Here is a 55,401-nt window from a genome sequence, read left to right on the forward strand (position 1 = left end):
AACTGCAGGCACTCCTCGCCACCTGGGCCGGCACCTGCCCCACCTGCCACCGCGACATACCCGAACCGATACGCACCTGACCAAGCCCTACTAGTGTCGTGCCCACCTTCGCAGCTTCCCGATGACACGACCCTTGTGGAGACGAGTAGCCGAGATTTCGCCTGGGCTCGTCATGAAAGCCGTGAGGGGCGTCCATCGCTTACGTCCGTTGCGCGCCGTCCACCTCACCGCGGGGAAGTCCGTGATCTCCGTGATGCGCTCTCGGTCGATTACCCGCGTGCGAAGGTAGCCACGGATCACCAACCGTGAGTGTTCACATGTCACGCCGAGGCGATATCCCCGCACCGCCAGGACAGCAAACCCGATCAGGGCCAGACCAGCCGCAAGCCGCGCAACGGCGGTATCGGCTTGCGTCGCGTACGCAATGCAGGCAACAGCTGGAACGACTCCGAGGCTGCTGTTGGCCAAACGGTTCAGCGTGGATGGCGATTGCTCCATGAGGTTCCTCGCGTGATCAGCATCTGCCGGCGCAGCCTACATTCGACGGTCCGCTCGACATCATGAGCACCGCTAAAGCCGATTCCGCACCTGTGATCAGGAGCGGATCATCGCTACTACGTGCTCCAGCTGCGTGTGCATGACCCATAGCCACACCGGTCCATCAGACGATTCGCACTCGATCACCAAGACGCCGGCCGGGAGCCACAACCATTCGAGGCCCTCCTGCTGGCGTACTCGGACAAAACGCAGATCTGCCGGGACCTCACGGAGCCGAGTCCACGGCCAGCGAGGCTCCCATCGAAACTCTTCAGCATCAGCTCGCACCCGACCCGAGCTCCAGCGGCCCCTGTTCGGCCGCTTGACCCCGATCAGGAAGAGGGCTACCTGCCCCGCCTTGGCCCGTTCCATGGCCCGCCGCGATCGCCAACGGCGGATCGCCTCGCCGAGCAGCACGCCGAGCACAACGCAGATCCCCATAACCATCCGCGCAGTAAAACAGGTTGGCGACTGATCAACAAAAGGTCGAGTCCACCGGCCACCGGCGGTGAGCCTCCGTCCAACCTGACGCGTGAGCCCGGCAGTTGGGCTGACAACGTGGTGACTCGGGCAGGCCTCGCGGCAGGACGCTCGCGCAGCCTTCCTCGAACTCGGCATCACGGTCGAGGACAAGCTCTGGCTGAACGGCGGCAACACCCGTGGCGTCCTCGCCCCACGTGTTCGTATTGCTGATCCTCGTCCGCCAGTTGACCGGCGTTGCGCCGGACGGCGTCGCCCGGTGGCTCGGAGTCATCTGACACGGCCGGATGAATCATCCCACCCCCTGCAACCACACGGCTCCTTCACGAGTCATACACACGCAAGCCATGCATCACGCCTCAGGGGAGATCTTGAAGACCCGCACCACCACGTATGCCGCCATCCTGCTGACCGCCGCTGCCGCTCTGACCGCGTGCGACGACAGCACCAGCAGCGACAGCGGCAAGCCGGCCAGCCCCAAGCCCTCGGCCACTGCCGAGAAGGAGCCGGCCCAGAAGCAGAAGGAGGAGAGCCACAAGGCCGCCGGCATCCCGCCCAAGCCGACCGGCCAGAAGCGCCAGCAGCTCCTCGACGCGCTCGCCAAGGCCGCCCCGGACGTCGTCCGTTACGAGGACAAGGCCATCGACGCCGCCCGCAATCAGTGCAGCTCCATCAACGGCGGGGGTTCCACACTCGACTGGGCCGCCTCTCAGCGCTTCAGCTACAAGGACGTCACCACCACCGAAGCTCAGGGCAAGGCCATCAACGACGCTCTCAAGACCTCCGGCTTCTGCACGGTGTGACCCCCGCCGCTACAGGCAGGGCCCTGCCACGCCCGTCGTGGCGGGGCCACCACTCGGCTGACTGTTCGACGGCCGGTTGGGGTGCGGATACCGCCCCCTTCCAGGCTGTCGCCATTCACCTCGCCCTCGCCGCCAAGGAACCCCTGATGCCGATCAACTTCGACAAGCTCCCGGCCGGCCTGGTCAACCTCACCAAGGCCGCCGCGGTCTCCCTGGAGAAGAACAACCTGACGGGGCAGCGGGCGGCCGTCTACCTGGTCCTCGACCGGTCCCGCAGCATGAGCCGCTACTACCGCGATGGCAGCGTGCAGCACCTCGCAGAGCAGGCCTTGGGCCTGTCCGCCAATCTCGACGACGACGGCATCGTCCCCACGATCTTCTTCGACAGCGATGCCCACCCCGCGGCCGACATCAGCGTCGACAACTACCAGGGCAGCATCGACCGCCACCACAAGGCGCTCGGCCGCATGGGTTCCACCAACTACGCCGCCGCCATGGACGAAGTCATCGACCACTACCTCGACTCCGACAGCACCGACCCCGCCTTCGTCATCTTCCAGACCGACGGCGGGCCGGACTCCCGGCGGGCCGCGGAACAGACGCTGTGCAAGGCGGCGAAACTGCCCATGTTCTGGCAGTTCATCGGCTTCGGCCCCGACCGTTTCGACTTCCTCCGCAGGCTCGACGACCTCGAGGTGCCGAAGAAGCGGGTCATCGACAACGCCGGCTTCTTCCCCGCCGGCGACGCCCCGAAGCGGATGTCACACGCGGAGTTGTACGACCGGCTGATGGGCGAGTTCCCCGACTGGCTTGTCGCGGCACGCGATGCCGGAATCGTGCCCTGACCATGCTGGTGAGCCCGCTTACGCAGAGTACGAGTTCCCACCACACCAGCCAGATCCGGCCCTTGAGCACGGCGGACAAGGGTGCCGTCGAACGCGGCGGCGCCATCGAGGCGTTCAGCAGCCCGGAAGACGCTCAGGCCCGTGCCCAGTACATCGAGTCGGTCACGAAGTCGATGCCCACGCTCGCCGAGTACGACTACGTGCACGGCAGCGTCCTGGTGCGGGTGTCGCACTACCTGATGCCGAAGCAGGCCGCGGAGTACGAGGCCGCCGCCAACGGACTCCGGAAGTAACCACCTTGGATTGGGCGTTCACGATCACCAAGGAGGCTGTGGCGGCCGCTCAGGCCGCTTCCGGCCGGCCGCGGCCGGAGGTCGTGCAGGCACTACGGCAGTCCCTGTGTCCGGACGGCAGCGTCTGTGCTGGTCGTCCACTCGTTCCGTGTGTCCGTGGGCGTCGAGGAACTCCAGGAGCGGCACGGCGACCCTGCGGGTGGTGTCGAGGGCCGTGCGGGCCTCGCTGAGTGTGAAGGGCTGGGGCAGGTGGCGGAGCACCGCGGCGGCCTCGGCGTCGGCTCCCGGCAGCAGCACGATCCCGTCGCCGACCCGCAGCAGCTCGCCCGCCGAGACCGCCGCGGCCACGGCTTTGCGGTCGAGTCCCAGGGCGGTGAGACGATCGGCCTCGGGGGCACGGAACGGTGCCGTCTCCAGGTCGCGCCGCACCGAGTCGACGGCCGCCCGGACCGGCGGCGGCAGGGTGGGACCGATGCTGTCGGGCCGGTACAGGCGCCCTTCCCGTCGCAGCAGACGGGGCTCGCCCGGCGCCGCGGCGAGGGCGTCCACCAGCGCCCGGTCGGGCAGATCCAGCAGGTGCCGGGCCGCCTCGGCGGGCAGTCCCGGCTCCATGGGGTGCAGGCGTGCGTGCTCCGCGACCTCGGCGGCCAGTCTCTCGCGCAGCCGGGCCCAGTGGGCCTCGTCGGCCAGCCAGTCCCCGGTGACCGGCCCGGTGGGCGGCGGGACGCCCATGGCCAGCAGCCGGGAGCGGCGGACGAGTCCGCGGCGCCGCAGCTCGGCCGCTCCGTCGGGGCGGTCCGTCATCGCGGCCAGTACGGCGGCCCTGGCCCGTCCGGCGCCCCGCCGGGTCAGGTCCGGCGGGCACACGTCGAGCACGGTCACACCGCAGGGTCTCCGCCCGCCCCCGGGTTCACGCAGGACGGCCCGGTCCCCGACGCGCAGGGGCAGTGCGGTGCGCAGGGTCAGCCGGGCGGTGTCCTCGCCGAGGGGGCGGGCGGTCACCGCGACGGCCGCCGTGCCGATGTGCAGGGTGACGCTCCGGGGCAGCTCGCCGACCGGCTCACCGGTGACGCGCACGTCGATCCGGTCGGTGAACAGCCAGCGGTCCGGCGCCAGCAGCACCTTCCCCCGCCGCAGTTGCCCGGCGAGGGGGCCGTGCACGTTGACCGCGACCCGCGCCACGCCGCTGACGGCACTCCGGTCCTGTTGCAGGCACTGGAGCCCGCGCACCCTCAGCGTGTGCGCGCCGGCCCCGTTCACCAGCCGGTCGCCGACGCGCAGGGTGCCCGCGCCGAGCGTGCCGGTCACGACGGTGCCGTGCCCGCGCGCGGTGAAGGCGCGGTCCAGCCACAGCCGTACGTCCGCGTCGGCGGGCGGCACGGGCAGTGCGCGGGTCGTCCGGGCCAGTTCGGCGCGCAGTTCGTCCAGTCCGGCGCCGGTCACCGCGCTCACCGCGACGGACGGCACGGTCCCGAGCGAGGTCCGGGACAGTCGCTTGACGGCCTCGGCGCGCACCGGCTCGGGGTCGGCCAGGTCGCTGCGGGTCACGGCGAGCACCGCGTGCCGTACACCGAGCGCGTCGAGGATCGCGAGGTGTTCCTCGGACTGCGGCTGCCAGCCCTGGTCGGCGGCGACCACGAACAGCACGGCGGGCACCGGGCCGACTCCGGCCAGCATGGTGGCCACGAACCGCTCGTGGCCGGGTACGTCGACGAAGGCGAGACGTTCGCCCTCGGCGTCCGGCGGCGTCCACACGAAGCCGAGGTCGAGCGTGAGTCCCCTGCGCCGCTCCTCCTCGTAGCGGTCGGGTTCCATCCCGGTCAGGGCCCGTACCAGGGCGGACTTGCCGTGGTCGACGTGCCCCGCGGTGGCCAGCACTCGCATGGCCCCTACCTCTCCGCCGCCGACCGCACGGCCTCGGCGAGGCGTTCGTCGTCCCCCGGCGGCACCGCACGCAGGTCCAGCAGGCACCGCCCGCCCTCCAGGCGCCCCACCACGGGCACCTCACCGGTGCGCAGTACGGCGGCGTAGGGCTCCGGCAGGGACAGCGCGGCGCTGGGCAGTGTCACTCCCGGCGCCCCGCCGCCGCCGACGGTGGCGGTCCCGGGGACGGCCCGGACGTCCTCGATCCCGGCGGCGCCCAGTGCGGCGGCGAGGTGTTCGGCCCGCCGCATGAGCCCTGTGGCGTCGGCGGTCAGGAAAGCGGCCGTCGGGGTCCGGGGGCCCGTCAGGGTCGCCTCCAGCGCGGCCAGGGTGAGTTTGTCCACGCGCAGGGCACGGGCCAGGGGGTGCCGGGTGAGGGTGCGCAGGAGTTCCGCGTCGCCGAGGAGCAGTCCGCACTGGGGGCCGCCGAGCAGTTTGTCGCCGCTCGCCGTCACCAGGGCCGCGCCGGACCTCAACTGGGTCTCGGCGTCGGGCTCGTCGGGCAGCAGCGCATGGGGCGCGAGCAGTCCGGAGCCGATGTCGGCCACCACCGGAACGCCCAACGCCGACAGATCGCCGACACCGGCGGCCCGAGTGAAGCCGGTGATGCGGAAGTTGGAGGGATGGATCTTCAGGACGAACGCCGTGCCGGGGCCGATCACGTCGGCGTAGTCCTGGACGGTCGTACGGTTCGTGGTGCCGACCTCGCGGAGCCGGGCCCCGGTGGAGACCAGCAGGTCCGGCAGCCGGAAGCCGTCCCCGATCTCCACCATCTCACCGCGGCTGATGACGATCTCCCTGCCCGCGGCGAGCGCGGTGGCGGCGAGGACGAGCGCGGCGGCGCCGTTGTTGACGACATGGGCCGCGGCGGCGGACGGCACCCGGTCGCGCAGCGCGTCCAGGGCCGTACGGCCCCGGCGGGCGCGAACGCCGGTGCGCAGATCGAGTTCGACGTCCGTGGGCCCGGCGGCGTCCTGCACCGCCTGCCGGGCCGCGGCGGACAGGGAGGCGCGGCCGAGGTTGGTGTGCAGCAGGACCCCGGTCGCGTTGATCACCGGACGCAGCCCGCCGACCACCCGCGGCAGCAGCGCCACGGCGGTGTCCGCCACCTGCTCTGGGGTGATGGCGCCCTGGCGTGCCCGCTCCTGCGCCTGCCGGACCGCGGCCTTCACCGGGCCCGGCCCGAGCCGCGCCGCCGCGTCCACCAGGCGCGCGTCCCGCAGGACGGCGTCCGTACGGGGGATCCGCCGGCGGGCATCGCTCACCGCACGGTCATGGCCGGTCCGGCCGTGACCGGTCGGGCCGGAACCGGGGGCGTCCGCACCGGTCTCCTGGCCCGCTCGCCGCCCCGTGACCTGTTGCTCCACCTGGCCTCTCCGTCCACAGACCGACCTCGCGGGGGTGTCAACGCCCGCCCATGGTCTCCCAGTGCCCGCGGCCGTCCGCACGACACGCCGTACGAGTGGTCAGGCTTCCGCGCACCCGCTGTCCGGCCGCTCCCCCGGGCAGCCGCTCGGGTACCCGGCCGGGACCGGACGACGCGTCCCGGCCTGCCTTCGCGTCACCGCCGTCCGTCCACGCGGCCTCTCGGGATGCCGACCCGCGAACCGGCGTCCAGCGTCTACCGCTGGAAGCCGCAACAGGGCGTGATCTCGGCGCGCGGGGCGAACCACCCACGGCAGGCGATGGGTGACGGCACGTCAATCCCCCGGGAAGACAGCCGGGAAGACAGCCGTGGGGTGCGGCCCGGTCGGGGCGGTCAGCCGCCGCTGTGGTCGGTGCGGAGCCGTACCTGCTCCTCCAGGCGGCGCAGGCTGCTGTCAAGGGCGTCGCAGGCGGCGCGCTCGCCCGGATCGTGGCGGTCGTCGAAGAACGACAGGTGGACCGTCACCTCGCTGGCGCCGCTGCCGATGCCCGCGACCTGGAGCCAGCCCGCGTAGCCGCCCTGCTCGCGGGTGCCCCACTCGATCCGCATCTGGTCGCGTTCGGCGCGCAGCTGAGCGGCGGTGTCCCGGTCCGCGTGGTCCTCGTGCACCGTGACGGCCGGGGGCTCCTCCGCGTGCACGTGCAGTTCGCCGGGCAGCCAGGCCTCGAACCGGCCGACGTCGGCGGCCTCGTCGAAGACGCGCTCGGGCTGAGCGGACATCGTGCGTGAACGTTCGTACTCGGCCATGACGGCACCGTTCCTCCGCTCGGGGGTCGTACGACGAACGCGTGCCCCTTCTGCCACGGCCGAAAAGCGCGGGCGCCGGAAACGGCTCGTGCGCGGGACGTCAGGGCGGGGCGCGCCGCAGTGCGCGCAGCACCGCCCAGGTGACGGAGACGAACGGGACGGCGACCACGGCGCCGATCACGCCCGCGACGATGCCGCCCGCGATGACGGAGACGGCGACGACGAGCGGGTGCAGGCGCACCGCCCAGCTCATCACCACCGGGTGCAGCACATGTCCTTCGAGCTGGCCGATGACGACGATCAGGGCGAGCACGGCCGCCGCGGTGAGCGGGCCACGCCCCGCGAGGGCGACCACCGTGGCCACGCCGAGCGCGACCGGTGAGCCGATCAGCGGCACGAACGTGGCGAAGAACTCCAGGAGCGTCAGCGGCAGCGCGAGCGGTACGCGCAGCACCAGCAGGACGACACCGACGAGCACGGCGTTGGTGGCCGCCACGATGATGATGCCGCGCGTGTACCCGGCGAACGTCCGCCAGGCGGCCTGCCCGGCCCGGTCCCACACCGGCCGGGCCTCGCTGGGCAGCAGCTGGTCGCGCGCCCACCGCCAGAGGTTCTCGCCGGAGTGGATGAAGAAGACGGAGGAGAAGACCGCGAGGGCGACCCCGGTGACCAGTTCGACGAGCCTGCCGAAGCCGCTGAGCGCGCTGCTGAGGAGCCCGGCGCGGTGGGCGGACAGGTAGGCCAGGACCTGTTTCTGCAGGTCGGCCAGCTTGCCCTGGCTGAGCCGGAACGGCGGGCGCTGGAGCCACTGCTCGATCCGGTGGATGCCGCCGCCGAACTCGCCCGCGAGCTTCGCCGACTCCCCCGCCACCGCGTTGCCCACGAGCGCCAGCAGGGCGAGCAGGAGCAGCAGGCTGCCGACCAGGGCGACGGCGACGCACAGCGCTCGGGGCAGGAAGCGGTTCAGCAGGTCGGTGAGGGGGCGCAGGACCGAGGTGATGACCAGGCCCAGGAACAGGGCCACGGCGATGAGCTGGAAGCGGCCGAGGACGGTGAAGACGCCGTAGACGACGACGCCGACGAGGATGAGGCGCCAGGCGTAGGCGGCGGCGACCCGCAGCCAGGGCACGGTGCTCTCGGCCTTCGGGACCAAGGGAACGGTGCGGGCGCGCGGCGGGAGGCGTACGGAGTGCGCCGGGCGGCTGCCGGGCCCCCGGCGCGCGGCCCGGCGCCCGCGGCCCGGCCCGCCCGCCGGAGCGCCCGCACCAGCCACCGCGCCTCCCCTTCCGGACCGGCCGTCCCGTCCGGGCCGTCACACCCGGACCGCCGGACCGCGCCGCCTTCGACATCGCCTGTCGAGCGCTGGTGAGCACCCGTGAGGCGTCTTGAGCCCTCTTGAGCCGTCTTGAGCACCGTAAGGGCTGGTCGAGCGGGGGCAGGGGTGCAGTTCGCCCGGGTGGGCGGTCATCGGGGGCATCAGGGGGAACGGGTTGCCCGTCCGGCGCACGGCGCGGTGCGGGTGGGCCGGGGCGGTCCGGCCCGTCACGGCGGTGTCTCCTCCAGCAGTTCGGGGCCGTTGTTGCGGACGCTGTTGACGGCCGGGGAGACGGGCCGGGCGCCGAGCCTGCCGTCCGCGGGCGGGCTCAGCAGCGTCCGCAGTTCGCCGGGGTCCTGATGGCGGGGGTCGAGCCAGGCGTCGTAATGCTCCGGGCTGAGGGCCAGCGGCATCCGGGGGTGGACACGGCCGGCCTCGTCGGTGGCCTCGGTGGTGATGATGGTGCACGTGGTCAGCCAGGCGGCGGGGTCGTCGTCCCGCGCCACGTGCGGGTCGCGCCAGTACGCGTACAGGCCGGCGAGCGCCATCAGCGCGCCGTCCTCGGGGCTGATGTAGTACGGCTGCTTGCGGGTCCTGCCGGTGTCGGCGGACTTGATCTGCTGCCATTCGTAGAAGCCGTCGGCGGGCAGCAGGCAGCGATTCCGCACGAAGGCGCGGCGGAAGGCCGGCTTCTCGTGCACGGTCTCCACCCGGGCGTTGATCATCCGGGCGCCGGCCCTCACGTCCTTCGCCCAGGACGGGACCAGTCCCCAGCGCAGCGGCCGCAGCTCCCTGCGTACGGCGGCCGCGGTGCGGTCCTCGCGCGGGGCGCGTTCGAGAACGGCCCACACCTCGTCGGTCGGGGCGACGTTCCAGCTCGGCGCCAGCGCCTCCGCCGGGCGCCATTCGGTGACCCGGAAGTGCCGGACCAGGTCCTCCGGACCGCGGGTGGAGACGTAGCGACCGCACATGGGGCCAGGGTGCCACGGCGGCACGGCCGCGGTCGGGAGCGCCTCACGGGGCGGGGAGGCGGCGGGGGGCTCTCCCCCCTGTTCTGTTGGGGGGCCGACTGATGGGGACTGTGTTGGGGTCCGACTGATGGGGACTGATCTGATGGGGACTGATGGGGCTGGTGGGCTCTGACGGGGTCTGGTGGGCCTCACGCCTCCGGTGCCGGCAGGGTCACCTCGAAGCGGCAGCCGCCCGGGATGTTGCGGACGGCGGCACGGCCCTGGTGGGCCTCGACGATGCCGCGGACGATGGCCAGGCCCAGGCCCGCTCCCGCGGGGGGTGTGCGGGCGTGGGTGCCGCGCCAGCCGGTGTCGAAGACGCGCGGAAGGTCCTCCTCGGGGATGCCGCCGCAGCCGTCCGTGACGGACAGGACGACCCCGGCGGGGGAACATGCGGCGGCTACCGCGACCGTGCCGTCGGCGGGTGTGCGGCGGATCGCGTTCACCAGCAGGTTGCCCAGCACGCGGCTCATCTCCTTGCCGTCCACCTCGACCGGCACCGGCTCGACGTGGTCGGCCACGAGGTGGACGCCGAGTTCCCTCGCCAGCGGGTCCGCCCCGGCGAGCGCGTCGCCGACCAGGTCGTACACGGAGATCCGGGAGCGGGTGAGGGCCAGGGAGCCGGCGTGGATGCGGGACAGCTCGAAGAGGTCGCCCACCATGTCGTTGAGGCGCTCCACCTCGGTGCGGATCTGCCGGAGGTAGCGGTCCGGATCGGCGGCCACCCCGTCCTCCAGCGCCTCGGACATGGCACGCAGTCCGGCGAGCGGGGTGCGCAGGTCGTGGGAGATCCAGGCGACGAGTTCCCGGCGGGAGGACTCCAGGGCACGCTCACGCTCCCGGGACTCGGCGAGCCGGGCACTGGTGGCCGCCAACTCGCGGCTCAGCGACTCGAGTTCGGCGGTCGCCGGACGGTGGGGCGCGGCGAAGTCGCCGCCGTCGCCGAGCGAGCGGGCCGCGCGGGCCAGCTCGCGGCTGCGGGCCACGACCCAGCGGCCCAGGAGCAGCGCGGTGGCCAGGGACACCACCGCCGCCATCGCCACGACGGTGGTGACGACGGACAGGTCGTGCGCGGACAGGAACATCGCCTGGGCCACGGCCAGGGTTCCGGTCAGCATCGCGCCCACCGCCACGGCGGCGACCACGGCGAGCGAGGCCGTCAGCGAGCGCCGCCGGATCAGCCGCAGCGCGCCCGCGCCGGCCAGACCCGCCACGGCGGCGCCGAGGAAGGCGTACAGGGCGATGAACAGGGTGTCGCGCACCGTCAACTCCCGTCGTGTCCGGTGGGGTCGAACCGGTAGCCGACGCCCCACACGGTCTGGATGAGACGGGGCCGGGCCGGGTCGTCCTCGACCTTGCCGCGCAGCCGCCGGACGTGGACGGTGACCGTGGAGAGGTCGCCGAAGTCCCATCCCCACACCTCGCGCATCAGGTCCTCGCGGCTGAAGACCCGGCCGGGGTGGCGCAGGAAGAAGGTGAGCAGGTCGAACTCGCGCAGGGTGAGTGCGATTTCGGCGCCATCCCTGGTGGCACGGCGGCCGGCCGGGTCCACGGCGAGTCCGGCCGCGGCGAGCGGCCGCGGCGCGGTGGCGGGCCGGGTGCGGCGCAGCACAGACTCCACCCGCAGGACGAGCTCGCGGGGGCTGAACGGCTTGGTGACGTAGTCGTCGGCGCCGACCTCCAGGCCCAGGATGCGGTCGTCCTCGTCGCCGCGGGCGGTGAGCATGATGACCGGTACCGGGCCGCGCCCGCGCATCCGGCGGCACACCTCCAGTCCGTCCATGCCCGGCAGCATCAGGTCGAGCACGACCAGGTCCGGCCAGTGGGCGGCGGCCAGGGCGAGCGCGGTCGGCCCGTCCGCGGCACGGTCGACGACATGGCCCGCGCGGTCCAGGTAGCCGGAGACGATCTCGGCGACCGTGGCGTCGTCCTCGACGACCAGCACCCGCGCCGCCCCGGCCGGCCGCCGCTCGCCGGATCCGGCACCCGTGGACTCGTACGACTCCTGCATACCTCCAGCGTGACACCGCCCCCACCCCCGTGCCGCCCCCGAGCGCTCCCCAGCCTCGGACGTCCGCATTCCGTAAGGAGTCCGGGCCGGACGGGAGTGAGGCACCTCACGGGAAGGTCACGAATACGTATCGGACATTCCACGCTTCAATCTTCACGCCAGGCACACATGTTCGCTAAGTTGACGACCAGGCCGCACGATTGCCTCCGGCGAGTCGCGTCGGATCGTGCGACCTCCGCCGAGTCCGGTAGGCACCCACAGCGGCCGGAGCCGGGGAACCGACCAACCTCGGGGTGAAGCGGCTCAACTGTCCCTCCGGACAAGGGCCGTAGGGCACGCCTTCCACAGAACGTCCGCCCGACGCCGAGAGCAGAACCGGTAGGCGGCCCATGGGAGGAGTGCGTCCTTCTTGACGCGGGAACGACCGAGCGACGACAGGCCCAGCCGCGCCGAGGTCCAGCAGCGGATCAGCAGCCTCTACGACCAGGCGGAGAACGCCACGGGGAATTTCAACGCCACCCGTGCGATGAGCAAGAGCGCACGTACGCGGCGCGGTTCGGCCGGCTGGAGCGGTTCCGGGGGATCCGATCCGGCGCTCGACCGGGTGGCCAGGAAGTGGTTCGACGTGGGGCGCGCCCAGTTGGGTCCGACCATGCCCGCGGTCCTGCCGCCGGACCGTATGCCCAACCCGGCCAACTCCCCTGCCGCCGCGCCGAGCAGGCGTCCGGCGGATGTCCGCGAGAGTCTGGGCCTCGAGGCGGGCAGGGCGTCTCGGCCGGAGCTGACCGCGGGCCCGGCGGGCCCGGTACCCGAACTGCCGGCCGCGGTGCGGGACACCACGCCCCCACCGGAGTTGCCCGCCGCGCCCACCGCCGCCGTGCCCGCCTCCCCCGTGGCGGAACTGACCGCCCGCTCCATGGAACCGCCGGCCGCCGGAACGGCGGGACCGGTGCCCACCGGCACCATGGAAGTACTCCCCAACAGGACCATGCAGCCACCGCCCACGGGGACCATGGGGGCCCTCCCCGCCGACATCATGCAGGCGCCCCGCACCGGCAGCATGGGAGCACTCCCCGTCGGCATCATGCAGCCACCGCCCACCGGCACCATCGGCTCGCTGCCGAACGGGACCACAGGGGTACTCCCGACAGGAACCATGGAAGCGCCGACCACCGGCACCATGGGCGTACTCCCCACCGGCACCATGCAGGCACCAACCACCGGCACCATGGGCGTACTCCCCACCGGCACCATGCAGGCACCAACCACCGGCACCATGGAGGCGCTCTCCGCCGGGACCCTGGAGGCGTCGGCCACCGGGACCATGGATGTACTCAGCAGCGGAAGTCCGGGCACTGCGACCCCGCCCGCGGGCCCCGTCGCGGGGTTTGCGGGTGTCGCCGAGGCGGGGCGCGAGGTGGTCGGCGGGGCGGGTGTCTCGGTCGCGCCCCGCCGGCAGGCCGCGGTGCGGCGGCCTGCCAAGGAGCGGATGCGGAACAAGCTCGCACGGGCCGGCGAGATGCTGTCCCGGCACGTCGCGCAACAGAGCGCGCCGCCGCCCGCTGCCGTCGGGGCGCGCCCGGCCGAGGAGCCCCGGCCCGCGCCTCAGCCGGAGGCGGCGCAGTGGCAGCAGCACGCCACGGGACTGTTCGACACGACCCCGCCGCTGGACGGCAACTCGCTCTTCGACGCCAGCCAGGCCGGCGGCCCGGGAGCGGCGGGCGAGCCGGGGGCCGCCACCGGCCCCGACCCCGCCACCGGCCCAGGCGTCGGCGTCGGCGACAGCCCGGTCTCGGCCTACGAGCGGAAGGCCGCCAAGGCGCTGGCCTTCGCCCGCACCCAGATCGGCAAGCCGTGCGTGTGGGGGGCCACCGGTCCGGGCTCCTACGACTGCTCGAGTCTCACCCAGGCCGCCTGGCGGGCCGCCGGGGTGGCCCTGCCCCGTACCACCCACGAACAGGTCGGCTCCGGCGCGATGATCCAGCTCGCCGAACTGGAGCCGGGGGACCTGATCTTCTTCTACGGCGAGGTCAGCCACGTGGGCCTGTACGCGGGCAACGGCACCATGGTCCACGCCCCGAGTCCGGGCGCGTCGATACGCGAGGAGTCGATCTTCTTCGCGGGCCCACGGGCCATCCACAGCGCGATACGTCCGGCCTGAGCCGTCACGGCCGTCACGGTGGGAGGCCCGGGGAGCCGGAGCCTCCCGACCCGCCGTTCACGCGTTCTTGCGGCCCACCCCGGCGTACACCCAGAACTGGGACGGATCCTCCGGGATCTCCTCGTCCCGGTCCGGGCGCCACAGCGGGACGTAGACCAGCCCCGGCTCCGCCAGGGCGAAGCCGTCGAAGAGGGACGTGATCTCGTCGTGGGAGCGTGCCGTGACCGGCGAGGTGGCCCGGTCGCGGTACAGCTGCCCGACGGCCGCGGCCGTGTCCGGACGGTCCTCGTCCGTGGCGTGGGTCAGGGCCAGCCAGCTGCCCGCGGGCAGGGCGTCCCGGAAGGCGGCCACGATGCCGCCCGGGTCCTCCCGCGGTGTGACGAAGTGCAGGATCGTGATCATCAGAACGGCGACGGGCTCCTCGAAGTCGATGAGCTTGCTCACCTGCGGCGCGGAGAGTACCCCCGCGGGATCACGGATGTCGGCGGCCACGATCGCCGCGTCCGGGTTGTCGGCGAGCAGGGCCTCGCTGTGCGCGACCGCGACCGGGTCGTTGTCCACGTACACCACCTTGGCGCCGGGGCTGGCGGCCTGGGCGACCTCGTGCACATTGCCCTGGGTGGGGATCCCGGAGCCGAGGTCGATGAACTGGCGTACCCCGGCGTCCACCAGGAACCGCACGGCGCGGCCCAGGAAGGCGCGGTTGGCACGGGCCAGAGTGCGCACCTGGGGATCGATCGCCGTGAAGGCGGCCACCGCCTCCCGGTCGATGGCGAAGTTGTGCTCGCCGCCCAGCATCGCGTCGTACATCCGGGCCACGCTGGCCTTGCCCGGATCCACGCCCCGCGGCAGTCCGTCTCCGTCCCGCATGACCAACTCCCCTACTATGAAACGACCTTGACTGTTCATCATATAGTTGCCAGTGGCATACGACGCCGTACCGCCCGACCGGTCCGACCGGCCTGTCCGTCCCCGCCCCACCGGACCCCCGGCCCACCGGCCCCACCCGGAAGGCACACGATCCTGCGGAACACAGAACGCGGCCGGCCGGAAGGTCCACCCCCCACAGGGCCGCTCCGCCGCCCCTCGCACTTCTCCCCCGCGGCCGACGCCATCGGCTCCGCGCTCGACCTGCACCTGACCGGACGTCATGTCGTGCACGCGCTCGCACCGGGTTTCTGCGACGCGGCCTCGGTGTACCTGCTCCAGCGCTGGCTGCTGGAGGAGCACTCGCGCACGGCCGCCGACCCGCCTCAGATCGAGGCACGCCGGCTCGCCGTGCGCATAGGGTCGGACACCTCGGAGGACTGGGAGCACCTGCTGCCGGTCGGGGAGGTGCTGGTCTTCCCCCGCCACACGCCGTACGCGCGTGCCGTGGCGACCGGAGAGACCCAACTGCTCGACGGCGTCGACCGGCACACCTTCGAGAGGCTGCGCGGCACCGACCCGGACGACGCCGGCGTGGACGCCCTGCTGCGCAGCGCCTCGTTCCTCATCGTCCCGCTGCGGCTGCGCGGCGCGGCGGTCGGCTTCATCGCCTGCACACGCGGTCCGGACAAGGACCCCTTCACCCGCGGCGAGGCGGTGGCGGTGGAGTCGCTCGGCGCCCGGGCCTGCGTCGCCCTCGACAACGCCCGCCGCTACGAACGCGAACGCCGCACGGCGCTGGCCATCCGCCGCAGTCTGCTCCCGGAGACCGGGCAGGCCTTCGAGAGCTGCCGGGTCGCACACGGCTACCGGCCCGCCGGGCAGGACAACGTCATCGGCGGCGACTGGTACGACGTGCTGCCCCGAGGGGACCGGCGACTGGCCATGATCGTGGGCGACGCCATGGGACACGGGCCGGAGTCCGCTGTGGCCATGATCCAGCTGCGGACCGCCGTCCGCACCCTCGCGGCGCTCGACATCAGCCCGGCCGAACTCATGGACCGGTTGGACGCCGTCGCCGGCACGACGCCCGGCGCCTCCTTCGCCACCTGCATCTACGCGGAGTGGGACGCGGAACTGCACACCTGCACGTTCGTCGGCGCCGGCCATCCACCGCCCCTGATCCGCGGTCCCGGCCGCCCGGCGGCGCCGGTCGCCCTCGCCTCCGCCGGTCTCCCCCTGGGACTGGCCACCGGCCCCTACGAGCCGACCGTGCTGCACCTGTCCGAGCCGACCCTGCTGCTGCTCTACAGCGACGGTCTGGTCGAGTCCCGCACCCGCGACATCGACCAGGGCATCTCGCGCCTCGCCGGTGCCCTGGACGCCGTGACCGACGACGTACCGGACGCCGCGCACCCGGACGCGCTGCCGTCGCTGTGCCGGAGGCTGCTGGCCGACTCCGGTCACGACGGCGCCGACGACGTCACGGACGACCGGACCCTGCTGCTGGCCGAGCTGACCCCGGGGAAGAACTGACGGGGGCCGGGGAGGGCCCGTCGGGTTGCCGCCCTGGGCTGCTTGTCGCATGAGCGGAAGCGGCCGTTCGAGCGGTGTCCTCACCTGATGTGGTGAGGGGTTGCTGCACGAGGCGTACGCAGGCGGCGCAAGCGCCGTTTGCTCCGGCATGGAAAGCACTTCTCGGGCCGTGCCGCGCCGGCCCGGCCACTTCCCCGCGGAACAGCCCTACGCGGAACTGACCGGCGGGCCCTCGAACCAGTCACCGGTCCACTCGCCGCCCCGCGCGGTGGACCTGGCGCCGGCGCGGGCCACCGGGGGGCACGCGCCCGAACCGTCCCAAGTGCAGTGGGCGTCCTTCGCGGACGCCGCCTCGCCGCCACCGGCCGTGGCGTCCGCGGGGCGGGAGCCTGTCACGCCGTTGCTGCGGCCCTGGGGCGTCGGTTCCGGGGAGCCGCCGCCGGAAGGGGCGGCGCAGGTCGTGCCCGCGGTCCCCGCGGTGCCGGTGCCGCGCGGGCTCCCGGGCCTGTGAGTCCGGACGGAGAAGGGTCCGGGCCGTTCCCCGGGGCCCGGCCCGGACCACGCGGGGCACCACTTGCTCACGGCTCGGTGACGGCGGCATCACGATGGTGGGCGTGGGCGTTGCCCGGCCCCGGGGGTGTCGTTGAGCGCGGCATGGAAGCGTGGGAGGACGGCGAATGCCCCTGGTGCCGCTCGCTGCTCGGCTCCGGCCGGGCCCTCACCGTTCCGGACGCCGGGCTCCGCGTCGATCGCCCTTGGCACCGGAGCGACGACGGCCGGACGGCCTGGTGGGAACGCGCACGCCTGGTCATGCTGCCGCTGGCGGCCCTCACCGTGGCGGCCGCGCTCATGCTGGCGCTGTCCTGACCTGTCGACCGCCGCGAGCGCGACCGCCGGGGGACCGCGCTCACGGCGGCGACAGGTTGATCGGCCCAGCTCAGGCCCTGCTCGGAGCCCAGCTCGGAGCCCAGCTCAGGTCCTGCTCAGAAGGGAGACGGAAGGCTGGTGGTCCGCCAGGAGCGCCGGCATGATCTCGGCAGCTGCCCGCCGGACAGCGAAGCAACGTCATCATCTCTGCGCGTGCACGGCGGATCATTCGGACGCCGGGCAGCCCGCACGGCCCCTCACGGCCGAGGGCGCAGGCGGGCCGCGAGCACCGCGACGTCGTCGTCCGACCGGCCGGAGCCCGGGGCGCACAGGAATGCGCCGAGGATGCCGTCCAGGAGTTCGCCGGCTTCCGTACCGGGCCCCGCCCGCAGGCCCGGGAGCCGGGCGAGCGAGGTGTCGATGTCCTCGCCGCGCCGCTCGATCAGCCCGTAGGTGAACATGACCAGGGTGTCGTCCGGCGCGAGGGGCAGCCTCGTCGCCTCGTGGGCGGCGAGCCCGGTGCCGGGGCCGGTGCCGATCGGGGGGCCGACCCGCAGCGGGACGGGCCCGGCCGTGCCGTCGTGGTGGAAGAGGACCGGCGGCAGGTGCCCCGCGCTCGCGAGCAGGGCCGTTCCGTCCGCCGGGTCCAGCAGGGCCAGCAGACAGGTCGCCGGGCGGCGGCCGCTCTCCGCGGACATCATGGCGTCCAGCCGGCGCAGGATGCCGTGCGGCGCGAGGTCGGTGGAGGCGACCAACCGCAGCGTCGAGCGGTAGGCGTTCATGTCGACCGCCGCGTCCAGGCCGTGGCCCATGACGTCACCGACGACCAGCAGGACGCGGCCGGAATGCAGGTGCAGCGTCTCGTACCAGTCGCCGCCCACGCGCCCGCCCGTGCCGCAGGGCACGTGACGGGCCGCCAGTTCCACGTCGGGGTGCATGCGCTCCGGGTCGGCCGGCAGCACTTTCCGCAGGTCCCACACCCTCGGCCCGGCCTCGCGCTGTTCCTCCGCGTGCCGCATGTGCGCGGCGGCCAGCCGTGCCGCGTGGTGGACGGCCGCCGTCTCGTGGTCGTCGAAGGGACGGCCGGCCCGCAGGACGAGCACGACCCCGTAGACCCGGTCCCAGGCCAGCAGCGGCACCGAGAGGGTCACCAGGGCCGGGCCGCCGTGGGTGGACGAGGCCGTGATCGGGTGGCCCGCGTCCAGGGCGCGGACGGAGACCTGGTCGCGCGGGGCCTTCTCCAGGCTGTCGAGGAGGTCGCGCCGCCCGGCCACGGCGGCGGAACGCAGGGACTCGCCCGGTTCGCGGTGGCCCTCCTGCGGGCCGTAGAGATCGACGGTCGCGGAGTCGCACAGTTCGTCGACCAGGAAGGCGGCGAGTTCGGCCGCCGTCCTGCGATCGTCGAGGGTCGTACCGATGGCGGCGACCGCCCGCCGGGCCAGTGCGAAGCGATCCGTCGCGGCACTCCCGGGGTCCGACACCAACTCACCTTCCACCGCGACCCCTTTCTCCCGTTCTGCCGGATTCATCCCAGCATCGCGGGCGGGCATCGGCGGGTAGCGACCCGCTGCGCCAGGACCGCCGGAGCGGATTCTTTACCGAGGTGAGGGGTGGTGCACCAGGCCGGGGAGGGGCGATGCCCGCCGGGCTTCACGAACGCCCACTCACCACGGGCTTCACAAAGCCCCGACATCATGGCCAACATCGTCCTGACCATGGCCAGATGTTCACGAGAAGTGAGGGCAATGTGGCAGAGACCGAGGGACCGGCGGTGCCCGAGCGGCTGCTGATCACCCGTACCACGGCCGACGACGGCAGCTGTGTCGTGGCCCTCGCCGGAGAGGTCGACCTCGACGGCAGCGCACATCTCCGCGACGTCCTGCTGTCCTGTCCCGAGACCGCGCCCGGCACGGTGGTGGACCTCCGTGACGTGACCTTCATGGACTCCAGCGGCATCAACGCCCTCATCACCGCCCACCAGGCCGCACAGGCGGGCGACACCCGGCTGCGCCTGGCCGCACCCCAGGAGGCGGTCCTGCGCGTGCTCCAACTCGTCGGCGTGGACACGCTCATACCCTGCTACCCCACTCTGGAGGCGGCCCTGGCGGCCCGCTGACCCGTACGGGCGGAAAGACCGGGTCACCCCGGCGTCCCGTACACCTGCCGCGTGTTGGGGCGGGGTGCCTGCCGGTGCCGGGCCGCGGGGCCCTCGGCGAAGGCGCGCAGCAGGTTCTCCGTGGTACGGGTGACGAAGGCCCGGGTGCGGGCGTCCATGCCGTGGTCGCGGCCTCCCTCGGAGGTGCCGGCCATCAGCGCCTCCACCCAGCGCATGGTGCCGGTGGCGGCGACGCCCGCCCCGCTCGGCACCGTGTAGTACGCCGAGTCGCTGTGGCTGCGGGCGCCGGCGCACACCAGCGGCGAGTGCGCGGTGATCTCCAGCGGTTCGGGCACGGGCGATCCAGGGGTGACCCGGTCGTACTCCACTCCGACCAGGTGGTCGAAGCTCTCGCCGGGGCGGGCACCCGTGCCCTCGTACAGCCAGTGGTCCGCCGCGTGCACGACGTAGGGGGCGTCCACCGGATATCCCTCGTACAGGACCCCGGTGAGGGACGACTCGGGATCGGCGCCCGGGGCCTGCCGGAAGTCGGTGGTGACCAGGGCCGGGCGGGTCGGGTAGCAGGGGTCGTCGCGGTAGGAGGACTTGTAGCAGACCACGGTGCGCCCGGCCCCCGCCCCGCCCGCTTCCAGGCGGACCCGGCGAAAGCAGGTGTTGGCGCCGAGGAAGGCCACGTTGGTGCCCGCGTCGCGGGCCCCGGCGACGTGCCGGCGCTGCTCGGGCGTCCAGTACTCGTCGTGGCCCAGGCAGACGAGCGCGGTGGCGCCGCGGAGGACGCCGGGGTCGTGGTGCAGATCGGTGCCGGTGGTGTAGGCGAGGGGGATGCCGAGGCGTTCGGCGAGGACCACGGCCGCCCATTCGTACACCAGGAACTTCTCGGCGCCGTTCGCGTCGTAGGGCCGGTCGAAGCTGACGGCCAGGGAGCGGGTCGCGTACGCGCCGGAGGCGCCGGAGTACAGGCTGGAGCCGCCCCAGCGGTTGTACGCCTGCCAGGTCGCCGGGGCGTGCAGGAGTACGGTGCGGCCGGCGCCGTGCGTGGAACGCACGATGAGCGGGACGTACCGCTGATGGCCGTTGTCGGCGTCGAGGCGCAGCAGGTAGGCGCCTTCGGGCCAGTCCTCGGTGGCGAAGGCCAGGGTGCGCGGCCAGTCGGCGCGGACGGTGCGGGTGGCCGACAGCGTCCGGGCGGCCGGCTGCGCGCGTCCGCGCACCCGCGCCGAGCGCCACACGAGCCGCGCGTGGCTGCCGCCGTACCAGCCGACGCGGAAGGCCGAGACACGGAAGGAGGACGCCGTGGTCGACACGTGCAGGCCGCACTCCTGGCCCGGGGTGACGCTGATTCGGTCGGTGTAGCCGGCCACCGCGTCCGGCGGGCCGAGGGAGCCGATCCGCCAGTCCCGGGTCCCCGGGCGGTCCCGGTCCGCCTCGGGGCGGCGGCTGTCCGTCGCGGGGGACGGACGGTTCGCGGACGTGTGGTCGCAGGCGACGGCCGCCGCGCCCAGTCCGGCCCCGGCGCACAGGCCGAGGAACCGCCTGCGGGCCGGGCCGTGCCCGGAGCCCTTTTCCGTGCGCTCCGTGCCCGAGTCTGCCCTGCCCTCCGGGTCCCCCGTGTCCCCCGTGTCCCCCGTGTGCTCCTGTGCGTGGTGCGGGCTCACATCGCCTCCCAGGGGGTGAAAGGGCCCTCCCCGCGGATTCCGACGCGCCTTCGTCGAAGGTAGCGGCTGCGGCGGGGGTCCGCACGGCTCGCGCACACCGGGCGCGAGGACCGCGGGTGCGGCGGACCCGGACCGCCGGTACGGGTCGCGGGTACGGACCACCGGTAAGGACCACCGGTAAGGACCACCGGTAAGGACCACCGGTAAGGGCCGCGGGTAAGGGCCGCGGGTACGGGTCGCGGGTACGGGTCGCGGGTACGGGTCGCCGGGTGCGCCCGCGGCACAGGAGCGCGTACGGGCATGACCGCGGGGCCGTCGGCCGATGACGGTCCTGACGGCCCCGTGAACGAGGTGGTCTGCGCGCCGAGGGCCGTCTGCGCACTGCCGGCCCGGCGGCGGTCCTCAGCCGGTCTTGCCGCGCCCGGTGACGGCGTCCCTGATCCGGTCGACCAGTCCCGCACCGGGCGCGAGGAGCTTGTTCACGGGCGGCCTGTCCGGAGCGGCGGGGTGCGGCCGGGTCGGCGCGGTCTTCATCGCCGAGCGCACCTTCTCGCCGAGCTCTTCCAGGTCCTCGGGCCCGGTGGCCTCCCGCAGCAGGGGGAAGAGGCTCTGTTCCTCGTCGGTGACGTGCTCGCGGATCTCCCGCATCAGACGGCCGACGAGCTCGTCGAACCGCGGGTCGTCCGCGCCGAGGCCCTCCAGGTCCTTCATGGTCCGCTCGGCCTCCGCGTGGTCCTGGATCTCCCGGTCCGCGATCGCGTCGCCCTCCCGGACGTAGTGGCGCACCGCCGGGTACAGGTACATCTCCTCGGCCACGCAGTGGCGGACCAGTTCGATGGTGGCCTGGTCGGCCAGGTCCTTGCGCCGCGCGCGCCCCGTCGGGAGGGCCTCCACCTGCGCGAAGATCTCCTCCACTTCACGGTGGTCGGTGGTCAGTTCCCGGATGACGTCTCCGCCGTGTCCCATGACAGGGCTCCTTGCCGGTGGCGTTGCAGGTCGTACCGCTGGACCGCCGCCGGGTTCCCGCGGCGCCGGGCGCCGGCACACCGCCGAGCGGGCGGGGATCACGCCCGGCCCGATTGTCCTCGCGCGGCCCGGGAACCCGGCTGACGCCGCATACACCTGTACTCCCCTCACACCCTCACACCCCTGGGAGAGGATCATGAGTCTGCTGCGCCTGACCGGTCGTCCTCTGCTCGCCTCCATGTTCGTCGCCGGAGGCATGAACTCCCTCCGCAGTCCCGAGGCGGTGGCGACGGTCGCCGAACCCGTCGTACGGCCGATCACCGAGCGGGTGGCGGTGCTCCCGGACCGCACCGAGCAGGTGGTGCGGCTCAGCGGCGGCGTACAGGTCGTAGCGGGCGTGCTGCTGGGCCTGGGGCGGTTTCCGCGGCTCTCGGCCGTCGCCCTGGCCGCGACGCTGGTGCCGACCACCCTGGCCGGACACCGCTTCTGGGAGGCGGAGGACGACGCCGGGCGCGTCCAGCAGCGCATCCACTTCCTGAAGAACCTGTCCATGCTGGGCGGTCTGCTGATCGCGGCCGACGACACCGGCGGCGCGCCGTCCCTGCTGTGGCGCGGCCGTCACACGGCCCACGAACTGCGGCGCGAGGCACGCCTGGTGCGCCGCTCGGTACGGGCCACCGCACGCCCGGCCGCCGCGGTCGGCGGCCTGCGCGCCAAGCTGCCCGCCCGGAACGGGGCATGAACGGCGAGGGCCGCGGCTGACCGGCGAAAGGCCGCGGTTCCCGCGACGAGGAGGACACGCGATGAACGAGAACGCCCGCGCCGGGGCCCGCCTTCCGGTGTTCACCGGGCAGTCCGGTCACGACCTGCTCGGGATCTATCTCAACGACCACCTGGCGGGCGCCACCGCGGGTACGGACCGCTCCCGCCACCTCGCCATGGCGTGCCGGGGCTCGGAGATCGGCGACGCGCTGGGCCCGATCGCGGCCGAGATCGCCGAGGACCGCAGGAGCCTGCTGGAGATCATGCGCCGGCTCCGTATACCCGTACGGCGCTACAAGGTGTACGCCGGCCGCCTCGGCGAAAGGGCCGGGCGACTGAAGAGCAACGGCGGCCTGATACGGCGTTCTCCGCTGACCTCCCTGCTGGAGCTGGAGTTGCTGCAGATGGGGGTGCAGGGCAAGGCCTGCGTCTGGGAGGTCCTGCGCGGGCTCGCCGACCGCGACACGCGCCTGGACCGGCAGCAGCTCGACGACCTGCTCGAACGGGCCCGGCGGCAGCGGCGCATCGTCGAGGAACTGCGCAGGCTCCAGGCCGCCGAGGTCTTCCGGGACCGCTGATCCTCACCCGCGGTGCCACTCGCGGGACGAGGGACCCGCGGCCGCGAGCCGCTGACCGCGTCCCATCCGCGTCCCCTCCGCGTCCCATGTGCGTGCATGGCCCAGCGATTACCTACGCTTGGTTCAACAGTCCAGACTGATAAACCTATTGTTACTACGTGGACGTCGAACAGGTCGGTGCCGGCACCGCGGCCGGCCCTCCGGAAAGCACGGAAAGCCAGGAAAGCCACGAAGCCTCGGAAGGCACGGCTCCCCTCGCCTCCGATCTGCGCGTGGCCGTCGCCCGGATCACGCGGCGGCTGCGGCAGTCGCACGCGGTGGGTGACGTGTCGCTGTCCGGCATGTCGGTGCTGGCCCGGCTGGCCGCCGACGGCCCCGACTCGCCGGGCTCGCTGGCCGAACTGGAACGCGTCAGGCCGCAGGCGATGGCGGCGACCCTCGCCGCCCTCGAACAGCGCGGCCTGGTCCTGCGCTCCCCCCACGCCGTCGACCGGCGCCGCAGCGTGGTGGCCGTCACCGCCGCCGGGCGCGACATGCTGGCCGCGCGGCGCACCGAGTCCGTACGCCGGCTCGCCGACGCCATCGCGGAGTTCACACCGCGGGAACAGCGCACGCTCGCCGCCGCGCTGCCCCTGCTCGACCGGCTGGCGGAACGGCTGTGACCCCCCGCACGCCAGCCGCCGTGGGTCCCGGCTACAAGTGGGTCGCCCTGTCGAACACCACACTCGGTGTGCTGATCGCCACGATGGACGCCTCCATCGTGATCATCTCGCTGCCGGCGATCTTCCGCGGCATCGGGCTCGATCCGCTCGCGCCGGGCAACATCAGCTATCTGCTGTGGATGATCCTGGGCTACCTGCTGGTCTCGGCCGTGCTGGTGGTCGTGCTCGGCCGGCTCGGCGACATGTTTGGCCGGGTGCGCATCTACAACCTGGGGTTCCTGGTCTTCGCCTGCGCGTCCGTCGCGCTGTCCCTCGACCCGTTCAGGGCCGGGGCCGGTGCGCTGTGGCTGATCCTGTGGCGGATGGTGCAGGCCTTCGGCGGCTCGATGCTCACCGCGAACTCGGCCGCCATCCTCACCGACGCCTTCCCCGCCGGGCAGCGCGGGATGGCCCTGGGCGTCAACCAGATCACCGCGCTGGCCGGCCAGTTCCTCGGGCTGCTCGCGGGCGGGCTGCTCGCCACCGTCGACTGGCGTGCCGTGTTCTGGGTGAGCGTCCCGATCAGCGTGGGCGGCACCATCTGGTCCTACCTGAGCCTGCGGGAGACGGCCCCAGGACGGCGCGGCCGCGTGGACTGGCCGGGCAACCTCACCTTCGCCGCGGGTGCCGGGTTCCTGCTCGCCGCGATCACCTACGGCATCCAGCCCTACGGCGGGAACGCCACCGGCTGGGGCAACCCGTGGGTCCTCGCCGGACTGGTGGGCGGCTGCTTCCTGCTGATCCTGTTCTGCTTCATCGAGACACGCGTGGCCGAGCCCATGTTCCACCTCGCGCTGTTCCGGGTGCGGGCGTTCGCCGCGGGCAACGTGGCCGCACTGCTGACCGCGATCGCGCGCGGCGGGCTCCAGTTCATGCTCATCATCTGGCTCCAGGGCATCTGGCTGCCCCTGCACGGCTACGACTTCGAGGACACCCCGCTGTGGGCGGGCATGTTCATGCTCCCGCTGACTTTGGGGTTCCTGCTCGCCGGTCCCGTCTCCGGCTATCTCTCCGACCGGTTCGGCGCCCGGCTGTTCTCCACGACCGGCCTGCTGCTGGTGACCGCGTCCTTCCTCGGTCTGCTGGCCCTGCCGGTGGACTTCGCCTACGGGCCGTTCGCGGTGCTGCTGCTGGTCAGCGGGTTCGGCCAGGGCATGTTCTCGGCGCCCAACACATCGTCGATCATGGGCAGCGTGCCGCCGGAGTACCGGGGCGTGGCCTCGGGCATGCGCTCCACCTTCCAGAACTCCGGCACCGCCCTGTCCATCGGCGTGTTCTTCTCCCTGATGATCTCGGGGCTCGCGTCCTCCCTGCCGTCGGCGCTGAGCGACGGGCTGCGGGCGCACGGCGTTCCGGCGGCCGCGGCCGAGCACGCCGCCTCGCTGCCACCGGTGAGCACGCTGTTCGCCACGTTCCTCGGCGACAACCCCGTACAGCACCTGCTCGGACCGCGCGGAACGCTCGACCGGCTGCCCGCGGCGCAGCAGCAGGCCCTGACCGGGCACACGTTCTTCCCGCAGCTGGTCTCCGGGCCCTTCCACCACGGTCTGACCATCGTCTTCGGCGTCGCCGCCGCGATGGCCCTCGTCTCCGCCGTGGCCTCGGCACTGCGCGGCCGTCACCGGCTGCCCGACGAGGGGGCCCGGCGAGCGGCCCCACTGCCAGGGAAGACGCCGGCGGGACCCTCGCTCGACGAGCAGGGGTCCCGCTGAGGGCGCTCGGGCCGTCCGAAGGCGGTCTCCGAATTCGGCTGAGGATACTCCGGGGGCGTCCGAGGGCGCTCGGATCGTCGTCCTCGCCGTCCGGAGTCAACGCTTGAAGACGTCCTTCGTCTTCTCCTTGGCCTGACGGGCGTCGCCCTTGGCCTTCTCGGCCTGCCCCTCGGCGGTCATCCTCTCGTTGCCCACCGCGCGGCCGACCGTCTCCTTGGCCTTGCCCTTCATCTGTTCCTTCTTGGCCTTGCCCTTCTGGTCACCAGCCACTGTCGCTCACTCCAAGCACATCGCTGTCGGTGTCATGTTCCGGGTGCTCGGCGGGGCGGCGGCCAAACCTCCCGATCACGCTCCCGATCACGACGAGTGACCGGCCCTGGTCAGCCGTGGCCCGCACGGGTGTGCTCGGTTCGGACCCCGCGCGCATCGCGCCGGCCGCGGGGGTGCCGGTCGTGGTGGAGGTCGAGGACGGCGAGGGCCAGGGCCCCCAGCAGGGCCACGAGGGCGCAGCCCACGGCAAGGGCGACGGCATCGTGGTAGTTCTTGCCGTTCGCCGCGAGCACCATGTAGTACAGGCCCGGCAGGGCCGCCGTGCCCACCGCGCCCCCGAGTCGTTGTCCGGTCTGCAGGGCGCCGCCCGCGGCCCCGGCCATCCGCACCGGCACGTCACTCAGTGTCATGGTCACGTTCGGGGAGATGACACAGCCGCTGCCCACGCCGCCCACGAACAGGGCGGGCGCGGCCCACCACGCCTCGGCGCCCGGCGGAGCCGACCGCAGGATCAGCGCGGTGGCCCCCAGCCCGACGACGACGGTGACCAGCCCCCAGAGGGTCAGCAGCCGCCCGAACCGCTCCACCAGCCGGCCCGAGACCACCGCCGCGGCCGCCGATCCGATGGCGAACGGGGTCACCGCGAGACCGGAGTCCAACGGCTCGTAGCCGAGGCCGTCCTGGAAGAACAGGGCGAACACCAGCCACACCCCGCTGAACCCCACGAAGTACAGCGCGCCCAGCGACGTGCCCGCCGCGTAGCCGCGCGTGCAGGTCAGCAGCCGTGGATCCAGCAGCGGCCGGCCGTCGCGCGCCGCGACCCACCCCTCCCAGCGGGCGAAGGCCGCCAGGAGCGCCAGGCCCACCGGGAACAGCCACCACAGCCGGCGCAGTCCCCCGCTGTCGGCGAACACCAGGGGCAGCATCAGGCCCAGCACCCCGGCACCCAGCAGGACCACGCCCGGCAGGTCCAGGCTCTCCCGGCGGCCGCGCGCCACGCGGGGCAGCAGCCGGAGGCCCAGCAGCAGCGCGACCGCGCCGATCGGCACGTTGACGTAGAAGATCCAGCGCCATCCCTGGGTGCCGTGCGCCAGGGCCAGGATCAGGCCTCCGGTGACGGGTCCCACCGCGCTGGAGATGCCCACCGTGGCGCCGAACAGACCGAAGGCGCGGCCTCGCTCGGCCCCGCGGAACATCTGCTGGATCAGCGCCGAGTTCTGCGGGGCGAGGCAGCCCGCGCAGGCGCCCTGCGCGATCCGGGCCACGACGAGCCAGGCGATCGTGGGCGCGGCGCCCGCTCCCGCGCTGCAGACCACGAAACCGGCCAGGGACCACAGGAAGATCCTGCGCCGTCCCATCGCGTCGCCGAGTCGGCCCGCCGGGACCAGGGCGAGGGCGAACGACAGGGCGTAGCCGGAGACGACCCACTGCACGGCGGCCGCCGAAGCGCTCAGGTCCCGCTGCATCGACGGCAGCGCCACGGCCACGATCGTCACGTCGAGCAGGCTCATGAATCCGGTGGCGAGCGTGACCCACAGGGCCTTCCAGCGCCGCGGATCGAGTCCCGCCGTATCGCCGGTGCGTCCGCCTGCCCGCGCGTCCCTGTTCACGAAGGCTCCTCGTTCACGAAGGCTCCTCCCGGTCGCCGCCGTAGCACGCACCGGCGGTCGGAATCGGCGCGCTCCAGCCGCGTTCCCCGCCGGTCGCCATCGCATACCGCCGCACGGGCTCGGCCCGTCGGCCCAGGTGCGCGGCAGCCTCGCCCGGTGCCGGGCGGCCCGCCTCGGCGGCGCAGCGGACCCGCCCGACCGCCTGGCGGGCGTGGTGGATCGCGGCGTCGCGTGCGCTGCCCGGCGGCAGGCCGAGCGCGCGTTCCACACGGCTGGGCCATACAGTGCCCGTTGACGCGATCCGAGGGTTCAAACCCGTCGCCGGCCGGCGGCTGGACGTCACGGGCGGCACGCTCCTCTCCGACGGTCCGGAGGAGATCGCCCGGCGCTTCCCGTGAGCCGGGCCGGCCGTGCCGCGCCTGGGCGGCACCACCCCGCCGGGCGGTCCCTCCCGCCCCGGCTCGGCAGGCGCGTCGGCGTGAGAGGGGGAAATATATGGGTGTGAGGTGTACGCACGGGGGTAGGCGCTGCGGCGTCCGCCTTGATCAACAAGGTGGACGCGTACTGAAGATGTTCCGGCTGAGAGGGAGGGCCGCACGATGGCGGTGACCACGGAGGCGAAGGCGACTCGGGCTCGTACGGAGCTGCCGGAGGTGGCTGACCCCTCAAAGGTCGCGCCCACCGACGCGCGGGCCCTGTCGCGCCTGTTCTTCGACCGGCTGGCGAAGCTGGAGGAGGGCACGCCCGAGCACCAGTACGCCCGCAACACGCTGATCGAGATGAACATGTCCCTGGTCCGCTACGCGGCCGGCCGCTTCCGCAGCCGGGGCCCGCAGGAGATGGAGGACATCGTCCAGGTCGGCATGATCGGGCTGATCAAGGCGATCGACCGGTTCGAGCTCGCCCGCGCGGTGGAGTTCACGTCCTTCGCCGTGCCGTACATCGTCGGCGAGATCAAGCGTTTCTTCCGCGACACCTCCTGGGCCGTGCACGTCCCGCGCCGGTTGCAGGAGGCCCGCGTCGAGCTGGCCAAGGCCACCGAGGAGCTCGGCAGCCGGCTGGGCCGCAAGCCCACGACCGTGGAGCTCGCGGAGCTGATGAACCTGCCCGAGCAGGAGGTCGTCGACGCGATGGTGGCCTCCAACGGCTACACCTCCGCCTCCCTGGACGCCGCCGTCAGCGGCAGCGAGGAGGGCGAGAACGTCCTCGCCGACTTCATCGGCGCCGAGGACACCGGCTTGGAACTCGTGGAGGACATCCACAGCCTGGCTCCGCTGCTCGCGGAACTCGACGAGCGGGACCGGCTGATCATCCACATGCGGTTCGTCGAGGAACTCACCCAGGCACAGATCGGGGAGCGCCTGGGCATCTCCCAGATGCATGTGTCCCGCCTGCTCAACCGGCTGCTGGGCCGGCTGCGGCAGGGCCTGCTGACCACCCGCTGAACCACGGCCCCGACCGGACCTCAGGACCCGGACGCGCGCTCCGGTGGGGCGGGGCGGCCGGCGGGGCTGCCGGCCGCGCGGCCGTCGCCGACCAGGGTCTGCTGGGCGTGCGGGACCACGTGGATGAGGCGCAGGACGCCCCACAGGATCAGCCCGGCACCGATCAGCTCCGGCAGGAGCCACCAGCCCGTGCGGATCTGCTCGCCGAAGAGCGTGACGCCCAGCAGCAGGCTCACCGTCGCGTCGCCGAGCGTCAGCGCCGGCTGGGAGGCGGCCAGCGAGCCGGCCTGGAGGGAGTTCTCCAGCAGCAACAGGGCACCGACCCCGGTGAGGGCGAAACCGTACGTCTGCCAGGTGGTGAGGAAGACCGCGAGGCCGGAGCTGTCCAGGGTGCCGGCCGCCGACTTCAGCAGGGCGGCGGTCAGGGCGTTGCCGATGGCGGCGGCCGCGGCCAGCACGGCGGCGCGGAACAGGGAGGGGCGTCCCGGCCGGGCGAGGACCACCGCCGCCGCCATCGCCCCGAGACACACCGCCAGGGCTGGGACCCACCGCATCATGGACGCCTGGTCCCGGGCCCCGGAGGGCGCGGCCGAGACCAGGACCAGCGTGAGGCCGCCGACCATGCCCGCCACACCCCACCAGCCCGCGCGGGGCAGCCTGCGGTGCATCAAGGGAGCGGCGATGAGCAGGGCGAAGGGCAGTTCCAGGATGAACAGGGGCTGCACGAGCGCCATCGGGCCGTTCACCAGCGCGAGGGCCTGGAACAGGGCGGCCCCCATCACCCCGCCGATGCCCGCCAGCCAGGCGGGGCGGCGCGCCAGGGCGAGCAGCAGGCGCAGTCCGCCGCCGCGCGCGACGGTGGAGGCCGCCTTGCGCTGGAAGGCCGTGCCCATGGCGTTGCTGGCGGCCCCCATGACGGCGAAGCACGCAGCCAACCCGATCACAGGTCCACCATGCCCGACCGGCGCCGTGCCGTCCTGCCGTCGGACAAGCCATAAATCGGCCTTATGAGCCCATAGACCGGACCCGCGTACCAACTTAGGTTTGCCTTAGTTTAGGGTTGCCGACGAGTCGACCATCCTCGCTCGAAGGGAACCTGATCATGCCCCGCCCCCTGCGGGTAGCCATCGTCGGAGCCGGCCCCGCCGGGATCTACGCCGCCGACGCCCTCCTCAAGTCCGACGTGGCCACCGAGCCGGGCGTGTCCATCGACCTCTTCGAGCGCATGCCCGCCCCGTTCGGCCTGATCCGCTACGGAGTCGCCCCCGACCACCCGCGCATCAAGGGCATCGTCACGGCCCTCCACCAGGTGCTCGACAAGCCGCAGATCCGGCTCTTCGGCAACGTCGACTACCCGGGCGACATCAGCCTGGACGACCTGCGCGCGTTCTACGACGCCGTGATCTTCTCCACCGGCGCGACGGCCGACCGGGCGCTGCCCATACCCGGCATCGAGCTGGACGGCTCGTACGGCGCCGCAGACTTCGTCTCCTGGTACGACGGGCACCCGGACGTACCGCGCACCTGGCCGCTGACGGCGCGGAAGGTCGCCGTGCTCGGGGTCGGCAACGTCGCCCTCGACGTGGCCCGCATCCTGGCCAAGACGGCCGACGAGCTGCTGCCGACCGAGATCCCGCCGAACGTGCACGAGGGCCTGAAGGCCAATGAGGCGGTGGAGATCCACGTGTTCGGCCGCCGGGGCCCGGCGCAGGCGAAGTTCAGCCCGATGGAGCTGCGGGAGCTGGACCACTCCCCGTCGATCGAGGTCGTCGTCGACCCCGAGGACATCGACTACGACGAGGGCTCCATCGCGACCCGACGCGGCAACAAGCAGGCCGACATGGTCGCCAAGACGCTGGAGAACTGGGCGATCCGCGACGTCGGCGACCGGCCGCACAAGCTGTTCCTGCACTTCTTCGAGTCCCCGGCCGAGGTCCTCGGCGAGGACGGCAGGGTCGTGGGCCTGCGCACCGAGCGCACCGCGCTCGACGGCACCGGCAACGTCAAGGGCACCGGCACCTTCAAGGACTGGGACGTCACGGCCGTGTACCGGGCCGTGGGCTACCTCTCCGACAAGCTGCCCAAGCTGCCCTGGGACCTGGAGTCGGGCACGGTCCCGGACGAGGGCGGGCGGATCGTCGCCGAGTCCGGCGAGCACGTGCGGTCCCTGTACGTCACCGGGTGGATCCGGCGCGGCCCCGTGGGCCTCATCGGCCACACCAAGGGCGACGCCAACGAGACGGTCGCCAACCTGCTGGACGACTTCGCGAACGGGCGCCTGGACACCCCCGCCTCGCCCGCCCCCGAGGCCGTCGACGCCTTCCTCGCCGAGCGGAACGTCCGCTTCACCACGTGGGACGGCTGGCACCGGCTGGACGCCGCGGAGAAGGCCCTGGGCGAGCCGCAGGGCCGCGAGCGCGTGAAGATCGTCGAACGCGAGGACATGCTCCGCGCGAGCGGCGCGTAGTCCGGCACGCCGTCCGCCGGGCAGGGACCGCCCGGCGGACGGCGTGCGGAGCCCGAACGGAACGAGCCGTGCCCCGGCAGGGCACGGCTCGTTCCGTTTCACGGGAAGCAGTGCGCCGGACGCGCACCGCCCCGCCAGGGGTCGCTCTCAGCTGTTCGCGCACGCGTTCCCGACGGCGGGGTTGAGCAGGCCGATCAGGTTGACCGAGTTGCCGCACAGGTTGAGGCCGAGGTCGAGGGGGACCTGGATGACGTTGCCGGAGAGCACTCCCGGGCTGTTGCTGGCGGTACCGATCGCACCGGCGTCGGCCGCGGCGGTTCCCGCGCACGTCATCAGGGCCGCACCGGCCAGGGCCGCGGCAGCCGTCATTCTGATCCTCATGGAGAACTCCTGTCGCTCGAAGAACACGGGCGTTCCCACGGTGAGGGTCCCGGGCGCCGCAGAACACCGTTCCACCGCCGAATGCAGTAGGACTGTCAGCCTCACAGGGCGTGACATGCTCCGAACGGGGAAGGCGGCACGGGGTAACGCCTCGCCGGGAGAGGTGACGGATCGTGACCGGACGGCCGGGGACCGGGGCCCCTGCGACAGGAGGACGTCGGCCCTGCCGGAGTTCCCGGCTTCGGCGCCCGCGTCAACGCCGTGCCGCCGCCCTCCGGGTACTCGCCGTGGACGTCACCGGCAGGCCGGCCGGACCTTCGCCCGGACCGGCTGACCACGGAGAACGCCCCGCCACGGCACGCGCACGGCCGTGGGCGGCCGGCGCCGCCGCCACGGCGGGACGGGCGCCGACCCCGCGCGACCGGGCATGATCCGGCTTGGCGATACTGAACGCACCCGCCGTCCTCGCTCTCAGATTGGCTCATGTCGAACTCTCCCTCCCCCCGCCCCGCGACCCCGCCCACGGTGTGGCCGGCCCGCGGCCGCCACGCCGGGCCCGCCGCGGAGGACGTCGTGCGGCGCCACCTGAAGCGGCTCAAGGCCGACGACGTCATCCACGACCACCTCGAACCGGAGCCCACCGGCCCCGGCGGCGAGAAGGTCTTCGAGGCCCGCTGGCTGGTGCCCGGCGACGTGACCGTACGGGCCCGGCTCGCCCTGTCGCCCCTCGCCGGCTCCGGTTCCGGACTGGGGCGCGAGTGGGTGCTGATCGCGGAGGCGGAGCAGCCGTGGGACCCGCGGTGGCCCTCCCCCGCGACCATGTTCTGGCCGCAGGGCCCCGACGCCGGCTGGGAGTACGAGGCCGTCACCGGGCTGCGGCTCGGGGAGGTCACTCCCCTCCCGGACGACGACAAGGAGCTCAGGCGGGTCCTGCGGCACGCGGCGCGGGACACCTGGACCCTCCACCTCGTCGTCCACGAGGCCATGACGCCCGACGAGCGCGGCCGGGCGGCGGTGGTGCGGGTGCTGCCCGAGGGCCTGCGGCACCGGGTGGTGGAGCACCGGGCCGCGCCGCACCGGTTCAGGGCAGTGAACTGGGTGCTGGACGACTTCGGCGTCCGGTTGCCCCGCGGCGGCGCCCTGGTCCTGCCGGGCAGTCCGCCGCCACCCGGCTACGACGCACAGGACTTCTCGGTGCGCAGCGTCTTCCTGGACGGCACGGAACCCACCGAACTCATCGACGCCGTCAAGCGTTTCGCCGCGCTGCCCAGGCCCCTGCCGAACGGCGCCGACCGGGCCCTCACCGCGCTGCGCGAGGAGTGGCAGCTACTGACCCTGGAAGAAGAACTCGCCCGGGCGCGCGAGCTCGTCACCATGTACTCCGAGGCCCTGGAGGCGATGACGAAGTCCCGGGACCTGTACCGGGAGGCCGCCGAGCGCGCCCACGAGGCCCTCGCCGTGTACCGGGAGTCGGAGGCCGAGGGCACGCTGCCCGCCGGGAAGCAGGCCCGTACGGCCGCGGGGTCCCCCTTCCAGCAGCTGGCACGCGGACTGGGACGCCTGAAGGGCACCGCCCTGTCGCTGCGCCCGGGCACCACGCCCGAGCGGCGGTCGAAGGCCGGTGCGGCCCCCGACGACGATGGCGGATCTCCGGCCGGTGGGGACGCCGGCACGTCCCCACCGGCCGGAGGCTCGAAGCCGCGGACCGGGGGCTGAACCCGGTCCACAGCGGCACGGATGCCCGGACCCGCCGGGCGCCGCGGCGCGGACACGCGGTCCGCGCGGCGGCACGTCCGGGAGGCCGCCCGGACGCGCCGCGGCGGAGCGGCTCCCTCGCGGGCGGCGCCGTCCGCCGGGCCACGGGTGTTCGTTTCCGAACGAGCCCTTCCCGGCACCGGGCAAGCGGTTCACGGGGCAGGCGGGTTGACGGCCCGTGAGCCCAGTCCGGCCGGCCGGGGCGGCGGATGTCGCTCGGCCGCCTGCACCATGAGCAGCAGCGAGAGCGCGGCCAGACTGGCCAGCGACGCGCACACCGCGGTGAGTCCGGCGCTCAGCGGTGGTGCCACCGTGATCGCCAGGGCTCGGGAGACCTGCGCCGGGGCGAACCTGCCCTCGACATAGCCGACTCCGGCCAGCACCGCCGGGACGACCGCTCCCGCCACCAGGGCCGCCACTCCGGCGCGCAGGGCCAGCGACACGGCCAGCAGCCCGCACAGCCCCGACACGGTGAGGGCGAGGAGGCAGACGAGCAGGGGGACCCCCTGCCAGCGCAGCGGGAAGTAGGCCGCGCCGCACACCACGAGGGCCGCCGCGGCGATCCAGCTGGGCCAGAAGGCGGGCCTTGCGGGCCGCTCGCCGGGCTCGCCCGAGGCCGTCTGCTCCTCTCCCGCGGCCACGCCGGGCGTCGCACCCGGTTCGTCGTACGGTTCGTCGGACCGCTCCCGTGCCAGCCGCCCGATCAGCTCCACGAGATCCTCGACCGTGCGGCCCGCGGCGGCCGCGCGGATCGCCGCCCGGCCGCAGTGCGGCAGTTGCGGCGGCCGGTGCAGCAGCACCACCAGCCGGGTGACGTCCGCGACGCAGCGGCCGCCGACCGCGGCGCGGATCGTTTCGTCGGCGCTGTCGGCCGGCCGCGGCGGCCGTGTCAGCTCGGCGACCAGGCGGGCGACGTCCTCCACGGGCCGGTCCAGGGCGACGGCACGCAGGGCGTGCCGGACGGCCTCGGCGTGCTCGGGCGATCCCTCCAGCAGGGTGACGAGCCGGAGGACCTCCTCCAGGGGCCGGTCGTCGACCGCGGCCCGGACGAGGCCGCCGACCGGATCACCGGCCGCGCTCTCGCCGTCGCCGCGTTCCGCCATGCCGCCGGGCGGCCCGGACCAGTGGATCTCGTCGGTGAGGTCGATGACGGCCTGGTGCGTCTGGGATGGTGAAGAGCGGGTGGTCATGCTGGGCTCCATGGCAGGGGTGCGGCCGCTCCTGCACCCCCGAAGCGCGACACGCCTTTACCCCGCCATTACAAGCGGGCTGTCGCCGGGCGCGCCACCGGGACGACGCAGCGGGGTGACATCCGCTCATGGAAACGCCGCAGCCGGGCATCAGACAAGGAGATGCGCCGGTGAGCGGCACGACGAGGAAGGGCACGAACCGTGGACTCCACCGCGAAGGTGCTGCTCATGACCGCCGTCATCGCGGCCGTCGCGCTGGCCTTGGCCGCCGTGCTGGCCATGGCCGTCGTACTGCTCAGGCGTCTGGTGCGCACCCGGCGGGAGCTGCGCCGTGCCGGCCTGCCGACGGGGCCGCGCTGGGTCTTCTGGGGTGCCGTCCTCTATCTCGTCCTGCCCACGGACCTGTTGCCCGACCCGGTGTACCTCGACGACATCGGTGTCCTGCTCCTGGCCCTGCGTTCACTGCACGCCGCCGGCGGCGACCAGCTGCCCGCCCTGGCGCGTCGACCCGGACTTTTCGGGCGTCGCGGACAGTCGGACGCCAAGGACTACGCTCCGTAAGGAAACCATTCACTCGTTCGATTCGTATAAGTCTCGGGAACCCGAAACGAAGTCAGCGGGCCAAGCGACGCCACAAGCAGCACCACCGCTTGGTCGCGGCTGCACCGACAGGGGAGAGACGATGCAACCGTTCGCGCTCAACTACGCTCGTCCGGCAGTGGAACGGGACGCCGCCACGCCGTACGCCTACGACTCCGGGCTGCAGTTGAACGTTCTCATGGACGGGCGGATCGCCGCATCCGACCACGCGCTGCTGAGAGAGCTGGGCACCACGACCTCCACGGCGGGCTCCAAGACGCACTTCGACGACTGAACACGGCCGCGGAGATGACCGTACTGATCCTCACCGGCGAGGAGGACGTGACGGCGGACATGGTGGTGATGCACCTGAACGCCTCCTCGACTCCGGTGGTCCGGCTGGATCCGGCCGACCTGACCGCGGGCGCCGCCCTGTCGGGCGAGTACGTCCACGGCTCCTTCGACGGCCATCTGTCGGTCGACGGACGGCTGGTGAGCCTGAGCCGCCTGCGCGCGGTCTGGGTGCGCAGACCCGGAACTCCGGCCGCCCGTGCGAACCAGCCGTCCGCGTGGCTGACCGAGGAGGCGGCACAGGCGCTGTACGGAATGCTGCGCGGCTGCGGAGCCCGCTGGATGAACCATCCGGACGCGGCCGGGCGGGCCCGGCACAAGCCCTGGCAGCTGCGGCTCGCCCAGCACAGCGGCCTGCCGGTGCCGGCCACGCTCATCACCACCTTCCCGCAGGCCGCCCGGGAGTTCGCCGAACGGTTCCCGGATCTGGTGGTCAAGCCGGTCTCCGGCGCGCATCCGCAGGAGCCGCCGAGGGCGGTGCCGACCAGCCGGGTCGCCCCGGACACGGACTTCGGCGCGGTGGCCTACGGCCCGACCCTGCTGCAACGCAGGATCGCCAAGCGCGCCGACATCCGGTTGACGGCGGTCGGCGACACGCTGCTGGCCGCCCGCAAGGCGACCCCGGCGGACGCCGACCCCGAGGAGGTGGACGTCCGGTTCGCCACGTCCGGGACGCCGTGGCGGCCGGCCGAGGTCCCGCGGCGTGTGGCCGCGGCGGTGCTCGCCTATCTGCGGCAGGCCCAACTGGCCTACGGCGCCTTCGACTTCGCCGAGGACGCCGATGGCACGTGGTGGTTCCTGGAGTGCAATCAGTCCGGCCAGTTCGGGTTCGTCGAGGTGGAGACCGGCCAGCCGATCGCCCGGACCATCGCCGAGTGGCTGGCCTGCCCCGGTCCGCGGGAGCGCGAACACGCCAACGGCAGGCGTACGGCCGCTCCTTGACGGCGGCACGCCGTGCCAGGGAAGCGCCCGTACGTCTGCCGCGGGATCAGACCGCCAGGGGCAGGGCGCCGCCCCCGTCGGCGTCGGTGCTCACGTCCGCGTCCGCTGCGCGTCCGGGGGCGAGCAGCAGGGCGTCCGCCCTGCCGATGGCCTCGTGGATGCCGGTGGTCCCCATCATGACGCACAAGGTGTAGCTGACGTCCTCCAGCTCCCGGGCCGTCTCGGCCCGCTCCCTCTCCGCCTGAGCGATCTTCAGCGATGCGTACCGAGTCAGCAACGTCCTGACGACCTTCGGGTCCGGAACCAGCACGGAGCGCCCCTCTCTCGATTTTTGCTCCGTATGCCCGCGGCACGCCGTGCCATGCACGGCGACCGGCTCGCGGGCATATGTTTGACCGAATTCAGTCGATTTCCGGTGGCACGGCCACCGCTCGCCTCCGGGCGCCGCCGGCTCTACCGGCCGCGGTCCCCGGACCTGCGTCGCGCCGCGGCGCGGCGCTCCCCGGCGGTCATGCCACCCCACACACCGTCGTACTCGCTGTTGCGCAAGGCCCAGGCCCGGCACTCGCGCAGCACCGGACACCGGTGACACACCGCGCGGGCCTGTTCTATCTGACGCGTGGACGGACCGCTTTCCCCGAGCGGGAAGAACAACTCGGGATCCTCGAAGCGGCACGCCCCGCGCTCGCGCCAGTTCTCGATCGTTCCGACAACGCTCACCGGGACCTCCGCTGAACACTCGGCCGCACATTTTCCGGGCAGCTCCCGTCTGCGGCAGCAGGGCGCCGCACGACCCGGCAGAGGTATCCGCAATATAGGTGTTTTTCGGTCCCACGGCCATGACTGGGTGAACGCCACGCAGGAGGCGAACAGGAGAACACTGCGCCGTGAGCCCCTCGAGGCGGACGGCCTGCGGCCACGGACCCACTCGGCGAGTGATTCTTCGTGCTGGTGGCCGAATCCGTGCAGTCGGTCCGGGCGGTCGGGGCCGCCCGGAGGTTCCGGGGACCGGGCTCAGTCGGAGAGCGCGTCGGCGAGCTCCGCCGTGGCCGCGGCGATGTCGCGGTCGCGGTCGGCCAGCAGCGCCGGCAGCGCGCCGCGCCGGGCGCGCACGGCCTGCCGCGCCCTGCGCTCCCAGACCACCGGGTTCTCCCGGCGGTTGAGGACCTTGGGGTAGACAGCGGCGACGCTCTCCCACTGCCGGGCGGCCGCGATGCTCCGGAGCAGCTGGATGACCTGCGGACGGCAGGTCACGCCCGGAAGGTGGGCGAGCTCCCACAGGAAGGGAACCGTGGCGGCGGTGGCCTGTTCCACCACGAAGCCGAACTGGCAGATCCGTCCGCGCAGATCGTCCAGCGCGGCGCGGGCGGTGCGGGCGTCGCGCGAAGCCATCTTGTGGAGCAGCAGGGGGATGGCGGCCGCGGAGCCGGTGGAGTCCCTGATGTCGCTCCAGGGCACCTGCCCCAGGGCCGACAACGGGGTCGCGCGGTCGGTGCGCTGAGTGCCGGGCTGTTCCGTCGGTACGGTGCGCATGGCGTCGTCCTTTCCGGCGGCGGCCGTGTGGGGAACGGCGGTTCAGTGGGGCGGACGCGTCGACAGCTTCACCCAGACCGACTTGCCCGCCGGGGGCCTCGAGGTCCAGCCCCATTCCTCGGCCAGGGCGTCGACGATGCACAGGCCCCGGCCGTGCTCCAGCAGGCTGAAGCCCGCCGGAGTGCGGCGTATGGGCCGGCCGGCGCAGGGGTCGGAGACCGTGATGATCAACTGTCCGGCGTCGACGGCGAGTCCGAGCCACACGGCGGTGTCGCCGGGCGGGGCGTACGGCACCGCGTGCGTCGCCGCGTTGGCCGCGAGCTCGGTGACGATGACGGCGGCGTCGTCGGCGCGGTGGCCGACCGACCATCTGCCCAAGGTCTCGCGCGTGAAGGCGCGAGCCCGGGCGAATCCCTCCCGTCCGCAGTCGATCCGCAGCGCTGCGGCCGCGAGCGCGCCGGGGGTCCCCTCCGCCCACGGCGCGATCACGGCGGCCGCGCTCGGCACTTCGAGCTCTCGACTCACTGGTGAGGGCACGGCATCTCCCTGATGCGACGTCACCGAACAGCGTCCACAGGGGGTTGACGCCCCGGCTATTATCCACGCTGAAAGCGTCCGCGTGCAATTGCACGCGAAATTTCTCGTGAAAGTGCGTGCGGACGTGCGAACGTGAACAGCAAGGAGACCGCGGTGCCACCAGTGCGGAACGGAGTGCGGGCCAGTTCGCTGGACGCCCGCTGGATGAAGAGCCGGCACAGCAACGCCGAAGGCAACTGCGTGGAAGTCGCCACTCTGGTCGGCGGTGACATCGCGCTGCGCAACTCCCGTGACCCCGACGGCCCCGCGCTGGTCTACACCCCCGCGGAGGTGGCCGCGTTCCTGGCCGGCGCCAAGGAGGGCGAGTTCGACCATCTGCTGTGAAGCGGAACGAACTTGGCAACTTGCCCCGGCGAGTGCGCTCCGCAGCCGGACGGTGCGGTACGGTGACTTTTCAGTCTGCCGGTCTACTGGGAGTCAGGATGTCCGCCGAGCCACATCGCATCTCCCGCCTCGAGCCCTATCTGGACCGGTCCGAGCCGGCCCCGACTCTGCTGAAGATGCTGGTCGGTGTCCAGCTGGCGGGCTTCCGCGAGGACGCGGGCCTGTCCCAGGAGCAGTCGGCGCGCGAACTCGGTTTCAGCGCCGCGAAGCTCTCGCGCATCGAGTCGGGCAAGGGACGTCGCCCTCCGGCCGAGGGCGACGTCCGCGCCCTGCTGAAGCTGTACGGCACCGACGAGTACGAGTCCTCGGTCCTGCTCAGGCTGCTGCGGCGGGCGGGCGAGCCCGGCTGGTGGCAGCGCTACGACAAGCGGCTGATGCCCGAGTGGTTCGACCGGCTGGTCGGCCTCCAGGAGGCGGCCGTCGCGATCCGCACCTTCGAGATCCAGTACGTTCCCGGTCTGCTCCAGACCGCGGCGTACACCCGGGCCGTGGTGGAGCGGGGTCTGCCGACCGCCTCGGCGGGCGAGGTACAGCGGCGCGTCGAACTGCGCATGCGACGAGCCCAGTTGTTGCTGCGACAGGACGCGCCGCAGGTGTGGGCGGTCATTGACGAATCGGTCCTGCTGCGTGTTCTGGGCAGCCGCGAGGTCATGCGCGAGCAGCTCGACCACCTCGTCACCATGGCGCAGCGCCCCAACGTGACCGTGCAGATCGTCCCGTTGGACGTGACGAACGCGTCCGCGCCCGCCATCCCGATCACGTATCTCCGGTTCGGCGGCCTCGACCTGCCCGACGTCGTCTACCTCGAACACATCAGAAGCGCCAACTTCCTCGAGGACCGCGACGAGACGGAGGAGTACCGGATCGCCCTGGACCGGCTGGCCGACGAGGCGCTCACGCCGCACGAGACCCTGGCACTGCTGCGCAAGACCGCCAACGACCGTTACGCGTCCGCGTCCTAGCGAGACAGCGATCCGGCGAAGGCCCGGTCAAGGCGAACGCCCCGTCCACAACCCGGTGTCCGGGTCCTGGGCGGGGCGTCGTCGTTCGTGGCGGTGGCGCCGTACGCCGATCCGCTAGCGGATCAGGCCTATGCCGCCGAACTCCACCCATTCATGGGAGAGTTGACGAGGCGCCACCTCGGAGTCCGGCCGCCAGGTGGACACCTCCACCAGGCCCGGCTCGAGAAGCTCCAGGCCCTCGAACCATTCGGCGACGTCCTTCTCCTGGCGCACCCGGCCCCAATGTCCCTGCGTGGCCTTGTCCATGAAGTCGGTGACGAAGGCCCGCACCTCGGGGTCCTCGCTGACCAGCTGGCACATGAGCATGATGCTGCCGGGCGCGAGCCGTTCCCGTACCCGCTCCACCACGGCGAGCGGACCGTTGGCGTCACTGTCCGGGATGCAGTGGAAGACCGAGTTGAACAGCACGGCCACCGGCTGCGAGAAGTCGATCAGGCGCTGGGTCTCGGGGTGCGAGAAGATCTCGTCGGTCTGCCGCAGGTCGGCGTGTATGACCGCGGTGCGCTCGTCCTGCTGCAACAGGGCCCGGCCGTGGACCAGCACCATCGGGTCGTTGTCCACGTACACCACGTGCGACTCGGGGGCGACGCGCTGGGCGACCTGGTGCACGTTGTCCTGCGTGGGCAGACCGGAGCCGTGGTCCAGGAACTGCCGGATCCCGTGCTCCTCGGCGAGCGTGCGGACGGCCCGTTGCAGGAAGCGCCTGTTGTTCAGGGCGAGCCGGCGGGTGCTGGGGACGACCTTGTCGAGTTCCTCGCACGCGGACCGGTCGGCCGCGTAGTTGTCCTTGCCACCCAGGTAGTGGTCGTACATACGCGCAGCCGTCGGCACGTTCTCGTCGATGTTCGTCGACAGCTGGTTCTCCGCAGGCATCAGTCCCCCAGATTCGCCGATTCCACCGCGCCAACTGGGCCGGTCCGACTGAGAGTACATCCTAGGGAAGCCGCGTCTTCCCAAACCAGCCCGGGGACGAACGGCGTCCCGGGAGGGCATCACGGTCTGTCCCGATCCTCACGAACTCTTCACCGGACGGCACTCATCATCCGCCCGGTACGGAGCACCCGGATCCCCTGTCGGGCAAGGGGGTGTCATGGTCTTCGTCGCCGTTCTGCTGCTGCCGCTCGTGTCCGTGCTGCTGGTGGTCATGGACCGCGTGGAGGAGCGGATGCTGGATCCGGCTCCCGCGCGGGGCCGCCATGCCGGGCGCCGCGCACATCTGCGGCTGCTCCCGGGTGGCCGCCGCGGCACCGGGTCCGATGCCGGCCCGGTCGCGCCCCCACCGGACCCGGCCGCCGCCGACGAGCGGCGGCGGGCCGCCTGAGCCGGCGTGCGCCCCGGCCCGGCGGGCGTACGCCGGGCCGCGCCCGCCAGGCCCGATCCGTGCCCGCTTTCGTCCGCGGACTTGCTCGGGCACCCGGTTCCTGTGACACGCTCGGTGACGACCGGCCCGTAAGGCCGGCCGTCACTCTGTCCGGCACAGTGGAGAGGCACCGGTATGCGCATCGGACTGCTCGGCACCGGCCCCTGGGCTCGGATGGTCCACGCTCCCGCCCTGAGCGAACACGGCGAGCTGGACTTCGCCGGCGTATGGGGGCGGCGCACGGCCGCCGCCAAGGATCTTGCCGAACGACACGGCACGCACGCCTACGACGACCTCGACGCCCTGCTGGCGGAGGTGGACGCGGTCGCCGTAGCGCTGCCCCCGCACGTGCAGGCCGACCTCGCGGTGCGGGCCGCGCGGGCCCACTGCCATCTGCTGCTCGACAAGCCGCTCGCCGCGACGGTGGAACAGGGCCGCGCTGTGGTCGGGGCCGTCCGGGAGACCGGCGTGGCCTCGGTGGTCTTCTTCACCACCCGCTTCCAGCCCGAACCGGAGGCCTGGATCGCCGAGCAGGCGGCCCGGGGGGACTGGTTCACGGCACGCGCGCAGTGGCTGGGCGCCGTGTTCACCGGCGACAGCCCGTTCGCCGCCTCGCCGTGGCGGCGGGAGAAGGGCGCGCTGTGGGACGTCGGCCCGCACGCGCTGTCGGTGCTGCTGCCGGTCCTCGGCGACGTACGGCGTGTGACGGCCGCCGCGCACGGCCCCGGGGACACGGTGCACGCGGTCCTCGACCACGTGGGCGGCGCGTCCAGCACCCTCACCCTGAGCCTGACCGCTCCCCCGGCGGCGGCCGGGGCCACCGTGGAACTGCGGGGCGAGGCCGGGGTGACCCTGCTCCCGGAGAGCTCCGAGGACGCCGTCGCCGCCTACGGCCGGGCGACGGACGCGCTGCTCGCCGCCGCGCGCACCGGGCGCCCGCACCCGTGCGACGCCGCGTTCGGCCTGCGGGTCACCGAGATACTCGCGGCGGCGGAGGCCGAGTTGGCACGCGACGCGGACTGACTTCCCGGCGGGCCGGGCTTCCGGCGTGCGGTACCGGGTCCGGCGTAGCAGCGTGGTCATGTGGTGAAGCTGCTTGCCCCGGTCCGGCGCCGGGACCCGCACCGGCGCGGCTGGCTGCACGGCGCCCCGCCGCCCCGCTGGATACGTGTGCTGCCGGTCGTGCTGGTCCTCTTCGTGTGCGTGGTCACGCTGCTGAGCCCCAACCCGCTCGACATCGGCTTCCTGCTCGGCGCGATACCGCCGCTGGCCGTGCTGTCGTACGGGCCGGTGGCGACCGCGCTGCTGGGCACCACGGTGGTGACCCTGCTGAGCGTGCCGGCCTTCCAGCTGAACCGGCCGGGCAACACCGACCTGGAGACCGTCACCTTCGTCGCCGTGCTGAGCGTGTTCCTGTCCTATGTGCGCAGCCGCCGGGACGCGCAGCTCGACCTTGAGCGCACGGTCGCGGAGGCCGCGCAGCGTGCCCTCGTCCCGCCGCTTCCCGCGCGGGTCGGTCCGGTGCGGTGCGCGGGCCTGTACCGGGCCGCGCAGCGCGGCACCCTGGTCGGCGGGGACTTCTTCGACGTGCGCCGGGGGCCCCAGGGGGTGCGGGCGGTCATGGGCGATGTGCAGGGGCACGGCCTGGCCGCCGTGTCCACCGTCGCCTCGCTGCTCGGCAGCTTCCGGGAGGCGGTGCTCGACCGGACGGATCTGCCGGGGGTGGCCGCCGCCCTGGACCGCCGGCTGGTGGTGGACTCGCAGGAGGTGCGGCACGCGGAGCTGTTCGCGACGGCCGTGCTGCTGGAGTTCGACGGGGACGCGGAGTCGGTGCGGCTGGTGACCTGCGGCCATCCCCCGCCGGTGCTGCTGCGCGACGGGCACGCCGAGGAGGTCGGCCTCGTGCCGTGGACACCCCTCGGTCTCGGCCTGTCCGACGGCGTCCCGCGGCGCGGCGGGCACGTCCTGCCCCTGCGCCGCGGTGATGTGCTGTTCCTCGCCTCCGACGGCGTCACCGAGGCCAGGGACGCGGCCGGTGTGTTCTACCCGCTGCTCGACCGGCTGCCCCGGCTCGCGGCCGTCGACCCGGCCGAACTCGCCGACCACGTCATGGCCGACCTCCTCGCGCACTGCGGCACTCTCAGCGACGACGTGACGATGCTCGTGCTCGTGCCCCACCCGCCGGAGGACGGCTGACCCCCGGCCGGGGCGGGCCGCTCAGCCCACGTCCCACAGGAACCGGTGGGTGTGGATGCCGAAGTACGGGAACGACTGGACCTGCCGGACGCCCTCGATGGGACGGACCACGTCGTTGACGAAGTCCAGCAGATCCCTCGGGCCGGGCGCGACCACCTCGGCGAACAGGTCGAAGCCGCCGGAGGTCAGCACCGAGTAGACCACCTCCGGGCGCCCGGCCAGTTCGTCGGCGACCGCCCGCGGGTCGCCGTCCACGCCGATGCCGAGCAGCGCCATGGCCTGTCCGCCCATGGCCATCGGATCGGTCACGCCGACCACCTGGACCGTCTTGGAGTCCAGCAGGCGCTGGAGCCGCTGGCGGGCGGCGGACGCGGACAGCCCGACCTTGGGGCCGAGGTCCGCGTACGCGATACGTCCGTCGGTCTGCAACTCGCGCAGGATGGCCCGGTCGATCTCGTCCACGTGCGTCGCTCTCCCTCTCCGGCCGGATCGCCCCAGCGTAGGCCCTGCCGTCAGCCGTGCGGTGCGGCCAGGGCGGCGGCGAAGATCTCGGTGTGCGCGTCGACGTCCTGCTCGGTGGTGTCGGGGAACATCAGCGCCCTGTTGTGGAACGGGGTGAGCGGGATGCCCCGCGCCCAACGGTTGGCGTCGGTGGCGGTCAGCGAGAAGCTCCAGCGGGCCAGGCCGAAGCGCCGGGTGCGTTCCGCGCCGGCCCATTCGGCGTCCTCCGAGGGCAGCATCGCCGTCGCCCCGCCCGGCTCGGCGTACCGGCGCGCCACCGCCTCGGCCACGGGTGCGGGCGAGTGACCCGCCATGGCGCCCGTGTCCCCCAGGCAGAAGTCGACGTACTCGTGACCGGCGATGTCGGTGATCCGGGCGCCCCGGGCCAAGTCCAGGCAGCGGGGGAAGGCGCCGGCGGTCTTGCGGGGTCCCCTTCGTCGCATGGCCGGCGCCCGCCTTGCCGACGGGGTTCGGGGGCCGTTCCATGGGCGTATGCGTCCCTGTGTAGCCGTCGCCGGGCCCGGAGAGGCCTCCGAGCGGGAAGTGGAACTCGCCCGGCAGGTGGGAGTCCTTCTGGCCCGGCGGGGAGCGGTCGTGGTGTGCGGGGGCCTGGGCGGGGCCATGGAGGCGTGCGCGCGGGGCGTGACGTCGGCGGGCGGTACGGTCGTCGGCCTGCTGCCCGGCCGGGACCGGGCGGCGGGGAACCCGCACCTGAGCCTCGCGGTGGCGACCGGTCTGGGCGAGCTGCGCAACGGGCTGCTCGTGAACACCTGCGACGCGCTCGTCGCGGTGGGCGGCGGCTGGGGCACGCTCAGCGAGGTGGCGCTGGCCCTGCGGGCGGGCAAGCCCGTCGCACTGCTGGAGAGCTGGGCCCTGCCGGACGCGCCGTCCGCCACGGGCGGGCCCCACGGGCCGGTCGAGGCGGCGACACCGGCGGAGGCCGTCGAGGCGGTTCTGCCCTCGGCTCGAGTGACCTGAGGCTCGAGTGACCGTAGGCCTGATGGAGACCGAGAGCCTGACTGAGCCTGAGGCTCAAGTTACCTGACAGTACGTCAACTGTTTTTTTCTGTACGGGCAATTCAGACACTTGACACGGAAACGAACAGTAACTGGGCGGTTTCGTAGAGAAGTTGCCGCCCACCGTGTGAGTTCGGTCGATGACAGCGTGTACGGTGCTCCGAACGCCTCGGGGCAGGGTCACGGACCCAGCCCTTCCCGACGTCTCCTGGAACCGCCTCCCATGATCGAAATGCCGGACCTGGTGGCCGGTGGTCTCGCCGCCGGGACACTGTCCGCCCTCGCCCTCGGCGGCGGCCTGCTGCGATCCCGGCGCCGGCAGGCCGTCCAACGCGACCGGATCGCCGCCCTGCTCCAGCAACTGGAGGATGTACAAGGGGCGTTGACCGCCGAGGTGGAGCATCTGGCGGCGGAGCGGATCCCCGCCGCCGCCCGGCAGACGGCGCATCCGCACGTCGTCGTGCCCGGTCCGCTGGAGCCGGGGACCACCGGAACGCCGTTGGGCGTCGCGCTGGAGGGCGTGCTGAGCGCCCTGCGCACCGAACTGCTCGCCCAGCGCACCCGGATCGACTCCGCCGCCCAGGCCGGGATGCGCGGCGCCACCCGGGAGATCCAGGCCGCCCTGTACCGGTTGCAGGACGCCCTGCGCGGTCTGCAACAGCGTTACGACGATCCCGAGTTGGCGCAGACCCTGTTCACTCTCGACCACGAGAACGAACAGTCGCTGCGCCGGGCCCAGGTCGCCGCGGTGGTGTGCGGGGCCTGGGTCGGGCTGGCGCGTGAGGAGTCGCACCTGGTCGACGCGGTGACCGGCGGCCAGGCACGCCTCGCCGGCTACCACCGGGTGCGGGTGCACAACCATCTCCAGGAGGGCACCGCGCTCGTCTCGCACGCCGTCGAGCCGGTCGCCCTCATCGTGGCCGAACTCCTGGACAACGCCCTGCGCCACTCGGCGCCCGACACCGACGTCCTGGTCAACCTGGAACACGTCCACCACGGGGTCTGCGTCACCGTCGACGACGCGGGCCTGGGCATGACACCGGACGAACGGGCCCGCGGGCAGCGGCTGGTGGCCGGCGGCGAGCCGATCCTGCTGACCGATCTCGGGGACCCGCCGCGCATGGGGCTCGCCGCGATCGGGCAGCTCACCCGGCAGTTCGACCTGGGCGTCGACGTGTCCTCGCCCTCGCCCTACGGAGGAGTGCGCGCGGTCCTGCGGGTCGCGAGCCATCTGCTCACCCGTATCGACCCGGCCGAGAGGCCACCGGCGGCCAGCGCGCCCCGCTCGACCCTGAAACCCGTCGCGCCGGACCAGGCCACGGATCCGCACCACGAGCCGAGCGCGCGGCCCCCGTCCCCTCTCCCGCACGGCCGGACCGCGCCGCGGGAGACCGCGGCGGAGCACCGCCAGGCCCCGGCGCCGGACGGTGCCGACACCGCGCACTCCCACGGCACGGAACAGGGCGGCGCGCCGCAGCCCGCCGCTCCGGCCGGTGGGGCTCCGCACGACACGGGCGGAGTTCTGCCGCAACGGCGCCGCCGCTCCCGCCGTACCGCTCCGCCCGCGACGGCGTCCGGACCACACCTCTCGGCGCGCACGCCGGAGGAGGCCGCGGCCGTGCTCGGCGGTCTTCAGTCCGCCACGGCGGCGGCCCGCGGCGCCACGGACCCGGCGGCCGCGCGCGCCGGGGCCGGACCCGCGGCACGGACACGGGCGGCCGACGACGGCGGACCCGCCGGGGGAACGCCGGCGAACACCGGGGAAGAGCCCGCGAACGCCGGGAGAACGCCCGCGAGCACCGGGAGCCGAGCCTCCGGAGGGCGGTCGGCGCCCGAGGGAGTCGAGCCCGCCGCACACGAACGCCCCGGCACCGACGGCGGAACCGCCCCACGGGAACCCGGGGAAGCCGAGCGCCGGCCCGCCACGGCGAAGACGCCGGACCCCCGCACCCCGTCCGCCGGGACGGACTCGGCCCGGGACGGGGCGGGGGACGCCGGGCCGAAACGCCGGGACGGCTCGGGCTCGGCAGGGGGCCCGCGCGACGCGGGCGCAGTGGAGAACGAACACAACGACCATGAAAAGGGAGCGGCTCGATGACCAGCCGTCAGGCAGGCGACACGGCATGGGTGCTGGACCCGATCCTCGAGGTGCCGCATGTCGTGGCCGCCGTCCTGCTCACCCGCGACGGACTCGCCACCGGGTACACGGACGCGCTCTCGCAGCCCTCGGCGGAGCGGGTGGCCGCCATCACCAGCACCGTGCAGGGCGCGTGCCGCACCGCGGCGGCGGCGTTCGCGGACCAGGACCGGGCCGAGGTGCGACAGGTGGTCGTCGAGTCCGACCACGGCTACGTCCTGATCGTCCCCACCGACCACGGCACGTGTGTCGCCGCCTACGGGGATCCGGGGGTTCGCCTGGACCTTCTGGCGCACCGCGTCCACTCCCAGGTGGCGCGGATGGGCGAGAAGGCGATGGCCGCCGCGACCCGAGGATCCGACGGCGGCGCGCCGGCATGACCGGCCGCCGTGGCGGCCGTCCCCTGGTTCCCGCGTACCTGTCGACCGGCGGCGTGGCCCGGCCCAGCCGGCCGCACCTGGAGCGGCTGTCGGTGCTCACCGCCGTCGGCGGGGCCATGCCGGCGGGCCTGCCGGCCGCCCAACTGGCCCTGCTGGACGTCCTGGACGACGGTTCGCTGACGGTGGTGGAGGCGGCGGCGCTGCTCGAACTGCCGGTCTCCGCCCTCCGCGTCCTGGCCGGCGATCTGATCGACCGGAACCTGGTGCTGGCGCGCGCGCCGATCCCGCCCGCCGAACGGTTCGACCCCGACCTGCTGAAGAGAGTGGCCGATGGCCTCCGCGCCCTCAAGCACTAGCGGCATCCACCTGCCCGACACCGCCCGCGACCTGGTGAAGATCATCGTCGCGGGCCCGTTCGGAGTGGGCAAGACGACCCTCATCGACTCCGTCTCCGAGATCCGCCCGCTGCACACCGAGGAAACCCTGTCCGAGGCGTCCGCGCAGGTGGACGACCTCGCCGGAGTCCGGGAGAAGACGACCACCACGGTCGCCATCGACTTCGGGCGGATCAGCCTGCCCGGCGGGATCGTGCTGTACCTGTTCGGCACGCCCGGACAGGAACGGTTCCGCCCGCTGTGGGACGACATCACCCACGGCGCCCTGGGGGCGCTCGTGCTCGTGGACAGCCGCCGTATCGACGCCTCGTTCGACGTGCTCGGGCTGGTGGAGGAGAGCGGGCTGCCGTACGCGGTGGCCTTCAACGCGTTTCCCGACTCGCCGAGCCACTACAGCGACGAGGAGTTGCGCGCGGCCCTGGACCTGGAGCCCACCACCCCGATGGTGACGTGCGACGCCCGGGACGCCGACTCCTCGATCGACGCGCTGCTCGCACTGGTCCAGTATCTGATCGACCATCCCTCGGAGCGCCGGTGACCACCCACTCCCCCGCCCGGCGGGCCTTCTCGCGCTCTGCTCCGGTACGGCTGTGGGAGGACGGCTTCGCCCTGGACCCCCACCGCTACTACGCCGCCCTGCGCGCCCAGGGCCCGGTGGGCTGGGCCGAACTCGCGCCCGGCGTACCCGCGTACGTCGTCACGGACCGGCGGGCCGCCCTGGACCTGCTGCACGACACCGAGTCGTTCTCGCACGACCCGCGGCCGTGGGAGGCGACCGTCCCCGACGACTCGCCGGTGCTCGGCATGATGCGCTGGCGGCCGAACACCCTGTTCGCCGACGGCGCCGCCCATGTCCGCTACCGCACCTCGCTGGCCGACACCTTCGACCGCCTCGAACCGCACGACCTGCGGGCACGGGTGCACCGGGCGGTGCGCCTGCTGGTGGGCCGGGTCGGGCCGCGCGGCGAGGCCGACCTGGTGGCCGACTTCGCGCGCCCGCTGATGGCGCTCGTGTTCAACAGCCTGTTCGGGTTGCCGGAAGACGCGAGCGACCGCCTGAACGAGGCGCTGGGCAAGATGATGGAGGGCGGCGACCAGGCGGCCGAGGGCGAGGCCGAGTACGCCGGGTACGTCCTGGAGCTGATCGCCGCGAAGACCGAACGGCGCGGCGACGACCTGCCGAGCCTGCTGCTCGACCACCCGGCGGGGCTCAGCCCGGAAGAGGTCACCTGGCAGGTCTTCCTCACCCTCGGCGCCGGCCACGAGCCGACCGCGAACCTGGTGTCCAACGCGCTGTCCCGGATCCTCGGCAACCCCGACTACTACTCCACCCTGACCAGCGGGGCACGTCCGGTGATGGACGCCGTGGTGGAGGTGCTGCACCACGAGACCCCGCTGGCCAACTACGGCATCCACTTCGCGCGCCGGTCCATGACCTTCCACGGGGTTTGGATCCGTGCCGCCGTACCGGTCGTGATCTCGTACGGGGCGCTCGCCCACTTCGCCGAGCGGGAGGCGACCGGTGGCCGCCTCCCGAAGGACGCCTCGCACCTCTCGTGGTCGGCCGGCCCGCACGCCTGCCCGGTCAAGCAGCCCACGCTGCTCATCGCGACCGAGGCGATCGAGCGGCTCACCCAGTGGCTGCCCGACCTGGAGCCGGTCCTGCCCCGCGAGCGGCTGACCTGGCGGCCCGGCCCGTTCCACCGTTCGCTGACGTCCCTGCCTGTGCGGTTCAGCCCGCGTTCCCCCGACCAGCCTGGAGAGTCACCGTGACCGTGACCGACCGTATCGCCCTCGACCCGTTCGGGGCCGACATCGCCGCCGAGAGCGCCCGTCTGCGCGCACTCGGCCCGATCGTGCCCGTCGAACTGCCCGGCGGCATCCCCGCCTGGGCGCCCACGGGCTACGACACCCTCAAGGAGCTGATCCTCGACCCACGGGTGAGCAAGGACCCGCGCAAGCACTGGAGGCAGTGGCCGGAGGTCGGCCAGAACCCCTCGTGGGGCTGGATCCTCGGCTGGGTGGGTGTGGTGAACATGCTGTCGACGTACGGCCCCGACCACGCGCGGCTGCGCAAGCTGGTAGCGCCGAGCTTCACTCACCGGCGCACCGAGGCGATGCGGTCGCGGGTGGAGGCGATCACGGCGGAGCTGCTGGAGGAGCTGGCGGCCGCCGGGGCGCGGGGTGAGACGGTGGACCTCCGGCAGGAGTTCGCGCATCCGCTGCCGATGCGGATGATCTGCGAGCTGTTCGGTGTGCCGGACGAGCTGCGGGAGGACACCTCGCGGCTGGTCGCGGCCATCATGGACACCTCCGATCCGAGCCCGGAGCACACCGCGTTCGTGCAGGGGCAGATCGGTGCGGTGCTGGGCGGGCTGATCGCCCACAAGCGCGAGCACCCGGGCGACGACATGACCACCGAGCTGATCCGGGTCCGGGACGAGGACGGGGACCGGCTCAGCGACGAGGAACTGCTCTACACGCTGCTGCTGGTGATCGGCGCCGGCTTCGAGACCACCGTCAACCTCATCGGCAACGCGATCGTCGCGCTGCTCACCCGTCCGGGGCAGGTGGAGGCGGTGCGCGGCGGGAAGACCGGCTGGGACGCGGTCGTCGACGAGACGCTGCGCGTGCACCCGTCCATCGCGTCCCTGCCCCTGCGGTTCGCGGTGAGCGACCTGACCGTCGGCGACGTCACCGTCCCGGCGGGGGACGCGATCATCACGACCTACGCCGCCGCCGGGCTGGACCCGGCGCACTACGGCCCGGACGCCGACGTCTTCGACGCCGCGCGGGGTGCCGACGACCACCTCGGGTTCGGCATCGGCGTGCACCGGTGCATCGGGGCGCCACTGGCCCGTATGGAGGCCCTGACCGCGCTGCCCGCGCTCTTCAACCGCTTCCCCGGTCTGCGTCTGGCCGTCGGCGCGGAGGAACTGCGCCAGGTGCCGTCCTTCATCGCCTTCGGCTGGCAGGAGGTGCCGGTGCGACTGGACGGCTGAGTGCCGGGCGTTCCCGCGGCGGCGGGGCGCGGTGCTCGACGGCGGGCCGCCCCAGGAGTCCTGGGGCGGCCCGCGGCGCGGAGTTCGCCGTGTGCGGGCGCCGTGCGGTGCGCTGACCTGCGCCCGGGCGCCCGACGGCACGGGACCGGTCCCCCGTTCCGGTCCCGTATCCGCGGCTCGTCGAACCTATGTGTACAGGACAGCCGTTGGGTACCGCGCCGGTGCCCCTTCGGCCCGGCGGAGGGCTCACCCGTGCACAAGTGAGTCCGGAATGCCCGCGTTCACTCCACGCCGAGGGCGGGCGGTCGGAGGTCGCCCACCGCCACATGGGCCAGGACGACCTCGTACAGGTCGCTGCCGGCGGCGAGGAGCTGGCGTTCCAGGACGGGCTCCACCCCGCGGACGTGCTCGCGGACGGTCTGGGCGTGCATGCCGAGCAGTTGCGCGGCGCGCTCGGCGTTTCCGCCGGCGATGATCCAGGTGCGCAGGGTGCCGCGCAGGTCTCGCGCGTCCGCCGCCAGACGGCCGAGGAGCTCGCGTGCCCAGGTGTGCAGCGCGGGGCCGGTCAGCAGGTCGCCGAGGCATACCGAGCCCGTCCGCGGCGCCGGGCCGACGGCCGGCTGGTCGTCCAGGCCGGCCTGGGTGTTCAGGGCGAGGTGGACGGCGGCCCGGTCGGTCAGGCTGCCGAAGTCCGCGCCGACCAGTCCCTCCACCCGCTCCATACGGGCCCGTACCGTGTTGCGGCTCACCCCGAGGACCTTCGCCGCGCTCACGGCGGTGAACTCCAGGCCCAGCCGGGTGGTGGCGAGCAGTTCGGCGCGTGTGTGGTGCGCCAGTGTGTCCAGCGGCCGCAGCAGCCGGGCGGACCAGGCGCGCAGTGCCTCGGGGTCCATCAGGCGCTCGGGGTGGCTGCGTTCGGCGTACACGGCGGCCCCCTCCGGACGGAACCGGGCGACCGCGAGGGCGCTCACGGCCTGCCCGTACGCGGTGGCGGTCCGGGCCAGGCCGTGCCGGGTGCTGCCGCCGAGGAAGGTGCGCGGGCGCGCGCCGACGAGCGAGCGCAGGTTGCGGCCGTCGGTCTCCAACGGCGCGAGCACGATCACGTGCTCGTCCACCGCCGGGCAGAGCACCACCAGGGCTCGTTCCCCGGTGGCGTCCCGGCATTCGGCGGCCAGCCGGTGCCGTTCGTCGCGGCGGGTTTCGACGACGTAGACCCAGGCGGCGTCCGTGTCGAGCAGTCCGGGCCACAGGCCCGCGGCCACCCGGCGGGCCGAGACGGTGTCCTCCACCATCAGCAGTTGCAGGATCGCCAGCCGCAGGGCCGCCGTCGCCTTTTCGAGCCGGTGCCCGGCGACGGTCGACTCGTGGGCCCGCAGCAGCAGTTCGAGCACTCCGGCGGTGTGGGTGACCATCTCGGCGGCCTGCCGGTCGAAGGGCTCGGCGCGGGAGACGGCCAGGACGCGGGCCGACTGGGGACGCGGGCCTCCCACGCGCACCAAGCGGACGTGGTGTCCCCGGTCCTCCAGCGCGGCGGAGGCGAACCGGCCGGTGACGACGTCCTCGACCACGTTCTCGTCCAGGGCCACCGGCTCCCCTGCCAGCAGGGTGCCGGTGCCGTCCAGCAGGCAGCCGGTCCCGTGCACGGACGCGGCGAGCCAGGCGACGACCTTGCGCACGTCCCGTCCGGTCGGTCGCAGTTGGTCGAGGAGTTCCTCCGCCCAGGACGCCCGGTCGTCCCGTCCCGTTGCTCCGGCGGTCCCGTCCTCTCGCCCGGCCATGTCGGCCCTCTCCTCATCCGTCGCCTGTCCGTGGCCTTGACCTCGGCGTTTTCGGTCTTGGACGTTACCAGGCAGTGCCCTTTCACTCCGGCCCCGGGCACGCCGCACGATCGGACGAGCGGTCAGGAAGGTGGCTTCACCGGTGGTTCACGGGGGGGTGAACAACCGGTGAAGCCACGCGCCCGAGGCCGGGGGGACAGCTCCCGAGCGACACGTGAAGCCTGCTTCCCCCGTTCCCGGGAAGTACGCCTACGAATTCGAAGCGGATACGACTCCGTCGGCACGGGGCAGCCTGACGGGACGCCGAGGTACCGGACACGAGGCGGGTGGACGTAGGGCACGGCTCGGACGGGTGGCATGGTGGGGGCTACTACTCAGCCCACCGGCGCGACCCAACCCGCGCGAGCGGCGCAGCACGCACAGCGACACGGCCCCGTGCGGGCAACGGCACGAAGAGCCCAGCCCGGCCGGCGCCGCCCACGCGTCCCGCGCGGGGGCAGCGGGGCAGAGCAGCTCTGTGCAGACAGCACAGACGCTCGGCGCAGGCGGCGCTGTGCAAGAAGCACAGCGCCGCTGACACCGCAGCACCAGCGACAGAGCACAGGCGGACACCGGCCCGCCGCCCTGGCGCGATGCGAGCGCCAGGGCGCGAGCGGCCCGCGCAAGGGGGCACCCGCGGCGCGTGCAGCCGACCACCGCCTGCGCGATGCAACGCCGCTGGGCGCGGCGGGCGCGGCGCAGCCCCCGCGGCCCGCGCGAGCGGCACCGGGGGGAGCAGGCGGCGCCGACGGTGCTGTGCCGGCGGCTCGGTGTCGACCGGGCCTGCGGCCGGGGCGTTGGCGGGTGCGGGTGGGGCGCGGAGCGGTGGGGCGGCGCGCAGGGACTGTCGGCAGGGGCCTGCGACGTGGTGGGTGGGGTTCGGCATAAGCTCGGCGGATGGCGAAGTATTTCGACGTGCACCCCGACAATCCGCAGCCGCGAGCGATCCGTCAGGTCGCGGACAGTGTGCGCGACGGCGCGCTGATCGCGTATCCGACCGACTCGTGCTACGCCCTGGGCTGCCGGCTGGGCAGCCGGGACGGTATCGAGCGGATCCGGACGATCCGGCAGCTGGACGACCGGCACCACTTCACCCTGATGTGCCAGGACTTCGCCCAGCTCGGCCAGTTCGTGCGGATCGACAACGACGTCTTCCGCGCCATCAAGGCGTCCACGCCCGGCAGTTACACCTTCATCCTCCCCGCCACGAGGGAGGTGCCGCGCATGTTGCAGCATCCCAAGAAGAAGACTGTCGGAGTGCGCATCCCCGACCACGTCGTCACCCATGCCCTGCTCACGGAACTCGGCGAGCCGCTGTTGTCCAGCACGCTGCTGCTGCCCGACGAGGAGGAGCCGATGACGCAGGGCTGGGAGATCAAGGACCGGCTCGACCACGTGCTGGACGCGGTGGTCGACTCCGGCGACTGCGGCACCGAGCCGACCACGGTCATCGACTTCTCCGGCGGCGAGGCGGAGATCGTACGGCGAGGAGCGGGCGATACCTCACGGTTCGAGTGAGGGACCCGGCGCGAACAGCGGGCGGCCGTCAGAGGCGACGGGCGTCCGCCACCGCCGCGAGGCGCCCCGGACGTGTCGCACAACACTGCCTGATTGACATGTACGCACCCTGGACGGGATTCTGAGAGCGCTCTCACTTCAGGTACGGACCAAGCAACTCCGTATCCCCCCAACCCCCCCACGGAGGTGGAGCATGCTCAGCAGACTCAAGGTGCTCGCGGCGACAGGGGCGACGGCCCTCGTCGGCGCGCTGCTCGGATTCGGTGCCCCCGCCCCGGCCGAGGCGGCGGTGCCCGACACGATCCCGCTGGAGGTGACCAACAACTCCGCCCGCGGCGAGCAGCTGTACATCTACGACATCGGCACGTCCCTGACGACCGGTCAGCAGGGCTGGGCCGACGCGAACGGCGCCTTCCACCCGTGGCCGGCGGGCGGGAACCCGCCGACTCCCGCCCCCGACGCCTCGATCCCCGGGCCGGCCGCCGGGCAGTCGGCGACCATCCGCATCCCCAAGTTCTCCGGGCGGATCTACTTCTCCTACGGCCAGAAACTCGACTTCAGACTGACCACGGGCGGACTGGTCCAGCCCGCCGTGCAGAACCCGAGCGACCCCAACCACGACATCCTCTTCAACTGGTCCGAGTACACGCTGAACGACGCCGGGCTATGGCTCAACAGCACCCAGGTGGACATGTTCTCGGTGCCGTACTCGGTGGGTGTCCGGCGCGCCGACGGAAGCACCGTCAGCACCGGCCGCCTCAAGCCGGGCGGCTACCACGCCGTGTTCGACGCCCTGCGCGCGCAGCCCGGCGGCTGGGGCGGTCTGATCCGGACCCGGTCCGACGGCACCGTGCTGCGAGCGCTCTCACCCGGGCACGGCATGGAGAACGGCGCCCTGCCGGGCGGCGTGATGGACGACTACGTCAACCGGGTCTGGCAGAAGTACGCCGGTACCACGCTCACCGTCACCCCGTTCGGGGACCAGCCCGGCACCCGCTACTACGGCCGGGTCTCGGGCGACGTCATGAACTTCACCGACGCGTCGGGCGCCGTCGTCACCAGCTTCCGGAAGCCGGACGCCGACAGCGTCTTCGGCTGCCACAAACTGCTGGACGCCCCGAACGACGCGGTACGCGGTCCCATCTCCCGCACGCTGTGCGCCGCGTTCAACCGGTCCACGCTCCTGGTGAACCCCGACCAGCCGGACGCCACGGCCGCGAACTTCTACCAGGACTCGGTGA

Annotated in this window: 56 protein-coding genes, 1 pseudogene and 1 riboswitch (1 of these 58 only partly in view); of the genes and pseudogenes, 32 read left to right on the forward strand and 25 right to left on the reverse strand. The window is 73.1% G+C overall.

Going from position 1 to position 55,401, the window contains the following annotated elements; all coding sequences use genetic code 11:
• Positions 1-1,364: 1,364 nt before the first annotated feature.
• From ACIQMV_RS27730 to ACIQMV_RS27740, 3 genes are all read left to right on the forward strand, one after another.
• Positions 1,365-1,820 (forward strand): hypothetical protein, encoded by a 456-nt coding sequence (locus tag ACIQMV_RS27730; RefSeq protein ID WP_402596116.1) that lies wholly within the window; start codon positions 1,365-1,367, stop codon positions 1,818-1,820.
• A gap of 146 nt (positions 1,821-1,966) precedes the next feature.
• Positions 1,967-2,665, forward strand: a complete 699-nt coding sequence (locus tag ACIQMV_RS27735) for a vWA domain-containing protein (RefSeq protein WP_402596117.1) — start codon at positions 1,967-1,969, stop codon at positions 2,663-2,665.
• Between the two features lie 62 nt (positions 2,666-2,727).
• Positions 2,728-2,958 (forward strand): hypothetical protein, encoded by a 231-nt coding sequence (locus ACIQMV_RS27740; RefSeq protein WP_402596118.1) that lies wholly within the window; start codon positions 2,728-2,730, stop codon positions 2,956-2,958.
• 24 nt (positions 2,959-2,982) lie between these two features.
• Here ACIQMV_RS27740 and ACIQMV_RS27745 read toward each other — a convergent pair whose 3' ends face one another.
• The 7 genes from ACIQMV_RS27745 to ACIQMV_RS27775 form a co-directional block, all read right to left on the reverse strand.
• On the reverse strand, positions 2,983-4,842 hold the full coding sequence (locus ACIQMV_RS27745) for a SelB C-terminal domain-containing protein (protein ID WP_402596119.1): 1,860 nt from the start codon (positions 4,840-4,842) through the stop codon (positions 2,983-2,985).
• 5 nt (positions 4,843-4,847) lie between these two features.
• Positions 4,848-6,146 (reverse strand): L-seryl-tRNA(Sec) selenium transferase, encoded by a 1,299-nt coding sequence (gene selA, locus ACIQMV_RS27750; RefSeq protein ID WP_402596120.1) that lies wholly within the window; start codon positions 6,144-6,146, stop codon positions 4,848-4,850.
• A 494-nt stretch (positions 6,147-6,640) separates the two neighbouring features.
• Positions 6,641-7,054 (reverse strand): SRPBCC family protein, encoded by a 414-nt coding sequence (locus ACIQMV_RS27755; RefSeq protein ID WP_402596121.1) that lies wholly within the window; start codon positions 7,052-7,054, stop codon positions 6,641-6,643.
• Between the two features lie 100 nt (positions 7,055-7,154).
• Positions 7,155-8,327, reverse strand: coding sequence for an AI-2E family transporter (locus ACIQMV_RS27760; protein ID WP_402596122.1), 1,173 nt, complete (start codon positions 8,325-8,327; stop codon positions 7,155-7,157).
• A gap of 269 nt (positions 8,328-8,596) precedes the next feature.
• Positions 8,597-9,340: an SOS response-associated peptidase gene (locus tag ACIQMV_RS27765; RefSeq protein ID WP_402596123.1), complete on the reverse strand. Its 744-nt coding sequence runs from the start codon at positions 9,338-9,340 to the stop codon at positions 8,597-8,599.
• Positions 9,341-9,528: 188 nt separating this feature from the next.
• Positions 9,529-10,641, reverse strand: coding sequence for a sensor histidine kinase (locus tag ACIQMV_RS27770; RefSeq protein WP_402596124.1), 1,113 nt, complete (start codon positions 10,639-10,641; stop codon positions 9,529-9,531).
• 2 nt (positions 10,642-10,643) lie between these two features.
• Positions 10,644-11,390, reverse strand: a complete 747-nt coding sequence (locus tag ACIQMV_RS27775) for a response regulator transcription factor (protein WP_402596125.1) — start codon at positions 11,388-11,390, stop codon at positions 10,644-10,646.
• 226 nt (positions 11,391-11,616) lie between these two features.
• A riboswitch (cyclic di-AMP (ydaO/yuaA leader) is annotated at positions 11,617-11,791 on the forward strand.
• 8 nt (positions 11,792-11,799) lie between these two features.
• Between ACIQMV_RS27775 and ACIQMV_RS27780 the strand changes: the two genes are divergently transcribed.
• The gene (locus ACIQMV_RS27780) at positions 11,800-13,551 is read left to right on the forward strand and encodes an NlpC/P60 family protein (RefSeq protein WP_402596126.1); all 1,752 of its coding nucleotides are present in this window, start codon (positions 11,800-11,802) and stop codon (positions 13,549-13,551) included.
• Positions 13,552-13,608: 57 nt separating this feature from the next.
• On the opposite strand, the gene ACIQMV_RS27785 is transcribed toward ACIQMV_RS27780, so the two are convergent.
• A complete protein-coding gene (locus ACIQMV_RS27785) occupies positions 13,609-14,421 on the reverse strand; it encodes an SAM-dependent methyltransferase (RefSeq protein WP_402596127.1) in 813 nt (270 codons plus the stop codon).
• A gap of 285 nt (positions 14,422-14,706) precedes the next feature.
• On the opposite strand from ACIQMV_RS27785, the gene ACIQMV_RS27790 reads away from it, so the two are divergent.
• From ACIQMV_RS27790 to ACIQMV_RS27800, 3 genes are all read left to right on the forward strand, one after another.
• On the forward strand, positions 14,707-15,954 hold the full coding sequence (locus tag ACIQMV_RS27790; RefSeq protein WP_402596128.1) for a PP2C family protein-serine/threonine phosphatase: 1,248 nt from the start codon (positions 14,707-14,709) through the stop codon (positions 15,952-15,954).
• Between the two features lie 148 nt (positions 15,955-16,102).
• The gene (locus ACIQMV_RS27795; protein WP_402596129.1) at positions 16,103-16,465 is read left to right on the forward strand and encodes a hypothetical protein; all 363 of its coding nucleotides are present in this window, start codon (positions 16,103-16,105) and stop codon (positions 16,463-16,465) included.
• Positions 16,466-16,608: 143 nt separating this feature from the next.
• Positions 16,609-16,821, forward strand: a complete 213-nt coding sequence (locus ACIQMV_RS27800; RefSeq protein ID WP_141364586.1) for a hypothetical protein — start codon at positions 16,609-16,611, stop codon at positions 16,819-16,821.
• Between the two features lie 257 nt (positions 16,822-17,078).
• Here ACIQMV_RS27800 and ACIQMV_RS27805 read toward each other — a convergent pair whose 3' ends face one another.
• Positions 17,079-18,302 carry a PP2C family protein-serine/threonine phosphatase gene (locus tag ACIQMV_RS27805; RefSeq protein WP_402596130.1) on the reverse strand — a complete coding sequence of 408 codons (1,224 nt, stop codon included), beginning with the start codon at positions 18,300-18,302 and terminating at the stop codon, positions 17,079-17,081.
• A gap of 242 nt (positions 18,303-18,544) precedes the next feature.
• Between ACIQMV_RS27805 and ACIQMV_RS27810 the strand changes: the two genes are divergently transcribed.
• Positions 18,545-18,937, forward strand: coding sequence for an STAS domain-containing protein (locus tag ACIQMV_RS27810; protein ID WP_402596131.1), 393 nt, complete (start codon positions 18,545-18,547; stop codon positions 18,935-18,937).
• A gap of 23 nt (positions 18,938-18,960) precedes the next feature.
• Here ACIQMV_RS27810 and ACIQMV_RS27815 read toward each other — a convergent pair whose 3' ends face one another.
• Both ACIQMV_RS27815 and ACIQMV_RS27820 read right to left on the reverse strand, forming a co-directional pair.
• The gene (locus ACIQMV_RS27815; RefSeq protein ID WP_402596132.1) at positions 18,961-20,592 is read right to left on the reverse strand and encodes a N,N-dimethylformamidase beta subunit family domain-containing protein; all 1,632 of its coding nucleotides are present in this window, start codon (positions 20,590-20,592) and stop codon (positions 18,961-18,963) included.
• Between the two features lie 402 nt (positions 20,593-20,994).
• Positions 20,995-21,558, reverse strand: a complete 564-nt coding sequence (locus ACIQMV_RS27820) for a hemerythrin domain-containing protein (protein ID WP_402596133.1) — start codon at positions 21,556-21,558, stop codon at positions 20,995-20,997.
• 196 nt (positions 21,559-21,754) lie between these two features.
• Between ACIQMV_RS27820 and ACIQMV_RS27825 the strand changes: the two genes are divergently transcribed.
• From ACIQMV_RS27825 to ACIQMV_RS27840, 4 genes are all read left to right on the forward strand, one after another.
• Entirely contained in the window at positions 21,755-22,300 is a 546-nt protein-coding gene (locus ACIQMV_RS27825) for a DoxX family protein (RefSeq protein ID WP_402596134.1), read from the forward strand.
• A 61-nt stretch (positions 22,301-22,361) separates the two neighbouring features.
• Positions 22,362-22,898 (forward strand): hypothetical protein, encoded by a 537-nt coding sequence (locus ACIQMV_RS27830; protein WP_402596135.1) that lies wholly within the window; start codon positions 22,362-22,364, stop codon positions 22,896-22,898.
• Between the two features lie 158 nt (positions 22,899-23,056).
• A complete protein-coding gene (locus tag ACIQMV_RS27835; protein ID WP_402596136.1) occupies positions 23,057-23,560 on the forward strand; it encodes a MarR family winged helix-turn-helix transcriptional regulator in 504 nt (167 codons plus the stop codon).
• Between the two features lie 83 nt (positions 23,561-23,643).
• Positions 23,644-25,311 carry an MFS transporter gene (locus tag ACIQMV_RS27840; protein WP_402596239.1) on the forward strand — a complete coding sequence of 556 codons (1,668 nt, stop codon included), beginning with the start codon at positions 23,644-23,646 and terminating at the stop codon, positions 25,309-25,311.
• A gap of 96 nt (positions 25,312-25,407) precedes the next feature.
• On the opposite strand, the gene ACIQMV_RS27845 is transcribed toward ACIQMV_RS27840, so the two are convergent.
• From ACIQMV_RS27845 to ACIQMV_RS27855, 3 genes are all read right to left on the reverse strand, one after another.
• Positions 25,408-25,581 carry a CsbD family protein gene (locus ACIQMV_RS27845; protein WP_141364572.1) on the reverse strand — a complete coding sequence of 58 codons (174 nt, stop codon included), beginning with the start codon at positions 25,579-25,581 and terminating at the stop codon, positions 25,408-25,410.
• A 110-nt stretch (positions 25,582-25,691) separates the two neighbouring features.
• On the reverse strand, positions 25,692-27,191 hold the full coding sequence (locus tag ACIQMV_RS27850) for an MFS transporter (protein ID WP_402596137.1): 1,500 nt from the start codon (positions 27,189-27,191) through the stop codon (positions 25,692-25,694).
• 13 nt (positions 27,192-27,204) lie between these two features.
• Positions 27,205-27,459: a hypothetical protein gene (locus ACIQMV_RS27855; RefSeq protein ID WP_402596138.1), complete on the reverse strand. Its 255-nt coding sequence runs from the start codon at positions 27,457-27,459 to the stop codon at positions 27,205-27,207.
• Positions 27,460-27,790: 331 nt separating this feature from the next.
• Between ACIQMV_RS27855 and ACIQMV_RS27860 the strand changes: the two genes are divergently transcribed.
• Positions 27,791-28,636 (forward strand): SigB/SigF/SigG family RNA polymerase sigma factor, encoded by an 846-nt coding sequence (locus tag ACIQMV_RS27860; protein ID WP_402596139.1) that lies wholly within the window; start codon positions 27,791-27,793, stop codon positions 28,634-28,636.
• Between the two features lie 20 nt (positions 28,637-28,656).
• Here ACIQMV_RS27860 and ACIQMV_RS27865 read toward each other — a convergent pair whose 3' ends face one another.
• A complete protein-coding gene (locus ACIQMV_RS27865) occupies positions 28,657-29,580 on the reverse strand; it encodes a DMT family transporter (RefSeq protein WP_141364563.1) in 924 nt (307 codons plus the stop codon).
• Between the two features lie 158 nt (positions 29,581-29,738).
• Between ACIQMV_RS27865 and ACIQMV_RS27870 the strand changes: the two genes are divergently transcribed.
• The gene (locus tag ACIQMV_RS27870) at positions 29,739-31,103 is read left to right on the forward strand and encodes an FAD-dependent oxidoreductase (protein WP_402596140.1); all 1,365 of its coding nucleotides are present in this window, start codon (positions 29,739-29,741) and stop codon (positions 31,101-31,103) included.
• Positions 31,104-31,250: 147 nt separating this feature from the next.
• Here ACIQMV_RS27870 and ACIQMV_RS27875 read toward each other — a convergent pair whose 3' ends face one another.
• Complete coding sequence (locus ACIQMV_RS27875; protein WP_402596141.1) at positions 31,251-31,484, reverse strand: chaplin; 234 nt, start codon at positions 31,482-31,484, stop codon at positions 31,251-31,253.
• Positions 31,485-31,967: 483 nt separating this feature from the next.
• Here ACIQMV_RS27875 and ACIQMV_RS27880 point away from each other — a divergent pair, with 483 nt between their 5' ends.
• Complete coding sequence (locus ACIQMV_RS27880) at positions 31,968-33,200, forward strand: hypothetical protein (RefSeq protein WP_402596142.1); 1,233 nt, start codon at positions 31,968-31,970, stop codon at positions 33,198-33,200.
• 191 nt (positions 33,201-33,391) lie between these two features.
• On the opposite strand, the gene ACIQMV_RS27885 is transcribed toward ACIQMV_RS27880, so the two are convergent.
• Positions 33,392-34,429, reverse strand: a complete 1,038-nt coding sequence (locus ACIQMV_RS27885; RefSeq protein ID WP_402596143.1) for a hypothetical protein — start codon at positions 34,427-34,429, stop codon at positions 33,392-33,394.
• A gap of 201 nt (positions 34,430-34,630) precedes the next feature.
• Between ACIQMV_RS27885 and ACIQMV_RS27890 the strand changes: the two genes are divergently transcribed.
• The 3 genes from ACIQMV_RS27890 to tgmB all read left to right on the forward strand — a co-directional run bounded on the left by ACIQMV_RS27890 (position 34,631) and on the right by tgmB (position 36,301).
• Positions 34,631-34,990 (forward strand): DUF1232 domain-containing protein, encoded by a 360-nt coding sequence (locus ACIQMV_RS27890; RefSeq protein WP_402596144.1) that lies wholly within the window; start codon positions 34,631-34,633, stop codon positions 34,988-34,990.
• Between the two features lie 121 nt (positions 34,991-35,111).
• The gene (gene tgmA, locus ACIQMV_RS27895) at positions 35,112-35,303 is read left to right on the forward strand and encodes a putative ATP-grasp-modified RiPP (RefSeq protein ID WP_141364557.1); all 192 of its coding nucleotides are present in this window, start codon (positions 35,112-35,114) and stop codon (positions 35,301-35,303) included.
• A gap of 14 nt (positions 35,304-35,317) precedes the next feature.
• The gene (gene tgmB / locus ACIQMV_RS27900) at positions 35,318-36,301 is read left to right on the forward strand and encodes an ATP-grasp ribosomal peptide maturase (RefSeq protein ID WP_402596145.1); all 984 of its coding nucleotides are present in this window, start codon (positions 35,318-35,320) and stop codon (positions 36,299-36,301) included.
• Positions 36,302-36,347: 46 nt separating this feature from the next.
• Here the strand turns inward: tgmB and ACIQMV_RS27905 are convergent, their stop codons facing one another.
• From ACIQMV_RS27905 to ACIQMV_RS27920, 4 genes are all read right to left on the reverse strand, one after another.
• Positions 36,348-36,611 (reverse strand): DUF5133 domain-containing protein, encoded by a 264-nt coding sequence (locus ACIQMV_RS27905; RefSeq protein ID WP_141364552.1) that lies wholly within the window; start codon positions 36,609-36,611, stop codon positions 36,348-36,350.
• Between the two features lie 143 nt (positions 36,612-36,754).
• Positions 36,755-37,003: a WhiB family transcriptional regulator gene (locus ACIQMV_RS27910; protein ID WP_141366984.1), complete on the reverse strand. Its 249-nt coding sequence runs from the start codon at positions 37,001-37,003 to the stop codon at positions 36,755-36,757.
• A 312-nt stretch (positions 37,004-37,315) separates the two neighbouring features.
• A complete protein-coding gene (locus ACIQMV_RS27915; RefSeq protein ID WP_402596146.1) occupies positions 37,316-37,834 on the reverse strand; it encodes a hypothetical protein in 519 nt (172 codons plus the stop codon).
• 42 nt (positions 37,835-37,876) lie between these two features.
• Positions 37,877-38,371 (reverse strand): ATP-binding protein, encoded by a 495-nt coding sequence (locus tag ACIQMV_RS27920; RefSeq protein ID WP_402596147.1) that lies wholly within the window; start codon positions 38,369-38,371, stop codon positions 37,877-37,879.
• Positions 38,372-38,524: 153 nt separating this feature from the next.
• Between ACIQMV_RS27920 and ACIQMV_RS27925 the strand changes: the two genes are divergently transcribed.
• Together ACIQMV_RS27925 and ACIQMV_RS27930 are read left to right on the forward strand one after the other, a co-directional pair.
• Positions 38,525-38,755, forward strand: a complete 231-nt coding sequence (locus tag ACIQMV_RS27925) for a DUF397 domain-containing protein (RefSeq protein ID WP_141364546.1) — start codon at positions 38,525-38,527, stop codon at positions 38,753-38,755.
• 98 nt (positions 38,756-38,853) lie between these two features.
• Complete coding sequence (locus tag ACIQMV_RS27930; RefSeq protein ID WP_402596148.1) at positions 38,854-39,777, forward strand: helix-turn-helix domain-containing protein; 924 nt, start codon at positions 38,854-38,856, stop codon at positions 39,775-39,777.
• 114 nt (positions 39,778-39,891) lie between these two features.
• On the opposite strand, the gene ACIQMV_RS27935 is transcribed toward ACIQMV_RS27930, so the two are convergent.
• Positions 39,892-40,710, reverse strand: coding sequence for an SAM-dependent methyltransferase (locus tag ACIQMV_RS27935; RefSeq protein WP_402596149.1), 819 nt, complete (start codon positions 40,708-40,710; stop codon positions 39,892-39,894).
• 217 nt (positions 40,711-40,927) lie between these two features.
• On the opposite strand from ACIQMV_RS27935, the gene ACIQMV_RS27940 reads away from it, so the two are divergent.
• From ACIQMV_RS27940 to ACIQMV_RS27950, 3 genes are all read left to right on the forward strand, one after another.
• A complete protein-coding gene (locus ACIQMV_RS27940; protein WP_141364540.1) occupies positions 40,928-41,158 on the forward strand; it encodes a hypothetical protein in 231 nt (76 codons plus the stop codon).
• Positions 41,159-41,332: 174 nt separating this feature from the next.
• Positions 41,333-42,220: a Gfo/Idh/MocA family protein gene (locus ACIQMV_RS27945; RefSeq protein WP_141364538.1), complete on the forward strand. Its 888-nt coding sequence runs from the start codon at positions 41,333-41,335 to the stop codon at positions 42,218-42,220.
• A gap of 60 nt (positions 42,221-42,280) precedes the next feature.
• Positions 42,281-43,393 (forward strand): PP2C family protein-serine/threonine phosphatase, encoded by a 1,113-nt coding sequence (locus ACIQMV_RS27950; protein ID WP_402596150.1) that lies wholly within the window; start codon positions 42,281-42,283, stop codon positions 43,391-43,393.
• A 21-nt stretch (positions 43,394-43,414) separates the two neighbouring features.
• Here ACIQMV_RS27950 and ACIQMV_RS27955 read toward each other — a convergent pair whose 3' ends face one another.
• Both ACIQMV_RS27955 and ACIQMV_RS27960 read right to left on the reverse strand, forming a co-directional pair.
• A complete protein-coding gene (locus tag ACIQMV_RS27955; protein WP_361413686.1) occupies positions 43,415-43,855 on the reverse strand; it encodes an Lrp/AsnC family transcriptional regulator in 441 nt (146 codons plus the stop codon).
• Positions 43,856-43,905: 50 nt separating this feature from the next.
• Entirely contained in the window at positions 43,906-44,337 is a 432-nt protein-coding gene (locus ACIQMV_RS27960) for a hypothetical protein (protein WP_402596151.1), read from the reverse strand.
• 49 nt (positions 44,338-44,386) lie between these two features.
• Between ACIQMV_RS27960 and ACIQMV_RS27965 the strand changes: the two genes are divergently transcribed.
• The 7 genes from ACIQMV_RS27965 to ACIQMV_RS27995 all read left to right on the forward strand — a co-directional run bounded on the left by ACIQMV_RS27965 (position 44,387) and on the right by ACIQMV_RS27995 (position 50,825).
• A complete protein-coding gene (locus ACIQMV_RS27965) occupies positions 44,387-44,872 on the forward strand; it encodes a TIGR00725 family protein (RefSeq protein ID WP_141364532.1) in 486 nt (161 codons plus the stop codon).
• 262 nt (positions 44,873-45,134) lie between these two features.
• On the forward strand, positions 45,135-47,009 hold the full coding sequence (locus ACIQMV_RS27970) for an ATP-binding protein (RefSeq protein ID WP_402596152.1): 1,875 nt from the start codon (positions 45,135-45,137) through the stop codon (positions 47,007-47,009).
• Entirely contained in the window at positions 47,006-47,428 is a 423-nt protein-coding gene (locus ACIQMV_RS27975) for a roadblock/LC7 domain-containing protein (RefSeq protein WP_402596153.1), read from the forward strand. The genes ACIQMV_RS27970 and ACIQMV_RS27975 overlap by 4 nt, the downstream gene beginning before the upstream one ends.
• Positions 47,425-47,784 carry a DUF742 domain-containing protein gene (locus tag ACIQMV_RS27980; RefSeq protein WP_402596154.1) on the forward strand — a complete coding sequence of 120 codons (360 nt, stop codon included), beginning with the start codon at positions 47,425-47,427 and terminating at the stop codon, positions 47,782-47,784. The genes ACIQMV_RS27975 and ACIQMV_RS27980 overlap by 4 nt, the downstream gene beginning before the upstream one ends.
• Positions 47,759-48,361, forward strand: coding sequence for a GTP-binding protein (locus ACIQMV_RS27985; protein WP_402596155.1), 603 nt, complete (start codon positions 47,759-47,761; stop codon positions 48,359-48,361). The genes ACIQMV_RS27980 and ACIQMV_RS27985 overlap by 26 nt, the downstream gene beginning before the upstream one ends.
• The gene (locus tag ACIQMV_RS27990; RefSeq protein ID WP_402596156.1) at positions 48,358-49,596 is read left to right on the forward strand and encodes a cytochrome P450; all 1,239 of its coding nucleotides are present in this window, start codon (positions 48,358-48,360) and stop codon (positions 49,594-49,596) included. Before ACIQMV_RS27985 ends, ACIQMV_RS27990 begins: the two co-directional genes overlap by 4 nt.
• Positions 49,593-50,825, forward strand: a complete 1,233-nt coding sequence (locus tag ACIQMV_RS27995; RefSeq protein ID WP_402596157.1) for a cytochrome P450 — start codon at positions 49,593-49,595, stop codon at positions 50,823-50,825. Before ACIQMV_RS27990 ends, ACIQMV_RS27995 begins: the two co-directional genes overlap by 4 nt.
• Positions 50,826-51,071: 246 nt before the next feature.
• Here the strand turns inward: ACIQMV_RS27995 and ACIQMV_RS28000 are convergent.
• Positions 51,072-52,603: pseudogene (locus ACIQMV_RS28000) on the reverse strand (helix-turn-helix domain-containing protein).
• Between the two features lie 936 nt (positions 52,604-53,539).
• Here ACIQMV_RS28000 and ACIQMV_RS28005 point away from each other — a divergent pair.
• Positions 53,540-54,160 carry an L-threonylcarbamoyladenylate synthase gene (locus ACIQMV_RS28005; RefSeq protein ID WP_402596158.1) on the forward strand — a complete coding sequence of 207 codons (621 nt, stop codon included), beginning with the start codon at positions 53,540-53,542 and terminating at the stop codon, positions 54,158-54,160.
• 193 nt (positions 54,161-54,353) lie between these two features.
• Positions 54,354-55,401 carry the 5' portion of a glycoside hydrolase family 64 protein gene (locus ACIQMV_RS28010; RefSeq protein WP_402596159.1) on the forward strand. Its footprint extends 146 nt past the window's final position, so the window shows 1,048 of its 1,194 coding nt (coding positions 1-1,048); the start codon lies at positions 54,354-54,356; its stop codon lies beyond the right edge, outside the window.

The sequence above is a fragment of the Streptomyces sp. NPDC091412 genome (assembly GCF_044756885.1).
In the GTDB taxonomy this organism is placed as follows: Bacteria; Actinomycetota; Actinomycetes; order Streptomycetales; family Streptomycetaceae; genus Streptomyces.

Coding starts and splice junctions, on each gene's coding strand:
- ACIQMV_RS27730 (WP_402596116.1), top strand. CDS start 1,365: ATGCATCACGCCTCAGGGGAGATCTTGAAGACCCGCACCACCACGTAT.
- ACIQMV_RS27735 (WP_402596117.1), top strand. CDS start 1,967: ATGCCGATCAACTTCGACAAGCTCCCGGCCGGCCTGGTCAACCTCACC.
- ACIQMV_RS27745 (WP_402596119.1), bottom strand. CDS start 4,842: ATGCGAGTGCTGGCCACCGCGGGGCACGTCGACCACGGCAAGTCCGCC.
- ACIQMV_RS27755 (WP_402596121.1), bottom strand. CDS start 7,054: ATGGCCGAGTACGAACGTTCACGCACGATGTCCGCTCAGCCCGAGCGC.
- ACIQMV_RS27765 (WP_402596123.1), bottom strand. CDS start 9,340: ATGTGCGGTCGCTACGTCTCCACCCGCGGTCCGGAGGACCTGGTCCGG.
- ACIQMV_RS27775 (WP_402596125.1), bottom strand. CDS start 11,390: ATGCAGGAGTCGTACGAGTCCACGGGTGCCGGATCCGGCGAGCGGCGG.
- ACIQMV_RS27785 (WP_402596127.1), bottom strand. CDS start 14,421: ATGCGGGACGGAGACGGACTGCCGCGGGGCGTGGATCCGGGCAAGGCC.
- ACIQMV_RS27795 (WP_402596129.1), top strand. CDS start 16,103: ATGGAAAGCACTTCTCGGGCCGTGCCGCGCCGGCCCGGCCACTTCCCC.
- ACIQMV_RS27800 (WP_141364586.1), top strand. CDS start 16,609: ATGGAAGCGTGGGAGGACGGCGAATGCCCCTGGTGCCGCTCGCTGCTC.
- ACIQMV_RS27810 (WP_402596131.1), top strand. CDS start 18,545: ATGTTCACGAGAAGTGAGGGCAATGTGGCAGAGACCGAGGGACCGGCG.
- ACIQMV_RS27820 (WP_402596133.1), bottom strand. CDS start 21,558: ATGGGACACGGCGGAGACGTCATCCGGGAACTGACCACCGACCACCGT.
- ACIQMV_RS27825 (WP_402596134.1), top strand. CDS start 21,755: ATGAGTCTGCTGCGCCTGACCGGTCGTCCTCTGCTCGCCTCCATGTTC.
- ACIQMV_RS27830 (WP_402596135.1), top strand. CDS start 22,362: ATGAACGAGAACGCCCGCGCCGGGGCCCGCCTTCCGGTGTTCACCGGG.
- ACIQMV_RS27840 (WP_402596239.1), top strand. CDS start 23,644: ATGGACGCCTCCATCGTGATCATCTCGCTGCCGGCGATCTTCCGCGGC.
- ACIQMV_RS27860 (WP_402596139.1), top strand. CDS start 27,791: ATGGCGGTGACCACGGAGGCGAAGGCGACTCGGGCTCGTACGGAGCTG.
- ACIQMV_RS27870 (WP_402596140.1), top strand. CDS start 29,739: ATGCCCCGCCCCCTGCGGGTAGCCATCGTCGGAGCCGGCCCCGCCGGG.
- ACIQMV_RS27875 (WP_402596141.1), bottom strand. CDS start 31,484: ATGAGGATCAGAATGACGGCTGCCGCGGCCCTGGCCGGTGCGGCCCTG.
- ACIQMV_RS27880 (WP_402596142.1), top strand. CDS start 31,968: ATGTCGAACTCTCCCTCCCCCCGCCCCGCGACCCCGCCCACGGTGTGG.
- ACIQMV_RS27885 (WP_402596143.1), bottom strand. CDS start 34,429: ATGACCACCCGCTCTTCACCATCCCAGACGCACCAGGCCGTCATCGAC.
- tgmA (WP_141364557.1), top strand. CDS start 35,112: ATGCAACCGTTCGCGCTCAACTACGCTCGTCCGGCAGTGGAACGGGAC.
- tgmB (WP_402596145.1), top strand. CDS start 35,318: ATGACCGTACTGATCCTCACCGGCGAGGAGGACGTGACGGCGGACATG.
- ACIQMV_RS27915 (WP_402596146.1), bottom strand. CDS start 37,834: ATGCGCACCGTACCGACGGAACAGCCCGGCACTCAGCGCACCGACCGC.
- ACIQMV_RS27930 (WP_402596148.1), top strand. CDS start 38,854: ATGTCCGCCGAGCCACATCGCATCTCCCGCCTCGAGCCCTATCTGGAC.
- ACIQMV_RS27935 (WP_402596149.1), bottom strand. CDS start 40,710: ATGCCTGCGGAGAACCAGCTGTCGACGAACATCGACGAGAACGTGCCG.
- ACIQMV_RS27940 (WP_141364540.1), top strand. CDS start 40,928: ATGGTCTTCGTCGCCGTTCTGCTGCTGCCGCTCGTGTCCGTGCTGCTG.
- ACIQMV_RS27945 (WP_141364538.1), top strand. CDS start 41,333: ATGCGCATCGGACTGCTCGGCACCGGCCCCTGGGCTCGGATGGTCCAC.
- ACIQMV_RS27960 (WP_402596151.1), bottom strand. CDS start 44,337: ATGCGACGAAGGGGACCCCGCAAGACCGCCGGCGCCTTCCCCCGCTGC.
- ACIQMV_RS27965 (WP_141364532.1), top strand. CDS start 44,387: ATGCGTCCCTGTGTAGCCGTCGCCGGGCCCGGAGAGGCCTCCGAGCGG.
- ACIQMV_RS27970 (WP_402596152.1), top strand. CDS start 45,135: ATGATCGAAATGCCGGACCTGGTGGCCGGTGGTCTCGCCGCCGGGACA.
- ACIQMV_RS27975 (WP_402596153.1), top strand. CDS start 47,006: ATGACCAGCCGTCAGGCAGGCGACACGGCATGGGTGCTGGACCCGATC.
- ACIQMV_RS27980 (WP_402596154.1), top strand. CDS start 47,425: ATGACCGGCCGCCGTGGCGGCCGTCCCCTGGTTCCCGCGTACCTGTCG.
- ACIQMV_RS27985 (WP_402596155.1), top strand. CDS start 47,759: ATGGCCTCCGCGCCCTCAAGCACTAGCGGCATCCACCTGCCCGACACC.
- ACIQMV_RS28005 (WP_402596158.1), top strand. CDS start 53,540: ATGGCGAAGTATTTCGACGTGCACCCCGACAATCCGCAGCCGCGAGCG.